Annotated in this window: 54 protein-coding genes and 1 tRNA gene (1 of these 55 running past the window's edge); 23 read left to right on the forward strand and 32 right to left on the reverse strand. The window is 71.2% G+C overall.

Features of this window, described 5'->3' with window-relative positions:
- Nucleotides 1-166: 166 nt before the first annotated feature.
- From mshC to ACWDVB_RS13535, 4 genes are all read right to left on the reverse strand, one after another.
- Nucleotides 167-1,396 carry a cysteine--1-D-myo-inosityl 2-amino-2-deoxy-alpha-D-glucopyranoside ligase gene (gene mshC, locus ACWDVB_RS13520; protein ID WP_451516811.1) on the reverse strand — a complete coding sequence of 410 codons (1,230 nt, stop codon included), beginning with the start codon at nt 1,394-1,396 and terminating at the stop codon, nt 167-169.
- A gap of 100 nt (nt 1,397-1,496) precedes the next feature.
- On the reverse strand, nt 1,497-2,318 hold the full coding sequence (locus ACWDVB_RS13525) for an SCO1664 family protein (RefSeq protein ID WP_451516810.1): 822 nt from the start codon (nt 2,316-2,318) through the stop codon (nt 1,497-1,499).
- Nucleotides 2,282-2,872, reverse strand: a complete 591-nt coding sequence (locus ACWDVB_RS13530; RefSeq protein ID WP_451516809.1) for a DUF3090 domain-containing protein — start codon at nt 2,870-2,872, stop codon at nt 2,282-2,284. Before ACWDVB_RS13530 ends, ACWDVB_RS13525 begins: the two co-directional genes overlap by 37 nt.
- Nucleotides 2,873-2,993: 121 nt before the next feature.
- Nucleotides 2,994-3,680, reverse strand: a complete 687-nt coding sequence (locus tag ACWDVB_RS13535; RefSeq protein ID WP_451516808.1) for a histidine phosphatase family protein — start codon at nt 3,678-3,680, stop codon at nt 2,994-2,996.
- Nucleotides 3,681-3,741: 61 nt separating this feature from the next.
- Here ACWDVB_RS13535 and corA point away from each other — a divergent pair, with 61 nt between their 5' ends.
- Nucleotides 3,742-4,740 carry a magnesium/cobalt transporter CorA gene (gene corA, locus ACWDVB_RS13540; RefSeq protein ID WP_451516807.1) on the forward strand — a complete coding sequence of 333 codons (999 nt, stop codon included), beginning with the start codon at nt 3,742-3,744 and terminating at the stop codon, nt 4,738-4,740.
- Nucleotides 4,741-4,753: 13 nt separating this feature from the next.
- On the opposite strand, the gene ACWDVB_RS13545 is transcribed toward corA, so the two are convergent.
- A complete protein-coding gene (locus ACWDVB_RS13545) occupies nt 4,754-5,542 on the reverse strand; it encodes a ferritin-like domain-containing protein (protein ID WP_451516806.1) in 789 nt (262 codons plus the stop codon).
- Nucleotides 5,543-5,778: 236 nt separating this feature from the next.
- On the reverse strand, nt 5,779-6,834 hold the full coding sequence (locus ACWDVB_RS13550) for an LLM class F420-dependent oxidoreductase (protein ID WP_451516805.1): 1,056 nt from the start codon (nt 6,832-6,834) through the stop codon (nt 5,779-5,781).
- A 179-nt stretch (nt 6,835-7,013) separates the two neighbouring features.
- On the opposite strand from ACWDVB_RS13550, the gene ACWDVB_RS13555 reads away from it, so the two are divergent.
- Entirely contained in the window at nt 7,014-7,994 is a 981-nt protein-coding gene (locus ACWDVB_RS13555) for an aldo/keto reductase (RefSeq protein WP_451516804.1), read from the forward strand.
- Nucleotides 7,995-8,407: 413 nt separating this feature from the next.
- Complete coding sequence (locus ACWDVB_RS13560) at nt 8,408-10,768, forward strand: helix-hairpin-helix domain-containing protein (RefSeq protein WP_451516819.1); 2,361 nt, start codon at nt 8,408-8,410, stop codon at nt 10,766-10,768.
- 80 nt (nt 10,769-10,848) lie between these two features.
- Here the strand turns inward: ACWDVB_RS13560 and ACWDVB_RS13565 are convergent, their stop codons facing one another.
- Nucleotides 10,849-11,646: a hypothetical protein gene (locus ACWDVB_RS13565; protein WP_451516803.1), complete on the reverse strand. Its 798-nt coding sequence runs from the start codon at nt 11,644-11,646 to the stop codon at nt 10,849-10,851.
- 47 nt (nt 11,647-11,693) lie between these two features.
- Between ACWDVB_RS13565 and ACWDVB_RS13570 the strand changes: the two genes are divergently transcribed.
- Nucleotides 11,694-11,882 (forward strand): DUF5703 family protein, encoded by a 189-nt coding sequence (locus ACWDVB_RS13570; protein ID WP_127911640.1) that lies wholly within the window; start codon nt 11,694-11,696, stop codon nt 11,880-11,882.
- Between the two features lie 172 nt (nt 11,883-12,054).
- Here ACWDVB_RS13570 and ACWDVB_RS13575 read toward each other — a convergent pair whose 3' ends face one another.
- The 3 genes from ACWDVB_RS13575 to ACWDVB_RS13585 form a co-directional block, all read right to left on the reverse strand.
- Nucleotides 12,055-12,849, reverse strand: a complete 795-nt coding sequence (locus tag ACWDVB_RS13575) for a chaplin (RefSeq protein ID WP_451516802.1) — start codon at nt 12,847-12,849, stop codon at nt 12,055-12,057.
- Between the two features lie 136 nt (nt 12,850-12,985).
- Nucleotides 12,986-13,219: a chaplin gene (locus ACWDVB_RS13580; protein WP_451516801.1), complete on the reverse strand. Its 234-nt coding sequence runs from the start codon at nt 13,217-13,219 to the stop codon at nt 12,986-12,988.
- 164 nt (nt 13,220-13,383) lie between these two features.
- Nucleotides 13,384-14,727, reverse strand: a complete 1,344-nt coding sequence (locus ACWDVB_RS13585) for a M20/M25/M40 family metallo-hydrolase (RefSeq protein ID WP_451516800.1) — start codon at nt 14,725-14,727, stop codon at nt 13,384-13,386.
- A 170-nt stretch (nt 14,728-14,897) separates the two neighbouring features.
- Between ACWDVB_RS13585 and ACWDVB_RS13590 the strand changes: the two genes are divergently transcribed.
- Nucleotides 14,898-14,985: transfer RNA gene (locus ACWDVB_RS13590), tRNA-Leu, on the forward strand.
- Between the two features lie 160 nt (nt 14,986-15,145).
- Here ACWDVB_RS13590 and ACWDVB_RS13595 read toward each other — a convergent pair.
- The 9 genes from ACWDVB_RS13595 to ACWDVB_RS13635 all read right to left on the reverse strand — a co-directional run bounded on the left by ACWDVB_RS13595 (nt 15,146) and on the right by ACWDVB_RS13635 (nt 21,521).
- A complete protein-coding gene (locus ACWDVB_RS13595) occupies nt 15,146-15,562 on the reverse strand; it encodes a hypothetical protein (RefSeq protein WP_451516818.1) in 417 nt (138 codons plus the stop codon).
- 86 nt (nt 15,563-15,648) lie between these two features.
- On the reverse strand, nt 15,649-16,059 hold the full coding sequence (locus tag ACWDVB_RS13600; RefSeq protein ID WP_451516799.1) for a Scr1 family TA system antitoxin-like transcriptional regulator: 411 nt from the start codon (nt 16,057-16,059) through the stop codon (nt 15,649-15,651).
- On the reverse strand, nt 16,043-16,501 hold the full coding sequence (locus ACWDVB_RS13605) for a DUF6879 family protein (protein WP_451516798.1): 459 nt from the start codon (nt 16,499-16,501) through the stop codon (nt 16,043-16,045). The genes ACWDVB_RS13600 and ACWDVB_RS13605 overlap by 17 nt, the downstream gene beginning before the upstream one ends.
- Nucleotides 16,485-16,691 carry a hypothetical protein gene (locus ACWDVB_RS13610; protein WP_451516797.1) on the reverse strand — a complete coding sequence of 69 codons (207 nt, stop codon included), beginning with the start codon at nt 16,689-16,691 and terminating at the stop codon, nt 16,485-16,487. The genes ACWDVB_RS13605 and ACWDVB_RS13610 overlap by 17 nt, the downstream gene beginning before the upstream one ends.
- Nucleotides 16,692-16,759: 68 nt before the next feature.
- Nucleotides 16,760-17,428 (reverse strand): potassium-transporting ATPase subunit C, encoded by a 669-nt coding sequence (locus ACWDVB_RS13615; RefSeq protein ID WP_451516796.1) that lies wholly within the window; start codon nt 17,426-17,428, stop codon nt 16,760-16,762.
- Nucleotides 17,429-17,435: 7 nt separating this feature from the next.
- The gene (gene kdpB / locus ACWDVB_RS13620) at nt 17,436-19,592 is read right to left on the reverse strand and encodes a potassium-transporting ATPase subunit KdpB (protein WP_451516795.1); all 2,157 of its coding nucleotides are present in this window, start codon (nt 19,590-19,592) and stop codon (nt 17,436-17,438) included.
- Nucleotides 19,589-21,253: a potassium-transporting ATPase subunit KdpA gene (kdpA, locus tag ACWDVB_RS13625; protein ID WP_451516794.1), complete on the reverse strand. Its 1,665-nt coding sequence runs from the start codon at nt 21,251-21,253 to the stop codon at nt 19,589-19,591. Before kdpA ends, kdpB begins: the two co-directional genes overlap by 4 nt.
- 8 nt (nt 21,254-21,261) lie before the next feature.
- A complete protein-coding gene (gene kdpF, locus ACWDVB_RS13630; RefSeq protein ID WP_037896654.1) occupies nt 21,262-21,351 on the reverse strand; it encodes a K(+)-transporting ATPase subunit F in 90 nt (29 codons plus the stop codon).
- Nucleotides 21,348-21,521, reverse strand: coding sequence for a hypothetical protein (locus ACWDVB_RS13635; RefSeq protein ID WP_451516793.1), 174 nt, complete (start codon nt 21,519-21,521; stop codon nt 21,348-21,350). Before ACWDVB_RS13635 ends, kdpF begins: the two co-directional genes overlap by 4 nt.
- 241 nt (nt 21,522-21,762) lie before the next feature.
- On the opposite strand from ACWDVB_RS13635, the gene ACWDVB_RS13640 reads away from it, so the two are divergent.
- Nucleotides 21,763-23,313 (forward strand): acetolactate synthase large subunit, encoded by a 1,551-nt coding sequence (locus ACWDVB_RS13640; protein ID WP_451516792.1) that lies wholly within the window; start codon nt 21,763-21,765, stop codon nt 23,311-23,313.
- 82 nt (nt 23,314-23,395) lie between these two features.
- Here ACWDVB_RS13640 and ACWDVB_RS13645 read toward each other — a convergent pair whose 3' ends face one another.
- The 4 genes from ACWDVB_RS13645 to ACWDVB_RS13660 form a co-directional block, all read right to left on the reverse strand.
- Entirely contained in the window at nt 23,396-24,766 is a 1,371-nt protein-coding gene (locus tag ACWDVB_RS13645) for a hypothetical protein (RefSeq protein ID WP_451516791.1), read from the reverse strand.
- A complete protein-coding gene (locus ACWDVB_RS13650) occupies nt 24,753-27,650 on the reverse strand; it encodes a peroxidase family protein (protein WP_451516790.1) in 2,898 nt (965 codons plus the stop codon). The genes ACWDVB_RS13645 and ACWDVB_RS13650 overlap by 14 nt, the downstream gene beginning before the upstream one ends.
- 371 nt (nt 27,651-28,021) lie before the next feature.
- Complete coding sequence (locus tag ACWDVB_RS13655; RefSeq protein ID WP_451516789.1) at nt 28,022-28,435, reverse strand: YchJ family protein; 414 nt, start codon at nt 28,433-28,435, stop codon at nt 28,022-28,024.
- A 36-nt stretch (nt 28,436-28,471) separates the two neighbouring features.
- Nucleotides 28,472-29,173, reverse strand: a complete 702-nt coding sequence (locus tag ACWDVB_RS13660; RefSeq protein ID WP_451516788.1) for a FadR/GntR family transcriptional regulator — start codon at nt 29,171-29,173, stop codon at nt 28,472-28,474.
- 163 nt (nt 29,174-29,336) lie between these two features.
- Here ACWDVB_RS13660 and ACWDVB_RS13665 point away from each other — a divergent pair, with 163 nt between their 5' ends.
- Together ACWDVB_RS13665 and ACWDVB_RS13670 are read left to right on the forward strand one after the other, a co-directional pair.
- Entirely contained in the window at nt 29,337-29,843 is a 507-nt protein-coding gene (locus tag ACWDVB_RS13665; RefSeq protein ID WP_451516787.1) for a gluconokinase, read from the forward strand.
- A gap of 109 nt (nt 29,844-29,952) precedes the next feature.
- A complete protein-coding gene (locus ACWDVB_RS13670; protein WP_451516786.1) occupies nt 29,953-31,350 on the forward strand; it encodes a GntT/GntP/DsdX family permease in 1,398 nt (465 codons plus the stop codon).
- Nucleotides 31,351-31,498: 148 nt separating this feature from the next.
- Here the strand turns inward: ACWDVB_RS13670 and ACWDVB_RS13675 are convergent, their stop codons facing one another.
- From ACWDVB_RS13675 to ACWDVB_RS13685, 3 genes are all read right to left on the reverse strand, one after another.
- Nucleotides 31,499-33,064 carry an APC family permease gene (locus ACWDVB_RS13675; RefSeq protein WP_451516785.1) on the reverse strand — a complete coding sequence of 522 codons (1,566 nt, stop codon included), beginning with the start codon at nt 33,062-33,064 and terminating at the stop codon, nt 31,499-31,501.
- A gap of 32 nt (nt 33,065-33,096) precedes the next feature.
- Nucleotides 33,097-34,059, reverse strand: a complete 963-nt coding sequence (locus ACWDVB_RS13680) for a hypothetical protein (RefSeq protein WP_451516784.1) — start codon at nt 34,057-34,059, stop codon at nt 33,097-33,099.
- 168 nt (nt 34,060-34,227) lie between these two features.
- Nucleotides 34,228-35,883 carry an FAD-binding dehydrogenase gene (locus tag ACWDVB_RS13685; protein WP_451516783.1) on the reverse strand — a complete coding sequence of 552 codons (1,656 nt, stop codon included), beginning with the start codon at nt 35,881-35,883 and terminating at the stop codon, nt 34,228-34,230.
- 151 nt (nt 35,884-36,034) lie between these two features.
- Here ACWDVB_RS13685 and ACWDVB_RS13690 point away from each other — a divergent pair, with 151 nt between their 5' ends.
- Genes ACWDVB_RS13690 through ACWDVB_RS13710 form a run of 5 tightly spaced genes read left to right on the forward strand, consistent with a single transcriptional unit; the run spans nt 36,035 to nt 38,830 of the window.
- Nucleotides 36,035-36,772, forward strand: coding sequence for a TetR family transcriptional regulator (locus ACWDVB_RS13690; protein WP_451516782.1), 738 nt, complete (start codon nt 36,035-36,037; stop codon nt 36,770-36,772).
- Nucleotides 36,769-37,539 carry a glucose 1-dehydrogenase gene (locus ACWDVB_RS13695; RefSeq protein WP_451516781.1) on the forward strand — a complete coding sequence of 257 codons (771 nt, stop codon included), beginning with the start codon at nt 36,769-36,771 and terminating at the stop codon, nt 37,537-37,539. Before ACWDVB_RS13690 ends, ACWDVB_RS13695 begins: the two co-directional genes overlap by 4 nt.
- Nucleotides 37,540-37,563: 24 nt before the next feature.
- Nucleotides 37,564-38,100 carry an NUDIX hydrolase gene (locus ACWDVB_RS13700; RefSeq protein ID WP_451516780.1) on the forward strand — a complete coding sequence of 179 codons (537 nt, stop codon included), beginning with the start codon at nt 37,564-37,566 and terminating at the stop codon, nt 38,098-38,100.
- A 23-nt stretch (nt 38,101-38,123) separates the two neighbouring features.
- Complete coding sequence (locus tag ACWDVB_RS13705; RefSeq protein ID WP_451516779.1) at nt 38,124-38,516, forward strand: YidH family protein; 393 nt, start codon at nt 38,124-38,126, stop codon at nt 38,514-38,516.
- Nucleotides 38,513-38,830, forward strand: a complete 318-nt coding sequence (locus tag ACWDVB_RS13710; RefSeq protein ID WP_451516778.1) for a DUF202 domain-containing protein — start codon at nt 38,513-38,515, stop codon at nt 38,828-38,830. Before ACWDVB_RS13705 ends, ACWDVB_RS13710 begins: the two co-directional genes overlap by 4 nt.
- Nucleotides 38,831-38,885: 55 nt before the next feature.
- Here the strand turns inward: ACWDVB_RS13710 and ACWDVB_RS13715 are convergent, their stop codons facing one another.
- The gene (locus ACWDVB_RS13715; protein ID WP_451516777.1) at nt 38,886-39,821 is read right to left on the reverse strand and encodes an NADP-dependent oxidoreductase; all 936 of its coding nucleotides are present in this window, start codon (nt 39,819-39,821) and stop codon (nt 38,886-38,888) included.
- A 121-nt stretch (nt 39,822-39,942) separates the two neighbouring features.
- Between ACWDVB_RS13715 and ACWDVB_RS13720 the strand changes: the two genes are divergently transcribed.
- The 6 genes from ACWDVB_RS13720 (at nt 39,943) to ACWDVB_RS13745 (ending at nt 46,579) form a co-directional block, all read left to right on the forward strand.
- Complete coding sequence (locus ACWDVB_RS13720) at nt 39,943-40,239, forward strand: hypothetical protein (RefSeq protein WP_451516776.1); 297 nt, start codon at nt 39,943-39,945, stop codon at nt 40,237-40,239.
- A gap of 119 nt (nt 40,240-40,358) precedes the next feature.
- Nucleotides 40,359-41,381 (forward strand): phosphotransferase family protein, encoded by a 1,023-nt coding sequence (locus ACWDVB_RS13725; protein ID WP_451516775.1) that lies wholly within the window; start codon nt 40,359-40,361, stop codon nt 41,379-41,381.
- A gap of 7 nt (nt 41,382-41,388) precedes the next feature.
- Nucleotides 41,389-42,609 carry an acyl-CoA dehydrogenase family protein gene (locus tag ACWDVB_RS13730; protein ID WP_451516774.1) on the forward strand — a complete coding sequence of 407 codons (1,221 nt, stop codon included), beginning with the start codon at nt 41,389-41,391 and terminating at the stop codon, nt 42,607-42,609.
- A 117-nt stretch (nt 42,610-42,726) separates the two neighbouring features.
- Nucleotides 42,727-43,761, forward strand: coding sequence for an AAA family ATPase (locus tag ACWDVB_RS13735; RefSeq protein ID WP_451516773.1), 1,035 nt, complete (start codon nt 42,727-42,729; stop codon nt 43,759-43,761).
- Nucleotides 43,758-44,774: a hypothetical protein gene (locus ACWDVB_RS13740; protein ID WP_451516772.1), complete on the forward strand. Its 1,017-nt coding sequence runs from the start codon at nt 43,758-43,760 to the stop codon at nt 44,772-44,774. Before ACWDVB_RS13735 ends, ACWDVB_RS13740 begins: the two co-directional genes overlap by 4 nt.
- Nucleotides 44,775-44,821: 47 nt before the next feature.
- Nucleotides 44,822-46,579 (forward strand): type IV secretory system conjugative DNA transfer family protein, encoded by a 1,758-nt coding sequence (locus ACWDVB_RS13745; protein WP_451516771.1) that lies wholly within the window; start codon nt 44,822-44,824, stop codon nt 46,577-46,579.
- 14 nt (nt 46,580-46,593) lie between these two features.
- Here ACWDVB_RS13745 and ACWDVB_RS13750 read toward each other — a convergent pair whose 3' ends face one another.
- Genes ACWDVB_RS13750 through ACWDVB_RS13765 form a run of 4 tightly spaced genes read right to left on the reverse strand, consistent with a single transcriptional unit; the run spans nt 46,594 to nt 50,461 of the window.
- Nucleotides 46,594-47,400, reverse strand: coding sequence for a hypothetical protein (locus ACWDVB_RS13750; protein WP_451516770.1), 807 nt, complete (start codon nt 47,398-47,400; stop codon nt 46,594-46,596).
- On the reverse strand, nt 47,397-47,990 hold the full coding sequence (locus tag ACWDVB_RS13755) for a TetR/AcrR family transcriptional regulator (RefSeq protein ID WP_451516769.1): 594 nt from the start codon (nt 47,988-47,990) through the stop codon (nt 47,397-47,399). The genes ACWDVB_RS13750 and ACWDVB_RS13755 overlap by 4 nt, the downstream gene beginning before the upstream one ends.
- A 21-nt stretch (nt 47,991-48,011) precedes the next feature.
- Entirely contained in the window at nt 48,012-49,700 is a 1,689-nt protein-coding gene (locus ACWDVB_RS13760; protein ID WP_451516768.1) for a class I adenylate-forming enzyme family protein, read from the reverse strand.
- Nucleotides 49,697-50,461 carry an SDR family oxidoreductase gene (locus tag ACWDVB_RS13765; RefSeq protein WP_451516767.1) on the reverse strand — a complete coding sequence of 255 codons (765 nt, stop codon included), beginning with the start codon at nt 50,459-50,461 and terminating at the stop codon, nt 49,697-49,699. The genes ACWDVB_RS13760 and ACWDVB_RS13765 overlap by 4 nt, the downstream gene beginning before the upstream one ends.
- Before the next feature lie 264 nt (nt 50,462-50,725).
- Between ACWDVB_RS13765 and ACWDVB_RS13770 the strand changes: the two genes are divergently transcribed.
- The gene (locus tag ACWDVB_RS13770) at nt 50,726-51,061 is read left to right on the forward strand and encodes a DUF6191 domain-containing protein (RefSeq protein ID WP_451516766.1); all 336 of its coding nucleotides are present in this window, start codon (nt 50,726-50,728) and stop codon (nt 51,059-51,061) included.
- 23 nt (nt 51,062-51,084) lie between these two features.
- Here ACWDVB_RS13770 and ACWDVB_RS13775 read toward each other — a convergent pair whose 3' ends face one another.
- Complete coding sequence (locus ACWDVB_RS13775) at nt 51,085-51,795, reverse strand: alpha/beta fold hydrolase (protein ID WP_451516765.1); 711 nt, start codon at nt 51,793-51,795, stop codon at nt 51,085-51,087.
- A 136-nt stretch (nt 51,796-51,931) separates the two neighbouring features.
- Here ACWDVB_RS13775 and ACWDVB_RS13780 point away from each other — a divergent pair, with 136 nt between their 5' ends.
- The 3 genes from ACWDVB_RS13780 to ACWDVB_RS13790 all read left to right on the forward strand — a co-directional run.
- The gene (locus ACWDVB_RS13780) at nt 51,932-53,254 is read left to right on the forward strand and encodes an erythromycin esterase family protein (RefSeq protein WP_451516764.1); all 1,323 of its coding nucleotides are present in this window, start codon (nt 51,932-51,934) and stop codon (nt 53,252-53,254) included.
- A 79-nt stretch (nt 53,255-53,333) separates the two neighbouring features.
- Nucleotides 53,334-54,680: an MFS transporter gene (locus ACWDVB_RS13785; RefSeq protein WP_451516763.1), complete on the forward strand. Its 1,347-nt coding sequence runs from the start codon at nt 53,334-53,336 to the stop codon at nt 54,678-54,680.
- A 48-nt stretch (nt 54,681-54,728) separates the two neighbouring features.
- Nucleotides 54,729-55,417: the 5' portion of a serine-threonine protein kinase gene (locus ACWDVB_RS13790; protein WP_451516762.1), read on the forward strand. Its footprint extends 577 nt past the window's final position; only the first 689 of its 1,266 coding nucleotides appear in the window; it begins with the start codon at nt 54,729-54,731; the stop codon falls past the right edge of the window.

Here is a 55,417-nt window from a genome sequence, read left to right on the forward strand (position 1 = left end):
GGACGAAGGGTTAAAGCCCGTCCCGGACGAAGGGTTAAAGCCCGTCCCGGACGAAGGGTTAAAGCCCGTCCCGGACGAAGGGTTAAAGCCCGTCCGGAACGAGGGGTTAAAGCCCGTCCGGCGTTTGAGGACGAGCCCGAAGGGCGATCGACCTAGCGAAAACCCCCTACAAGGCCACGCCAAGCAACGCGTCGACCGCCCGCGACACGACCCCGGGCGCCCCCTCGTCCGTCCCGCCCTCGGCAGCCTGCCAGGCAGCCCAGCGATCGACCGCGGCCAGCGCCGCGGGCGCGTCCAGGTCGTTCGCGAGGGCCTCGCGGATCTCCGCGACGAGCGCCTCGGCGGACGGCCCGTCGGGACGGGACACGGCGGCGCGCCACCGGCCGAGCCGCGCGACGGCCTCCGTGAGGACGGAGTCGGTCCACTCCCAGTCCGCGCGGTAGTGGTGCGCGAGGAGGGCGAGGCGGATGGCCGCGGGGTCGACGCCGTCGCGCCGCAGCTTCGACACGAAGACTAGGTTGCCCTTGGACTTGGACATCTTCGCGCCGTCCAGGGCGACCATCCCGGCGTGGACGTACGCCTTGGCGAAGGGATACTCGCCGGTCAGCGCCTGGGCGTGCGACGCGCCCATCTCGTGGTGCGGGAAGGTGAGATCCGATCCCCCGCCCTGCACGTCGAAGCCCATCCCCAGGTGGTCCAGGGCGATGGCCACGCACTCGATGTGCCAGCCGGGCCGGCCGCGGCCCAGCGAGCCGCCGTCCCAGCTCGGCTCGCCCTCGCGGGCCGCCATCCAGAGCATCGGGTCGAGCGGGTTCTTCTTGCCGGGGCGCTCGGGGTCGCCGCCGCGCTCGGCGGAGAGCAGCTTCATGGCGGCGGCGTCGAGCCCGGACACCTCGCCGAAGTGGGCGTCGGACTCGACGGAGAAGTAGGTGTCGCCCTCCAGTTCATAGGCGGCGCCCATGTCCCGGAGGCGTTCGACGAGCGGCACGATGCCGGGTATCGCCTCGACGGCTCCGATGTAGTGCTGCGGCGGCAGGAGCCGCAGCGCGGTCATGTCCTCACGGAACAGAGCGGTCTCGCCCTCGGCGAGCTCGACCCAGTCCTTGCCGTCACGGGTGGCGCGTTCCAGGAGCGGGTCGTCCACGTCGGTCACGTTCTGGACGTAGTGAACCTGCCGCTTGGTGTCGAGCCACACGCGCTGAACGAGGTCGAACGCGTTGTAGGTCGCCGCGTGACCCATGTGGGTGGCGTCGTACGGAGTGATGCCGCAGACGTAGATACGGGCGACGGGACCGGGGTCGAGGGTGACGAGTTCACCGGTCGCGGTGTCGTGGATCCGGAGGTCGCGGCCCTTGCCAGGAAGGGCGGGGACCTCAGAAGCGGGCCAGGCATGCATGCCCTGAGCCTAACCGGACGGGGCGTCCGTATACGAGTGGGGATCATCGAATGGTGGCCGAAGGGGCCCTCTTGCGGTGCCGAACGTCCTGTGCGGGGCCCTACACCGGTGGCCAGGGGATGGCGGGCCACTCGCCGGACGGCTCCGGATGGCGTCCGGTTTCCAGCAAGGACTCCACCCGCGCGCGCAGCGCCTCGGTCTCCGTCGCCGTGATGAGCCCGGTGAGCCGTTCGGCGAGGGCGGCGCCCTCCTTGAGCGCGTCCCGCAGGCCCTGGAGGACCTCGACGGCCTCCTCGGTCAGCGGCTCGCCCGCCCAGCCCCACAGCAGCGTCCGCAGCTTGTCCTCGGCGTTGAAGGTGACGCCGTGGTCAATGCCGTAGAGGCGTCCGTCGGCGGCCAGCAGGTGGCCGCCCTTGCGGTCGCCGTTGTTGATCACCGCGTCGAGCACCGCGAGCCGCCGCAGCCGGGCGTCGTCCGCGTGCACGAGCAGCGCGGTGCGCTCCTCGTCGACCTGGGCGCGTCCGACGGCCTTCCAGCCGTCTCCCGGCTCGTCGCCGTCGACCAGGGCGAGCAGCTCCTCGTCCCCGGAGTGCTCGACCCACAGCTGGCACATGCCTTCGCCGTAGGGCCCGTCCCGCAGCACGGTCGGCGGCACCAGGTCCCAGCCCATGGCCAGCGACACCTCGTACGCGGCGACCTCGCGCTGTGCGAGCGTGCCGTCGGGGAAGTCCCACAGGGGCCGCTCCCCGGCGACCGGTTTGTAGACACAGGCGGCCTCTTCACCCTCGTACGCGACCGTGCAGTAGAGCACCGCGTTGGAGGCCTCACGGATCTGCCCGCGCACGGTCAGCTCCCCGTGGGTGAGGAGCGTGACGGGGTCGACGCTCACACTCCCCGCCGGTATCCGTTCTGGCGCGGGCATACATGTCCTTCCGGGTCGAGCGGGAGGCTGCACAGCGGGCACGGCGGGCGGCCCGCGTTCACGACGTCGAGGGCCCGCTTGGCGAAGGCGCGGGCCTGGGCCCCGCTGAGCCGCACGCGGAGCATCGGCGGGCCGTTCTCCTCGTCCTGCAAAAGCCTTTCCTCAGCTTCGGCGAGATCGTCCTCGGAGTCGGCGTCCAGCTCGACGAGGGCCTGCGCCTCGACGATCATCCGCTCCTCCTCGCCGTCCCAGGCGAGCGCCATCGTGCCGACGCGGAACTCCTCCTCCACCGGCGAGTCGAGCGGCGCGCTGTCCGTGATCTCGGTCGGGGCGACGGCCGGCACGGCGGCGTTGCCGCCGCTGCGGCGCACGACCTCGTCGAGGAGTTCCTCCATGCGCTCGGCGAGCGCGGCCACCTGGGCCTTCTCCAGGGCGACGCTGGTCACCCGGACGCCCGCCGAGGCCTGCAGGAAGAACGTACGCCGTCCGGGCAGCCCGACCGTTCCCGCGACGAAACGCTCCGGGGGGTCGTAGAGGAACACCTGACGGGACACGTCCTGTCTCCATTGGATCGACTGCGAGTACTGGCGACGCGACGGCTTCGACGCGACGGCTGGACCACTGAGCGGGACCACCGGTCCCGCGTCAGCCGCTTCACCCTACTGCGGGCGACGATCACGGTGCGCCCGCACCGCCCCCCACCGTGGCGTCGCCGCCCGGCGGCTCCTCCCGGGGGGCGAGCGAGGCGAAGTCACCGGTGTCCCCGAGGCGTACGAGGAAAGGGCGCAGCCGGGTGTAGCGGATGACGGTGACGGAGCAGGGCTCTACGGAGATGCGCTGGAACAGGTCGAGGTGGAGCCCGATGGCCTCCGCGACGAGGGACTTGATGATGTCCCCGTGCGAGCACATCAGGTACACGGCGTCCTCGCCGTGCTCGCGCTCCACGCGCGCGTTCCACTCGCGTACCGCCTCGGCGGCCCGCGTCTGCATGGCCCGCATGGACTCCCCGCCGGGGAACCGGGCGGCGGACGGATGCTGCTGGACGATCTCCATCAGCGGCTCGTCGGCGAGCTCGGCGAGTTTGCGGCCCGACCAGTCGCCGTAGTCGCACTCCCCGATGCGGTCCTCGCCGTGGGCCTGGAGCCCGGGGCGGGCGGCGAGCAGCGGCGCGACCGTCTCCCGGCAGCGTTGCAGCGGGCTCGTGACGACCTCGGCGAGGGGCACGGCGGCCAGCCGGGCGGGCAGCGCGGCGGCCTGTGCGGCGCCGCGCTCGTCGAGGGCCACACCGGGGGTCCACCCGGCGAGCAGACCCGCTGTATTGGCGGTGGAGCGTCCGTGCCGGACGAGGATCAACGTGGGCATGCGGTCCAGCCTAAGCGCCGAGGAAGTGCAACCCCCGGGGTGGCTGGGAACAATGCGCAGTGTGATTGTCGACTGTGCCATTTACCGCGAGGGTCGTCGCAGCGAGGGCCCGCAGGATTTCTCCGACGCCTTGGACGAGGCGCGGGCCACCCATGAGGCGTTCGTCTGGGTCGGCCTGCACGAGCCGACGGAGGCGGAGTTCGACAAGGTCAGCGAGGAGTTCAGACTGCATCCCCTGGCCGTGGAGGACGCCCTCAAGGCCCATCAGCGGCCCAAGCTGGAGATCTACGACGACTCGCTGTTCATGGTCCTCAAGCCGGTCGTGTACGAGCCCGACAGCGACGCCGTCTCCTCCGGCGAGGTCATGCTCTTCATGGGCGACTCGTTCGTGGTGACCGTCCGCCATGGCGAGGGCGCCCCGCTCGGCGTCGTACGCCACCGTCTGGAAGCCGAGCCCGACGTCCTCAAGCACGGACCCACAGCCGTCCTGTACTCGATCGCCGACGCCTCCGTGGACCACTATCTGGAGGTCGCCGACGAGTTGCAGGCGGACCTGGAGGTCCTGGAGACGGAGGTCTTCTCGCCGGAAGACGGCGGTTCGCGCCACACGGCGTCCCGGATCTACAACTTCAAGCGGCAGATCCTCGAATTCCGCCGGGCCACCGGGCCCCTGTCCCTGCCTCTGGCACGCCTCTCCGGAGTGGGCCCCTTCGGACCCGCGGTGCCCTTCGTGGACGAGACGGCGCAGCCCTTCTTCCGGGACGTCAACGACCACCTGACGCGCGTCAACGAATCGGTGGAGGGCCTGGACCGGCTGGTGTCGGACATCCTGTCCGCGCATCTGGCGCAGATGAGCGTGCGGCAGAACGACGACATGCGGAAGATCTCGGCCTGGGCCGCCATGGCCGCGGTCCCCACGATGATCGCGGGGATCTACGGCATGAACTTCGACCACATGCCGGAGCTGCACTGGTGGTGGACCTACCCGGCCGTGATCGGCCTGATGGCCGTCCTCGAAGTGGTCCTGTACCGCATGTTCAAGCAGCGGGGCTGGATGTAGCGAACGTCATCGCCTAGGCGAATTCGGCCGCCGCGGCCGCGGGCCCGCCCAGGGCGTCGCGCCGTTCGGGCAGCCGCAGGGAGGCCATCCGCCGCCAGCCGCCGAGCCGTTCGTACGCGTACATCGCGTCGATGCCCGCGGCGAGCAGCTTCCGCTTGCTGGGGGGCCAGCGGAGGATGCGCCCCATGCGGTCCATCACGGCGAGGCCCACGTCGCGGTGGACGCGGGTCTCGGCGAGCGCGCACTCGCGCAGGGTGCGCTGGATGGCGTGGCCGTACCCGGCGGCGGCGAAGCGCAGCAGTTCCTCATGGCAGTACGCGAGGTGGTTGTCCTCGTCGTTGGAGATCATCCGGACCGCGCGGCCGATGTCCGGGTGGTCGGCGAAGTACTTGAGCAGCAGCCGCATCTGCTCGGAGGCGCGCTGCTCGGTGACCCTGCTGTGCGCGAGGTACGTGACGATGTCCTGCACGGTCAGCGGCTCGTCGGCCCTCAGCTGCTCGTGCGCGAGGCCGATGCCGTGCTTCTCCAGCAGCATCGTGTAGTCGGTCTCGTGCGGTACTTCGACGCGGGTCAGGCCGCGCTTCTTCAGCAACGCGTCGAAGATCCTGCCGTGCTTGTCCTCGTCGGCACCGTGCCGGGCGATCTTGGGGACGAGCGCGCTCTCGCCCGCCGGGACGAGCGCGGCGATGCGGCCGTTCTCCCAGCCGCCCTGGGTCTCACCGCTGGCGGCGATGGAGCAGAAGAGCCGGAACGACTCGTCGTTGTCGATGATCTCCTGGAAGACACTCCTGGCCGAAAGCATCACTGGCACCTCCATGCCCCTGTACCCGCTGTACGCGGACCTCCGCAAAGAAGTAGTCAAGTGCGAGGTTCACCGCTGAGCAACAGGTGTACAGGTCAGCTGCGCCGAACGAACGACGGCGACGGCGGCCCAGAGGCCGTAACCGTCGGGCCCCGCGGCGCGTTGTGCCCCGTGACGGCCGTGGCGGGGAAGACCCCCCGAGCCCCCACCACGGCCGCGGAAATCCCCTCTTCCCGTTACGCCAGACCGGCGCGCTCCAGCGCCTCGGTGCCCGCCCGCAGCGCGGCGATCCGGTCCTTCAGCGTGAAGCCCGCGGGCGACAGCGTGAGCGTGGTGACACCGGCCTCGGCGTAGGCCCGCATCCGGTCGGCGATCCGGTCCACGGAACCGAGCAGCGTCGTCGAGTCGATCAGCTGCTGCGGCACGGCGGCCGCCGCCCCGTCCTTGTCGCCCGCCAGGTACTTGTCCTGGATCTCGGCGGCCTCCTTCTCGTACCCCATGCGCCGCGCGAGCTGGTTGTAGAAGTTCTGCTTGCGGCTGCCCATGCCGCCGACGTACAGCGCGGTGTAGGGCCGGAACATGTCGGCGAGGGTGTCGACCTGGTCGTCCGCCCCGACCGCGATCGGCACCATCGGGACGACGTCGAAGCCCTCCATGGTCTTGCCGGCCTTCTCACGCCCGGCGCGCAGGTACCGCAGCGCCGTCTCTTCCAGGTGCTCGGCGGCCGGGAAGATCAGCAGGGCGCCGTCGGCGATCTCGCCGGTCTGCTCCAGGTTCTTCGGGCCGATCGCGGCGACGTACAGCGGAATGTGCTCGCGCTGCGGGTGGACGGTCAGCTTGATGGGCTTGCCGGGGCCGCCGGGCAGCGGGAGCGTCCAGTGCTCGCCCTCGTAGGAGAGGCGCTCGCGGGTCATGGCCTTGCGGACGATCTCGACGTACTCGCGCGTGCGGGCCAGCGGCTTGTCGAACTTCATGCCGTACCAGCCCTCGGAGACCTGCGGCCCCGAGACGCCGAGACCCAGGCGGAACCGGCCGCCGGAGAGCGAGTCGAGGGTGGCGGCCGTCATCGCGGTCATCGCGGGCTGCCGGGCCGGGATCTGGAAGATCGCAGATCCGATGTCGATGCGTTCGGTCTGCGCGGCGACCCAGGTGAGCACTGTCGCGGCGTCCGAGCCGTACGCCTCTGCGGCCCAGCAGACCGCGTAGCCGAGCCTGTCGGCCTCCTTGGCGACCGCGAGGTTGTCCGCGTCGATCCCGGCGCCCCAGTAGCCGAGGTTGATCCCGAGCTGCATGGCCGATCCCCTTACCGCTTTACTCGTGAGTAACGTCCCTGTGCGGGGACTGTAGCGCGCGGCCGCCCGATCCGTCAGGGGCCCGGCGGTTCACCTCACGGGTGACCGGGTTCTCCACAGTCACTGGTTTGTCCACAGGCCCGCCCGCCACCGGAGCCCGGCCAGTAATCTCAGCGCCCATGGAGCAGAGGCATCTCGGCCGGACCGGCCTGCGCGTGTCCCGGATCGGGCTCGGCACCCTCACCTGGGGTCATACCGAGGAGAGCGACGCCGCCGATCTGTTGAAGGTGTTCTGGGAGGCGGGCGGCACACTCGTCGACACCGCCGATGTGTACGGCGACGGGGAGTCCGAGTATCTGCTCGGGCGCCTGATCGAGCGGCTCGTGCCCCGGCACGATCTGGTCATCGCCACCAAGGCCGGCAGCGTGCCCGACCCCGAGCGGCGCTTCAACGGCTCACGGGGCCATCTGCTCTCCGCGCTCGACGCCTCGCTCAACCGCCTCTGCACCGACCACGTGGACCTCTGGCAGGTGCACGCCTTCGATCCCGCGACGCCCCTGGACGAGACCCTGCAAGCCCTCGACATCGCGGTCAGCAGCGGCCGGGCCCGCTATGCGGGCGTCTCCAACTTCTGCGGCTGGCAGCTCGCCAAGGCCGCGACCTGGCAGCTGGCGATGCCGGGCGCGCGCGCCCGCATCGCGAGCACACAGATGGAGTACTCCCTGCTTCAGCGCGGCGTCGAGCGGGAAGTGCTGCCCGCGGCCGTCGACCTGGGGGTGGGCCTGCTGCCCTCGTCGCCGCTCGGCCGGGGTGTGCTCACCGGGAAGTACCGCCACGCCACGCCCGCCGACTCGCGCGGCGGCTCCGACCACATGGCGCCCTTCGTCGCGCCGTACCTCGACGACGCGGCGGGCCACATCGTCGACGCCCTCGCGACGGCCGCGGACGGGCTCGCGGCGACCCCGCTCCAGGTCTCCCTCGCGTGGGTGCGGGACCGCCCCGGGGTGACGGCCCCGATCGTCGGCGCGCGCAACGCGCAGCAGCTCACGGCCGCGTTGTCAGTGGAGACCCTTAGTCTTCCTGACGAGATCTGCCAGGCGCTCGACGACGTGTCGGCGCCGGTGCACCGCTATCCCGATCACGACTGGAGCACGCTGTGAGTACGGAACCCGCCGCCGCGGAGGACCCCGAGGCCGGTGCCGAGGCTGAGGTCGAGGCCGCCGCCGAGCGGGACTCCGAGGCCGCGACGGAGGGCGTCGCCGCGTCGGAGAGCGAGGCCGCACCGGAAGGCGACGCCGCATCGGAGGCGGCCGAGGCCGACGCCGAAGGCGCGGTCGAGAGCCCCGCCATGGCCACGACCGACGGCACCGCCGAGGCTACGACCGACGGCACCGTCGGAGGCACTCCCGAGGCCACTGGCGAGGCCGAGGCTGAGGTCGAGGCCGCCGCCGAGCGGGACTCCAAGGCCACGACGGAGGACGTCGCCGCGCCGGAGAGCGAGGCCGCACCGGAAGGCGCGGCCGCATCGGAGGCGGCCGAGGCCGACGCCGAAGGCGCGGTCGAGAGCCCCGCCATGGCCACGACCGACGGCACCGCCGAGGCTACGACCGACGGCACCGTCGGAGGCACTCCCGAGGCCACTGGCGAGGCCGAGGTCGAGGCCGCCGCCGAGCGGGACTCCAAGGCCGCGACGGAGGGCGTCGCCGCGCCGGAAAGCGAGGCCGCGTCGGAGGCGGCCGAGGCCGACGCCGAAGGCGCGGTCGAGAGCTCCGCCATGGCCACGGCCGACGGCACCGCCGAGGCTACGACCGACGGCACCGTCGGAGGCACTCCCGAGGCCACTGGTGAGGCCACCGCCGAAGGCGCTGCCGACGGCACCGGCAAGGCCGCCGAGCTGTCCGAGACCGAGGCGGAGATCGCCGCGCAGCGGGAGTTGCGGGAGCGGATCGAGCAGCGCAAGGCGTCGAAGGAGGGGCCGATCGAGGCGGGGACGAAGCTGAGCGGCACGGCCGCCGACCTGCTGGCGGCCGTGCGCGCCGTGGAGAGCGGCGAGAAGCCCGTCGCCGCCGTCTTCCGGGAGCCGGAGACCGCGCGGCGCAGGCCGGCGCCGTCGCCCGCACAGGAGCCCGTGCGCCCGCGGCAGCCGACGGTGGCGGCGCCCGCCGCGGAGACCGTCGACGCGGTCCGCGCCGTGCTCGCCGAAGGAGGCGCCCCCGCCGCGCTCGCCGCGCCGACGGCGGCCGCGCTCGGCGAGGGCGCCGAGGGGCAACTGCGGGCCGATCCCTGGCAGCTGCTGCGCGTCACCGGTGTACGGCCCGAGCAGGCCGACGGCTTCGCCAGGGCGCTGCTCGGCTCCGAGTGCGGGCCCGACGACGAGCGCAGGGGCCGCGCGATCACCGTCTGGCTCCTGGAGCAGGCGGCCGTCGCGGGGCACACGGCGCTGGACGCCGCCGCGCTCACCGCGGCCCTGGGGCAGCGCGCGGTCCCGGATCCGGACGCCGCGGTGCAGGGCGCCCTGGCGGAGGGCGACGCCCTGGTCTTCCAGGACGCCGTCGAAGGGGCCGAGGTGCCGGTCCAGCGCTCGGACGACGAGAGCACACGGGACGAGGAGGGCGCGGAGGGCGAGCCGGAGCGCCCGGTCCGCATCCTGATCGGCCTCGAACGGTACGCGATGGCGGAGGAGAGCCTCGCCGACGGGCTGGCCCGGATCATCAACTCCCTGCCCAAGGAAGATGGCGGCTCGGGCCCCCGGGACACCGGCTGGGAGGCCGCCGCGGCTCAGGCGTCCGGGTCCACGGCCGAGCTGATCCGCGCCGTCGCCGGGCACGGCCTCGTGCTGCACTCCGGCGGCGAGGCGGCCCGCGCCGAGGCCGCCGCGCTGGTCACCGCGGCCGCGGCGCTGGGCCTCCGGGTCTGCGCCGCCGCGCACAGCGCCGACGGACGGCGCCGCCTCGCGCGGGCGACCGGCATGGACGAGGCGGCCGTGTCCGTGGCGGGGCTGCTCTCCGGGACGCAGGGCCCCGGGCGCGACGCGGACGGCGCCCTCGCGCTCGACCTCCTGGTGGTCCTGGACGCCCCGCAGCTGGACGTGGAGACCGCGGCGATGCTCGTGGAGTCGCTGCCGGACGGCGCCCGGCTGGTGCTCAGCGGCGACCCGGGCGTCCTGTGGTCGGCGGGCCCCGGCCGGGTCTTCGCGGACCTCGTCGCCGCCCGCTGCTGCCCGCAGGTCGTCTCGCGCACACCGGACCCCGGCCCCCTCGGGGAGCTGACGTCCGGCATCGGCATCGGCGAGCTGAACCGGGTCGAGGCGCCCGGCAAGGAGGTCGTGCTCGTCCCGGTGCGCGACGCCGCCGAGGCGATCCACCGCACGGTGCAGCTCGTCGCGGACTCGGTGCCGAGGGCGATCGGCGTGCCCGCCGAGCAGACGCAGGTCATCACGCCCGGACACGGCGGCGCCGCGGGCACACGCGCGCTCAACACCGCGCTGAAGGAGCGGCTGAACCCCGGCCCGGGCCGGTTCGGCGGCTTCGACCCCGGCGACCGGGTCGCCCATGTGCCGGCGGCGGGCCGCACGACGCTCGGCAGTGTGGTGCGGGCCGACGCGGAGGGGCTGCACCTGGAGTGCGACGGCGCCCCCGTCGTCGTACGCAAGGAGCGGGTGGAGCAGGAGGTCCGGCACGCCTGGGCGCTCACCGCGCACCAGGCGACGGGGCTGCGCTGGCCCGCGGTGGTCGTCGTGCTGCCCGGCGACGCGGCGCAGCTGCTGACGCGGCCGTGGGTCTACACCGCGTTCAGCCGCGGCGAGCGGCATCTGTCGGTCGTGCAGGGCGTCGAGCAGGCGCTGCCCCAGGCGGTGGCGGAGCGCCTCTGGAAGGACCGTACGACGCGCCTGGGGACGCTGCTGCGCCCGCAGGTCCCGTCAGCCACCTCCTGAGCGGCGCCCGCCCGCTTCGGCCATGAGCAGGCGCGCCGCCCCCGAAGGAGCGGCGCGCCCGCCGACGTGAGCGTCGGCCGTCAGCGACCGGCTCCGCGAAGACCGGAGCCGGTCCCGTCGGCCCCACCGGTCTCGCCGGCCCCACCGGTCACGTCGACTTCGTCGGCCTCCTCGATCTCCTCGATCTCGTCGAGGGGCACCGCCACATCGGGGTCGATGTCGGGGTCGATGTCCGGGTCCGCGTCGAGCCCGTCGAGCCCCTCGTCGTCCAGGTCGTCGTCGAAGACCGCGCTGACGTCGAAACGGCACACCACCCGGTGCGGGTCGGCCTGGTCGAAGGGGGCCTCCAGCCACTCCCCCGGCTCGGCGGGGGCGTCCGACGCGGTGACCCACAGCGTGGAGTCGCCCTCCTCCAGGCCGAACTCCTTGTGCCGGGAGGCGATCTCGTCCGGTTCGAACTCGCCGAAGAGGACACCGAGCGCGCCGTGCACGGTGTCGGCCGGTCCGGCACCCCCCTGCCCGGTCGCGTCGATGTCGGCGACCCGCTGGGCCTGGGCGAGGAGTCGCTGCGGCTCCGCCACGGCGTAGTCGCGGCGGATCAGCACGCTCAGCGCGTTCGCCTCCTCCGGGCCGCGGTACGGCGGCAGCGCGCCCTCCGTGGCGGGGATCTCGAAGGGCGTGACCTCGTCGTAGCGGTCGTAGAGGAGTTCGTCATACTCCTCGGCCGCGGCGGCGAGTTCGTTGAACGCTTCATAGACGGCCGGATCGTCCTCGCCCGACCTGCGTTCGACCGCGGCCAGGTGGCGGTCGAGCGCGGTCTTGACCGCCTCGGCGGCGGCACGTACCTCGGCAGCGGTGGGCTGCGCAGCATCAGACATAGTGCAGACGCTATCCGTACCGGGCCCGTGCCCGCACAATAGATGCGATGCCGGAATACGAATTTGTCGACGTGTACGTACCGCGCGGGGTCACCCGCAAGGAAGCCACACGTCTGCTGACGGACCACGCGGAGTACGGACACTGGGAGTTGGACCGACTGAGTCTGCATCCCGACGGAAGCCGCAGAGTGCGGCTGAAACGGCGCATCATCCGCCAGGTGCGGGCCACCTGGTGAGTGGGTGCGGGACGGATTGGGTCGCGGACGGCGGAGACGCCGAGCCGCGGACGGCGGAAACGCCACACCGAGAACGCCTCGCCGGGTACGCCTCACCGGGAACAGGAGAACGGAGCGGGTCCCCGCCGCTGCGGGGCCCGCTCCGTTCCGGTGTCCTCGGGTTCAGGTCGGCTCAGGCGGCCGCCCGCGCCCTCCGGTACAGCACGGTGCCCGCGAGCAGCACGCCCGCGCCGACCGGCAGCGCGAGGCCGACCGGCAGCGAGCTGCCGGTCTCCGCGAGCCGCGAGGTGCCCTCGGACGGGGTGGCGATCTGCGTGCCCGGGTGGTTCGGCTTGACGTGATCGACCGGGTCGTGGGGCTTACCGGGCTCTCCCGGCTTGCCCGGGGTCTCCGGCTTACCGGGCTGTTCCGGCTTGCCCGGCTCACCCGGATTGCCCGGCTCCTCGGGCTTGCCCGGCTCTTCCGGCTTGCCCGGCTCCTCGGGCTCCGTCGGGGGCTTCTCGCCGCCCGGCGGGGTCACCGAGTCCCCGGAGTCATTGGCGCATTTGTTGCCGGCGGCCGCGTTGCCGAGGCCGCCGACGTTGACGCTGTTGCCGCAGACGTTGACCGGCGCGTGCACCGGCGCCTGGACGTTGTTGCCGGAGCCGACGCCCGGCGAGTCGCCGGCGCGGCCCTCGGCCTTGGCTCCGCCGGAGGGCTTGGGCGCACCGCCGCCGCCCCGGTGGGATGAATTGGCGCACTTGTTGCCCGCCGCGGGGTTCAGGGCCCCGACGACGTTCACCGTGTTGCCGCACACGTTGACCGGGGCGTGAACGGGAGCCTGGACGGTATTGCCCGACAGCACACCGGGCGAGTTCGAACTGCCCCCTCGGGCGGTCGAGTCCGCGTGCGCGTAGCCGCCTGACACGGCGAGTACGCCGGTCGCGGCCGCCACAGTGATCAAGCCTTTGCGTGTGACCTGTCGCATAGCTGTTCCCTGCCTATTGCCTTCCGAAGTACGCCCGGGCGTGTTCGCCCGGACGTGGAATGCCCATCGGCCCCGAAGCGCATGGCGTGCACTCCGGGGCCGACCGACTCAGACCCTCAAGGGGTGAGGCACAACGTCACTTGTTGACGCAGTAGTTGCCGAAGGTGGGGTTCAGCAGCCCGACCACGGAGATCGTGTTCCCGCAGGCGTTCACCGGCACGTGCACGGGCACCTGGACAACATTGCCCGAGGCCACACCGGGAGAGTTCACGGCGGCACCCTGAGCGCCGGCATCGGCAGTGGCGATACCCGCACCGGCGAGCAGGAGACCACCAGTAGCAGCCGCAGCAGCGACGACCTTCTTGATCATTATTCCTCCTTGTTGGCAATGCAGTCCCAGCCGCGGACTGCACCACCTGTAACGAGGAGAAAGCTGCGGGGCTACGAACCTATGGTCTCTTTCACTCTTTTCAGTCAAGTACGCACGCCCTGCCGATTATTGGAGGGTCGTTTCAGTACGTAAAGCCGCTGCTGTCAGGAAGCGTCGATGAATCGGTCGAGTACCCGAACCCCGAACTTGAGGCCGTCGACCGGGACCCGCTCGTCGACACCGTGGAACATGCCCGCGAAGTCCAGCTCCGGCGGCAGCTTCAGCGGCGCGAAGCCGAAGCCGCGGATGCCGAGGTCGTCGAAGGACTTGGCGTCCGTGCCGGCGGAGAGCATGTACGGCACGGCGCGCGCGATCGGGTCCTCGGCGCGCAGGGCGGTCTGCATGGCGTCGACGAGCGCGCCGTCGAACGTCGTCTCCAGGGCCTTGTCCGCGTGCACGTCCTCACGCCTGACGTTCGGGCCGAGGATCCGGTCGAGGTCGGCGAGGAACTCCTCCTCGTGGCCGGGCAGATAGCGGCCGTCGACGTGCGCGGTGGCCTGTCCGGGGATCACGTTCACCTTGTAGCCGGCGCCGAGCTGTGTCGGGTTGGCGGTGTTCTGGAGGGAGGCGCCGATGAGCTTGGCGATGCCGCCGAGCTTGGCGAGCGTCTGGTCCATGTTCTCCGGGTCGAGCTCGGTGCCGAGGGCGTCGCCGAGCTCGTCGAGGAAGTGCCGCAGCGTCTTGGTGACGCGCACCGGGAACTTGTGCCGCCCGAGGCGCCCGACCGCCTCGCTCAGCTCGGTGATCGCGTTGTCCTTGTGGATCATCGATCCGTGGCCGGCGGTGCCGTCCACGGTCAGCTTCATCCAGTGCATGCCCTTCTGGGCCGTCTCGACGAGGTAGAGCCGCAGGTTCTCGTTGACGGTGAAGGAGAAGCCGCCGACCTCGCTGATCGCCTCCGTGCACCCCTCGAAGAGGTCCGGGTGGTTGTCCACGAGATACCGCGCTCCGTACGTACCGCCCGCCTCCTCGTCCGCGAGGAAGGCGAGGACGATGTCGCGCGGGGGTTTGCGGCCGGTGCGCAGCCTCTCCCGGACGACCGCGAGGGTCATCGCGTCCATGTCCTTCATGTCGACGGCGCCCCGCCCCCACACGCAGCCGTCCGCGATCTCCCCGGAGAACGGGTGGTGCGTCCAGTCCACGGCGTTGGCCGGTACGACGTCGGTGTGGCCGTGGATGAGCAGCGCGGGCCGCGACGGGTCCTCGCCCTCGATCCTGGCGACCGTGGAGGCCCTGCCGGGGTGGGACTCGAAGATCTTGGGTTCGAGACCGACCTCGGCGAGCTTCTCGGCGACGTACTCGGCGGCCTTGCGCTCCCCCGGGCCCGAGTGGTCGCCGTAGTTGCTCGTATCGATCTGGATCAGTTCGCGACAGAGGTCGACGACCTCGTCCTCACCGGTGACGGCCTTGCCCGTGCTGGACCCGCTCACGCTGGGCTCCTCCCGCATTCGCTGCTGGTGGTCCCCCACATCCTCTCTCTCCCGGGCCCCGCGCCCAAGGCCGGGCAGGTGCCGTCATCAGCAGTTCACAGCCCCGGCGGGGGTGATCGAGTGCCCCCGGAAGCCTGGTAATGTTCTCTGTGTCGCCGCGGGGAACACCCCGCGAAGACAGACACCTGGTCCGGGTGGCGGAATGGCAGACGCGCTAGCTTGAGGTGCTAGTGCCCTTTATCGGGCGTGGGGGTTCAAGTCCCCCCTCGGACACCAGTAGAGACCCCACTTCACGTGGGGTTTTCTGCATTTCTGGGCAGTGGCGCCCCGGATGCGGCGAGCTTCCGAGCCCCCCGTTCTTCCTTCTGCGCCCGGCCCCACTCGCCGAGGAGCTTCAACCGGGTGCGCCGGGGTGCGCCGCCGTGCCGAGACCTTCTCATCGTGGTGTGCTAGACAGAAATGCGGGCCTCTCCAGGTAGAAGCCGTGGGACACGTCTCCACCCCAACCCAGCCGTTCGGCAGCGGAGTGGACCAGTAGCGCCGGCCGGGTGCTGTCCCGGTCGGACTCGGAGGCGAACCGGGGGGCGCACTCGGTCAGTTGTTGCCCGAGCCATTCCGCCGCTTCCTTCGGCTCCTCCCAGGTGCCGCGCACCAGCTTCGCGGGCTTGATCAGCCAGTGGGCCGTTTCCAGCGGTGGCAGGTCCACGGTCGGGAACTCCGCCTTCACTTCCTTGTACCGCGCGACCAGCTCCGGCTTATCGGCCGGTGGTGGATCAGGGTGCGGGGGCCGTCTCAGCGCCTCGTCATCGAACCGTTGCTTGGAGCCGGTCCACAGGTAGCCGTGGTGGTGCAACTGTCGTCCCGTTCGGTCCAGGAAGGGAGCGCCCACCGGCCCTGACTCTCGGGGGTGAGCCAGGGCCGGGGGGCCAGGAGTGGCCGTCAGGCAGACGGGCCGAAGCGGGCTTGTTCGGTGAGGAGGAACGTGAACCGCTTGGAGCGGTCGAGTAGTACGGCCTGCCGTTCGACCTTCATGCCGACTGCCTTGGCCTGTTGTGTCGGCGGGGCATGAACGATGCTCTCCCGGATGTAGTCCGGCGTGGCTAGCAACCCTGTGGTCATGGACAACAAGAAGTACCGGAAGTCTGTGGTCACGGCCTCCAACCCGGCTAGCTCCAGTTGCTTCTTATCCAGTCCCTTTCGATGCAGGGCCTTGCGATCCTGCCATTCCGTCTGAGCTATTCGAGCCATGGCCATCACTTCGGCCGCGACGGCGCGCGATGCGCCAACTCCCTTGAGCATGGCCGCCAGTTCTAAACCGGACTGGTCAAGCTGGTCAGGCTCGATGGCCACCGTTCACGTACTCCTCGAAGGGGACCGATTCCCTTACAGCGATCCGTTGATATTCGATGAACGGAGACACGTCACCCTCGAAGACCTCGCGATTGATCTGCCTGCCGTCCGCCTCGTAGTTCATGAGAACGACCTCTGCACGGTCGAACATCCAGAAATCGTGAACTCCCTCAAGAGGGTTGGCGCGTTTTGTTACGTCGAGGATTCGGATTTGCACCCGGCCGTTCCGCTTCCCCTCGGCGCGCTGACGCGAGATGCGCTCCGTGTATGGAGAGACCGTGTATGGAGAGACCGTGTATGGGGTCAGAGTGCGTCCCTCGCGGAAGGCCGCGAACTCCTCCGCCTCGTGTGGTACGAGGTACTGCGGCAGCGTCTCAAGTCGCCATGCTTCCTGCTTGATCTCGGCGAACCGCCGACGCCACTCGTCACCATCCAAGAGCACGTACAGCCTCCCTCAGAACTTTCTCCGGGATCTCCACCAGGGCCTCACCGGATGGCGGCGTGAACACCTCCGAGACGCTGCCCTGAACCACGAGCGAGCCGTCCGCCCTCCGGTAGGCGTTCGGGCAGTCTTCGTCGCCGCAGGTGCCGTTTCCGTTGCCGGTAAGCCGGGTCAGTTCCTCGCGTCCCATGCTGAAACCCCCTCGTAGCCAGCACGTCTCTCGCGTTGGAGCTCGCCCGCCGTCGGCCGTTGGGCCCGTCAGTTGTTTCCGGCCTCTTCCTTGAGGGCGATGTTGAGCTTGAGGACGTTGACGCGGGGTTCGCCCATGAAGCCGAGGGTTCGGTCTTCGGTCTGGTCGTCGACCAGCTTCTGGACCCGCGCCACGGTCAGGTGGTTCTTCAGCGCCACGCGGTGGACCTGGAGGTCGGCGTAGGCCGGGGAGATGTGCGGATCCAGGCCCGAGCCCGAGGAGGTGACCGCCTCGGGGGGCACGTCGGAGGGCTTGACGCGGTGGGTCGCGGTGGAGTTGTCCTTGATGACGGCCGCTTTGGCGTCGTTGATCTGGGCGATCAGGGCCTTGCTGTCGGCGGAGAGGTTCGTGGCGCCGGACAGGAGCAGTTTGTATTCGGTGTTGACGCTGTTCTCGCCGAGGCCGTTGGAGGGGCGTGGCTGGAACCACCTGAGGTCGGGCTCGGGTGTCTTCTGGCCCTTCTTGAGCGGCAGGTCGTAGCGCTGGCCGATGAGTTCGGAGCCGACGACCTTGCCGTGCGACTCGATCTCGGAGCCATTGGCCTTGTTGTGGAGGAGCGTTTGGGCTACGCCTGTTACCGCGAGCGGGTAGAGGACGCCGCAGACCACGGTCAGGACGATCAGGGCGCGCAGGCCCGCGCCGAGCAGCCGGGCGGTGTTCCGTACGGAGTTGTTCATGGGCACGTCATCCAATGCCGGGGATGAGAGAGATGAGTACGTCGATGATCTTGATGCCGATGAACGGGGCGACGAGCCCGCCGAGGCCGTAGACGCCGAGATTGCGGCGGAGCATCCGGTCCGCGCTCATCGGCCGGTAGCGCACGCCCTTCAGGGCCAGCGGCACGAGCGCGATGATGATCAGGGCGTTGAAGACGACCGCGGAGAGGATCGCCGACTCCGGGGACGTCAGGTTCATGATGTTGAGCTTGTCCAGCGACGGGTAGGCCACCGCGAACATCGCGGGGATGATCGCGAAGTACTTCGCGACGTCGTTGGCGATCGAGAAGGTCGTCAGCGCGCCCCGGGTGATCAGGAGTTGCTTGCCGATCTCGACTATCTCGATGAGCTTGGTGGGGTTGGAGTCCAGGTCCACCATGTTCCCGGCCTCCTTGGCGGCCGAGGTGCCGGTGTTCATGGCCACGCCCACGTCGGCCTGGGCGAGCGCGGGGGCGTCGTTGGTGCCGTCGCCCGTCATCGCCACCAGCTTGCCGCCGGCCTGCTCGCGCTTGATCAGGGCCATCTTGTCCTCGGGCGTCGCCTCGGCGAGGAAGTCGTCGACGCCCGCCTCGTCCGCGATCGCCTTGGCGGTCAGCGGGTTGTCGCCCGTGATCATGACGGTCTTGATGCCCATGCGGCGCAGCTCGTCGAAGCGCTCGCGCATGCCCTCCTTGACGACGTCCTTGAGGTGGATGACGCCGAGGACCCGGGCGCCCCCGGCGTCTTCGAGGGCCACCAGGAGCGGGGTGCCGCCGGCCTGGGAGATGCGGTCGTTGAGGGCCTGCGCGTCCGCCGCGACGGCTCCTCCGCGCTCCTTGACCCAGGCGATGACCGAGCCGGTCGCGCCCTTGCGGACCTTGCGGCCCTCCACGTCCACGCCCGACATGCGGGTCTGTGCCGTGAACGGGATCCAGTCGGCGCCGGTCAGTTCTCCCTGGTGGCGTTCGCGCAGGCCGTACCTCTCCTTCGCGAGTACGACGATCGAGCGGCCCTCGGGCGTCTCGTCGGCCAGCGAGGAGAGCTGGGCGGCGTCGGCCAGCTCCGCCTCGGTGGTGCCGCGTACCGGGACGAACTCGGCGGCCTGGCGGTTGCCGAGCGTGATGGTGCCGGTCTTGTCGAGGAGGAGGGTGGAGACGTCGCCCGCCGCCTCGACGGCGCGGCCCGACATGGCGAGGACGTTGCGCTGCACCAGGCGGTCCATGCCCGCGATGCCGATCGCGGAGAGCAGGGCGCCGATGGTCGTCGGGATCAGGCAGACGAGCAGCGCCGTCAGGACGATGAGGGAGGTCTGGTCGTCGGCTCCCGCGTAGATCGCGAACGGCTTCAAGGTCACTACCGCGAGCAGGAAGACGATGGTGAGGGACGCGAGGAGGATGTTGAGCGCGATCTCGTTCGGCGTCTTCTGGCGGGCCGCGCCCTCGACCAGGTTGATCATGCGGTCGATGAACGTCTCGCCGGGCTTCGTCGTGATCTCGATGACGATGCGGTCGGAGAGGACCTTCGTACCGCCCGTCACGGCGGACCGGTCGCCGCCCGACTCGCGGATGACCGGCGCCGACTCGCCCGTGATCGCGGACTCGTCCACGCTCGCCACGCCCTCGACGACGTCACCGTCGCCGGGGATGATGTCGCCCGCCTCGCAGACCACCAGGTCGCCGACGCGCAGTTCGGTGCCGGGCACCGACTCCTCCGTGGCACCGGTCAGGCGGCGGGCGACCGTGTCCGTTTTGGCCTTGCGCAAGGTGTCGGCCTGGGCCTTGCCGCGGCCCTCGGCGACGGCCTCGGCGAGGTTGGCGAAGACCGTGGTCAGCCAGAGCCAGGCGGTGATCGCCCAGCCGAACCAGTCCCCCGGGTCCAGCGCCGCGAGCACGGTGGTGACCACCGAGCCGATCAGGACGACGAACATGACCGGTGACTTGACCATGACCCGCGGGTGCAGCTTGCGGAAGGCGTCCGGCAGGGACTTCAGCAACTGGGCGGGGTCGAAGAGACCCCCGCCGACCTTGCCCTCGCCGGTGGGACCGTGCCGCTGGGGCGCGTCCTGGTCGGGAGCGTCCTGGTGGGGAGCGGTGACCGGACCGGTGTCCGGTGCGGCCGTCTCCTGCTTCTTGGTGTGTGTGCTCATGACGCCAGCCCCTCGGCAAGCGGTCCCAGCGCGAGCGCGGGGAAGTAGGTGAGACCGGTGATGATCATGATTGCGCCGACCAGCAACCCGGTGAACAGCGGTTTTTCGGTGCGCAGGGTGCCCGCGGTCCGAGGGACGGGAGTCTGCGCGGCCAGCGAGCCGGCGAGCGCGAGGACGAACACCATCGGCAGGAAGCGGCCGAGCAGCATGGCGAGGCCGATCGTGGTGTTGAACCAGTCGGTGTCCGCGCTGAGGCCGCCGAAGGCGGAGCCGTTGTTGTTGGCGCCGGACGTGAAGGCGTACAGGATCTCGGAGAAGCCGTGCGCCCCGGAGTTGAGCATCGAGTCCTTGGGCGTGGGCAGCGCCATCGACACGGCCGTGAAGCCGAGTACGAGCGCCGGGGTGATGAGGATGTAGCAGGCCGCCAGTTTGATCTCGCGGGTGCCGATCTTCTTGCCCAGGTACTCCGGCGTACGGCCGACCATCAGGCCCGCGATGAACACGGCGATGACCGCCATGACGAGCATGCCGTAGAGGCCGGAGCCCACACCGCCGGGCGCGATCTCGCCGAGCTGCATGCCGAGCATCTGGATGCCGCCGCCGAAGCCGGTGTAGGAGGAGTGGAAGGAGTTCACGGCGCCCGTGGAGGTGAGCGTGGTGGCCACCGCGAAGATCGACGAGCCGCCGATCCCGAAGCGGGTCTCCTTGCCCTCCATCGCCCCGCCCGCCAGGTCCGGCGCCGGGCCGCCGTGGTGGAACTCGGTCCACATCATCAGCGCGGTGAAGCCGAGCCAGATCGTCGCCATCGTGGCGAGGATCGCGTAGCCCTGCCGGACCGAGCCGACCATCTTGCCGAAGGTGCGGGTCAGCGCGAACGGGATGAGGAGGATCAGGAAGATCTCGAAGAGGTTCGAGAAGGGGCCCGGGTTCTCGAAGGGGTGGGCGGAGTTGGCGTTGAAGTAGCCGCCGCCGTTGGTGCCAAGCAGCTTGATGACCTCCTGCGTGGCGATCGCGCCGCCGTTCCACAGCTGGGTACCGCCCAGGAACTGTCCGACCTCGTGGATGCCGGAGAAGTTCTGGAGCACGCCGCAGGCGACCAGTACGAGCGCGCCGATCACGGAGATCGGCAGCAGGATGCGGACGACGCCGCGCACCAGGTCGGCCCAGAAGTTGCCCAGCTCCCCGGTGCGGGACCGGGCGAAGCCGCGTACGAGGGCCACCGCGACGGCGATGCCCACCGCCGCCGAGACGAAGTTCTGCACGGCGAGGCCGGCGGTCTGCACGACGTGGCCCATGGCCTGTTCGCCGGAGTACGACTGCCAGTTGGTGTTCGCCACGAACGAGGCCGCGGTGTTGAACGCCTGGTCCGGATCGATGGCCTTGAAGCCGAGCGAGCCGGGCAGCGAGCCCTGGAGCCGCTGCAGCAGGTAGAGGAAGACGACGCCGACCGCGGAGAAGGCGAGGACTCCGCGCAGATACGCGGTCCAGCGCATCTCGGTGTCGGGGTCGGCGCCGATGGCCTTGTACATCCACTTCTCGACGCGCAGATGCTTCGTCGAGCCGTAGACGCGGGCCATGTGGTCGCCTAGGGGACGGTATGCCAGGGCGAGTGCCGCTATGAGAGCGAGCAGCTGGAGCACGCCGGCAAGGACGGGGCTCATATCCGTACTCAGAACCTCTCCGGAAAGACGAGGGCGAGGACGAGATAGCCCAGGAGGGCGACGGCCACGATCAGGCCGACGACGTTCTCGGCGGTCACAGCTTCGTCACCCCCTTGGCGACAAGTGCCACCAGCGCGAAGACCGCGATCGTGGTGGCGACGAAGGCCAGATCGGCCATCGTGAGCTCCTGAGGAAGTGGACGGGTGAATTGCTTGGTCCGAGACAAACTCCCTTTCAGCCGTTTCCGGCCGCCGTTGACGCCGTCCATACGGCGTCCACAGCCGTCTTGACGGGTCTCTTACGAAAGTCGGAAAACTGGGGCGGCTACAGAGGTGGGGGCGCTATGCGGAGAGCGCGTACGTCGTCGCGCGGCGCAGCGGCGGGTCCCCGGCGGCTGGCCGGATCCCGGCTGCCGCCATGGCCCGCACCCCGTGAAGACTGGCCTATCCCACGCACCCGGGCGCCGGCGCCCACCGCGCGCCCCGGCCACCGAGCAGAGGCGGAACGCCATGCCGAACGGAGCGCAGATCCTGATCAACGGCCTCGTGGACGCGGGTGTCCGCGCGTGCTTCGCCAACCCCGGCACCTCCGAGATGCACTTCGTGGCCGCGCTCGACGAGGTCCCGGAGCTGCGGCCCGTGCTCTGCCTCTTCGAAGGCGTGGCCACGGGCGCCGCCGACGGATACGGGCGGATGGCCGGGCGCCCCGCGTGCACGCTGCTGCATCTGGGGCCGGGTCTCGCGGGCGGCCTGCCCAATCTGCACAACGCGCGGCGGGCCGCGACGCCCCTCGTCAACGTCGTCGGCGACCACGCCCTCGGCCACAAGCGGTTCGACGCGCCCCTGGAGTCCGACATCGGGGCGCTCGCGCGCACGGTGTCGGCCTGGACGCGGCGTACATATCACGCCACCGACATCGCCGACGACGTCACGCGGGCCGTCGCCGCGGCCACCGGGCCGCCCGGGGCCATCGCGACGCTGGTGGTGCCCGCCGACGTGTCCTGGTCCGAGGCGGGGCCGCCGCCCGTGGCCGCGCCCGCCGCCGTCGCGCGGCGGGGCCTCGTCTCGGTGGACGCGGTGACGGGCGCCGCCGAAGCGCTGCGGTCCGGCGACGGCGTCGCCCTGCTGCTCGGCGGGGAGGCCGCGCGCGGTGCCGGGCTCGTGGCGGCCGGACGCGTGGCCGCGGCGACCGGCGCGAAGCTGCTGTGCGAGACCTTCCCCGCCCGTCTGGAGCGCGGCGCGGGACGGCCCGTCGTGGAGCGGCTGGCCTACCTCGCGTCCGGCGCGGGGCAGCAATTGGCGGGCGTACGACACCTGGTGCTCGCCGGGGCGGCCTCGCCGGTAGCCTTCTTCGCCCGCCCAGGGTCGAGCGGCGCTCTGGTCCCCGAGGGGTGCGCGGTGCATACGCTCGCGGCGGGCGCGGAGGATGTGACGGCGGCGCTCGAAGGGCTCGCGGAGGTGGTGGGTCCCGGCGCCTCTCCCCTACGGGAAGGCGCCGCCCGGCCCGCGCTGCCCTCCGGTGAGCTGACCGGCGAGTCGGCCGCCGCGGTGATCGGGGCGCTGCTCCCGGAGGGTGCCGTCGTCGTCGACGAGGCCAACACCTCGGGCATCTGGCTGCCGGGCGCGACGGCCGGGGCGCCGCCGCACGACTGGCTGACGCTGACCGGCGGTTCGATGGGACAGGGTCTGCCGCTCTCGGTGGGCGCGGCGGTGGCCTGTCCCGGCCGGCCCGTGCTGGCGCTGGTGGGGGACGGCGCCGCGATGTACACGCCGCAGGCGCTGTGGACGCAGGCGCGGGAAGGGCTCGACGTCACCACGGTCGTCTTCGACAACCGCGCGTACGCGATTCTCGGCCTGGAGCTGGGCGCGGCGGGCGGGGCCCGGGCCCGGCGGCTCCTCGACCTGTCCGGGCCCGCCCTGGACTTCGTCTCGCTGGCGCGCGGCATGGGCGTCCCGGCGGAACGGGCGACGACGGCCGAGGAGTTCGCGGCGTCGCTCAAGCGGGGCTGGGCGGAGCCGGGGCCGTTCGTCATCGACTGTGCCGTACCGGCGCTGGCATGAAGCACATGAAGCGCAGGCGCACGAAGCACATGCAGCGCGTGAATCCAGCCTCTCCGGCGATCGAGGAGCGGGGGCCGGGGCGTCAGCCGTCCCACAGAGCCCCGTGCCGCCGGTGCGCGTCCGTCAGCCCGTTGGTGAAGTACCTCTCGTAGTACTCGGTCTCGACATGGTGGACTTGGAGCCACACCCCCGGCACGTGGATCGCGTCCGTGTGCGCCGGGAAGCGGCGGTGCGTCCGCAGGATGTACGTACAGATGTCCCGCGCGCAGTCGACCACCCGCTCCTCGTACTCGCTCGCCTCCGCCAGGTACCGCTGCCCGTAGTCCTCCCGGTAGATGCGGGTGAAGACGTCCTTGTCGGCGTAGACGCCGCCGGCGCCGAACTTGGCGCGGATCACGGAGTCGACCGCCGCCGCCATCGTGCGGTGCGCGGGCGGGCACGCTGCCTCGATCAGCGGCTCGCCCCCGGGGGACGTGAGGCCCACGGGGTGCGAGCGGACGGCCGCGTACTTGGGGAGCGGGACGTGCCAGCGCCACAGGTCCGGCAGGCGCCAGCGCGGGGTGACGAAGGTGAAGCCGAGCATCTTGCCGTAGGTACGGGAGAACTTCGGGTCGCCGAGGGCGATCTGCGGATTGATGGAGGCGTGGATCCAGGCGCCGAGGCCCATCGCCTCGGCGGTGAGCATGAGGTTCTGCAGGAGCAGGTCCGCCTCGATCTGGGTGCGCAGCGGGCCGAGCGCGCCGAGCGGCAGCTTCAGGTCGCCGTTGAGGAAGCCGTTGCGGACCCACTTCCTGACGCCCGCCGGACGGTGGAAGTTGCGGTCGTCGACCAGGGTGGGGCGCGCGTCGTCGGGCTGTGTGAGCAGGTACATCAGGGCGTTGATGTACTGGTGGGAGAGGTCCACCACCGGGAACAGGACCGTCGTACCGGGAAGGTTGGACAGGAAGCGGTTCGAGTCCAGGTAGGCGGGGAAATCGCGCAGGTCGTCGGCGACGTCGAGGCGGTGGTCGAGGACGCGGACCTTCGCCTGCCGTGCCCGCTCCACCAGGCTCGTCGCGTCGAGGGGTTCGGAGGGTGCCGGGGGCAGTCTGCGCAGGAAGTACGTCCCGGAGTCGTTGATCAGGAAGAAGTGCGTGCCCTGCGCGTTGTCGGGGCTGCCCGCGGTGCGGCCGGCCATGGTCATGTTGGGCTTGGCCATGATCGGTTTGCCGTCGCGCGGGTCGTCGAAGGGGCGGTCCGGCATGGTCAGACCGGTGCAGCCCGTCAGCGCGATCAGGACCGCCTCCTCCAGCTCCGTCAGGGGGCGCGGCTCGTGCGGCGAGCGGTAGGTCATCGAGCCCGCCGGCACGGTGGCGCCGCGGCTCACCCGGTGGGTGCGGCGGCGCCAGACCGTTTCCAGGAGGGGCCGGGCGAACAGGTCGGCCAGCCCCTCGTGTCCGTCACCGTTCGCCACGCCCGCCGCCTTCGCCCATCGGCTGCACGTGCCGCCACGGCGCGAACGCGCTCGCGCCGCGCGGCAGCAGGCCCGCGAGTTCGGGGCAGTGGCGCAGCAGGACGGAGTTCATGCCGCCCTTCTGGACCCAGTCGATGCCGAGCGGGGTGTAGATCTCGGGGCGGAAGTCGACGGTCAGGAAGCGGTCGCTCTGGAGCCGTCGGGTGGCCATCAGGATGAAGACGCGGAACGCCGTGTCGCTGAAGCCGAAGCCGTGCGGCGGGTTCTCGGCGAGGAGGCCGACCACCGTGTCGATCTCGTCGACCGAGCGGTAGACGTCCTTGAGGCGGGCGACGGTCTCGGGGTCCTCGGAGAGATCCTCGAAGCGGCGTATGCGCTGCTTGTGCAGGCCTTCGCGGAAGTCGTTGTAGCGGGGCACGCCGCGCCTTCGGGTGCGGACCAGGTCGACGACGGACAGGTCGATGATCTCCCCGTCGCGCTCGAACTGCTGGAGTGCGCGCGGGAAGTTGTGGAGCGTGATCGCGCCGGGGTGGGCGATGCCGAAGGAGTAGAGCGTGTCGGCGAGGCCCGTCTTGCGGATGGCGCCCTCGGCGGCGCCGCCCTGGATGTCCCGGAAGCCGAGCGTCTCCAGGCGCTGCCCGAAGTGGTGCTCGCGCATCTCGAAGTCGTCGGGGATCAGCGGGTGCATGCGGTAGACGGTGACGAAGTCCTCCGTGAGGGAGTACGGCGCCGTGTGGTGGTCGGGCAGGGTCTTGGGGATGCCCGTCAGCGAGTGCGATTCGAGCAGCCACAGGCCGAGCTTCTGGAGCCACTTGTCGGGCGGGCCGTCCCAGTTGGTGTGCAGGCCGAGGTCGATGGCCTCGGTGGCGAGGATCGCCGGGGTCCACTCCACGGTGTGGATCTTGGCGATGAGGGCGGAGACGACGAGGCGCGCCGTGTGGTAAACGCTCTCCTGGCTCATCGACGGGTAGGTGTGCCGCAGCGCGTCGCAGACCGCGTTGTGCTCGCGGGCGAAGAGGGTGTGCATGGCGCTGAGGCCCGTCCACCAGCTCTCGGCGAAGCCGGTCAGCGGTACGCCGTTCGGGCCGAGCGGCAGGTGGCCGTCGTCCAAGCGGAGTTTGGCGCCGCCGTCCGGCTCGCGCAGGTACTTCGCCGTCTGTTCGTTCTCGCCGTACACCTCGGAGCCGTCCCACCAGTGGGAGGCGGTGTTGGCGAAGAGGATCGGCGGCCGCTCGCCGGGCACTTCGATGCCTTCGTTCTCGGCGAAGCGCATCACGCGCTCGGCGGGCCCGCCGGGCGTGTTCTGCCAGGTGCCGCCGGGCGGCAGCGGCACCTCGACGGCCTTGCCGCCCGGCTTGTGGCGCCGGTGGTTGACCCAGTCGTGGACCTGGAACTGGATCCAGGCGGCGGCCAGCACGTTCAGCGAGGTGGCGGGCAGGAACGTGTCGCGGTACAGGAGCTGCCGGCTGACCGTCACCGGGTTCGGTACGTCGAAGAGGTCGGGCCGGTAGACAGGCTTGAGGTTGCGTCCGAAGGGCGCGCCGACGGCGCCCATGGCGGGGCGGGAGAGGTCGTTGTACGACCCGTCGTAGGACCGGACGGTGCGCAGCCGCTCGTCGGGCGGGGCGGGCACCGGCATGGTCGTGGGCGGCGCCTCGTGCACGTCGGTGTCGATGAGGTTGAAGCGGCGCAGCGCCTTGCGGAGGAAGACGAGGTTGAGCAGGCTCGCGTCCAACGGCAGCTTGTGCCAGGGGACGTAGCGGTTCAGGCGCCGGAAGACGGCGTCGACCGGGGCGCCGAGCAGCCTGTTGCGCAGCGGCTCCTCGGTGATGAAGCGCAGCCCGTGGCGGTGTGCCGCGCTCGCCTCGTACGTGGCCTTGCGGGCCCGGTTGAGGTTGCCGAGGGGGCGGAAGTCGTCGGTGGTGAACCACGGGTTGAAGCCGATGGTCTCGACGCGCCGGCCCGCGGCGCGCGCCCCCGCGGTGTCGAGGTCCTGGCTCGGCACGGTGAGCGTGGCGACGGGCAGCGCGGGCGCGACGGACTCCGCCCACTCCACGGAGCCGTCCTCGACGGGCGTGCGCCGCTCGTCGACGTACCGCTGGACGCACAGGTCGAAGGTGATGTCCTGGCGGGCGAGGCGGGTCTCCAGGTCGCGGCGCAGGAACTGCGGGTCGCGGCGGCCCGGGTCGGACTTGACGGTGGGGCCGCGGCCGGAGGGACGCAGCAGATAGCGGACGGGGCCCGCGTCGGCCCACAGGATGGCGCTGCGGCTCCAGTACGTCTCGGCCGCGAGGCTGGTGACCGTGCGGCGGGCGGCCGACTGGACGTTGCGGCGCATACGGGCGGCCGTGGACGGGCCCACGGCGAGCGGGAGTTTCACGTACAGCCCGACGGCCTTGCGCGGACGGGTCGTGGCGCCCGCCATGGCCTTGGCGAAGGCCACGAACTCGCGGGCGTCACGGGCGTGCGACACCGGGTGGTTGGTGGCGAGCAGGTCGTGGCTCTCCTCGGCGGACACCGCCACGCGCACGGCGACGCCCCGCAGGTCGGGTGCCCCGTCGGCCTGCCGGAAGCCGCTGGCGTTGGAGAGCCGTACGGTCGCCGGGTACGCGGCGCCGGGCTGCGCGAAGCCGCCGCGCAGGGCGTCGGGGAGGTCGTCGTGGAAGCGCAGCCGGGCGTTCTCCACGCCGAGGGCGGGCTTGGCGTGCAGGGTGCGTTCCACGTCGCCGGACCGGCTCGCGCGCCGGTTCTTCTCCTGGACCCTCATCAGCTCGTGGGCCAGGCGCTCGAAGATCCGGCGTTCCGCTTCGGGAGTTCCTCCCATGTAGCGCTCGTAAGTCTGCTGGGACTGCTGGGGCTGCTGGTGCTGTCCGGTGTCGGCCATCGGGAGCCTCTTCCATCGCACGGCGTACGGCGTACGGGACTGCGTGAGGGAGGGGGGCAGGCAGACGCTACTGGCGGTGCCGGTCGGCCGCAGCGAGGGTTCCCGCCTATGTCCGCGGCACCCCTGGGGGCTCGAACAGGCGGCCGGTACAGGGCGTTTGGGCCCGTCGGCGGCCTCCCGGCGGCTCCGGCGGGCGGCCGCACGCCGCCCGAACACACCCCGTGTGAACCTCCGCTTCCCAGCAGTCCCATGCGCACGGGTGCGTGGGTGGCCGGGTCCCGACGGGTGCGTGCGTACGGGGTGTGCGCGTACGGGGGTACGCGTCAGCCGTGTGCGTCGGCTGTGCGTGTCGGCTGTGCGGTGTCCCGGCCTCAGTCGATGAACGTGCCGTCGACGTACACCCACGCCCCGTCGAGCCGCTCGAAGCGGCTGCGTTCGTGCAGCGCGTCGGGGCGGCCCCCGTCGGTGTACCGGGCGCGGAAGGTCACCGTGCCCGTGGTGTGGAACGCGGTGCCCTCGGTGGTGTCCTCGATCTCCAGGCCCACCCAGCGCAGCGCCGGGTCGAACTCCACGCGGGGCGGCCGGGTCCCCGGATGCCAGGTGCGCAGCAGATATGCCTCGTCCCGCACCGCGAAGGCGCAGTAGCGGGAGCGCATCAGCTCCTCGGGCGCGGTGGCCGCGGCCTCGCCCCGGTGCAGTCGGCCGCAGCACTTCTCGTACGGCTCGGGGCGCCCGCAGGGGCAGGACGTGGGGCGTGGCGTGGCGCGTCGGGACATGGCGTCCATTGTCGCCGACCCGCTGACCCGCCTGCGCGCCCGGCGTCAGGGCGCCAGGATGTCCAACTCCTCCAGCGCCCCCAGGGCGATCTCCCGCGTCAGCGCCTCCGCGCGGGCGGCGTCGCCCTCCCTGACGGCCTCCGCGACCTGGACGTGCAGGGAGACGGCGGGCGGGTCGGGGTCCTCGAACATCACCTGGTGTGCGGTACGCCCGGTCAGGACCTCGGCGACGACGTCGCCGAGCCGGGCGAACATCTCGTTGCCGCAGGAGTTGAGGATGGCCCGGTGGAAGGCGATGTCGTACTTCAGATAGCCCTCCAGCTGGTGGCCGCGCGAGTGGGCGACCATGCCGAGCGCGCACTCGGTCAGCTCGGCGCACTGCGCGGCCGTGGCGTGCCGGGCGGCGAGCCCGGCCGCGACCGGCTCGATCGCGGAGCGCAGCACGGTGAGGGAGCGCAGCTGCCGCGGCCGGTCGGCGCCGGCGAGCCGCCACCGGATGACCTGCGGGTCGTAGACGTTCCACTCCTCGGTGGGCAGCACGGTCACGCCCACGCGGCGCCGGGACGCGACGAGGTGCATGGACTCCAGGACCCGGACCGCCTCGCGCATCACGGAGCGGGAGACCTCGAAGCGCTGGGACAGCTCGTCCGTGCGCAGGACGCTGCCCGGCGGGTACTCGCCCGCGGTGATGGCGGGCCCGAGGCTTTCCAGTACGCGGGAGTGCAGCCCTCGGGCCTGTGCGGTCATGACGAAAGCGCCTGTGCGGTCATGACGAAAGCGTACGAGGAGAGCCGCGTGAAGAATAAGTCAGACTTTTATGTCACAGGCTCTTGAATTCGTCATACCTAATGGGTTTCAGTGACGTGAACGAACCGACCGACCGATGTCGATGAAGACAGCGAGGCAAGCGATGAGCACCCCCCACGTCGTGGTGATCATGGGCGTGGCAGGGACCGGCAAGACCACGATCGGCCCCCTGCTCGCGGACCGGCTCGGCGTCCCGTACGCCGAAGGCGACGACTTCCATCCGCCGGAGAACGTGCGGAAGATGTCGTCCGGCACCCCCCTCACCGACGACGACCGTTGGCCCTGGCTGGACTCCATCGGGGCCTGGGCGCAGGGGCGGGAGGGGCGCGGCGGGGTGGTCAGCGGCTCGGCGCTGAAGCGGAGTTACCGGGACCGGCTGCGGGCCGCGGCGCCCGGCGTCGTCTTCGTGCACCTCACCGGGGACCGGAAGCTCATCGAGGACAGGATGAGGGAGCGCAAGGGTCACTTCATGCCGACGGCGCTGCTTGACTCGCAGTTCGCCACGTTGCAGCCCCTCGGGGCGGACGAAGCGGGGGTCGACGTCGACGTCTCGGGTGCCCCCGAAGAGATCGCCGGCCGGGCCTTCGAGGCCCTGCGGAGCCTCGACTGAGCGCTGCGCCGGAAGGCCGCTTTCCGCACCTGCGGGCCGCATGTGGCTGGTCGCGCAGTTCCCCGCGCCCTGACGGGGCGCGCCCACACCCACGTCCAAGGAACCCACCGTGACCCATCTCAGCGTCGAGATGCTGGCAGCGGACCCCGTCGAGGCGATCACCTCGGCGGGCCATGCCCAGCTGGGGATCGCCGTCCTCGCGGGCATCGCCGTCATCGTCCTGCTCATCACCAAGTTCAAGCTGCACGCGTTCCTCGCGCTGACCGTCGGGTCGCTCGCGCTCGGGGCCTTCGCCGGCGCCCCGCTCGACAAGGCCATCACCAGTTTCACCAACGGCCTCGGCTCGACCGTCGCGGGTGTGGGGGTGCTCATCGCGCTCGGCGCGATCCTCGGCAAGCTGCTCGCCGACTCCGGGGGCGCCGACCAGATCGTCGACACGATCCTGGCCAAGGCGGGAGGGCGCGCGATGCCGTGGGCGATGGTCCTCATCGCCTCCGTCATCGGTCTGCCGCTCTTCTTCGAGGTCGGCATCGTGCTGCTGATCCCGGTCGTCCTGATGGTCGCCAAGCGCGGCAACTACTCGCTGATGCGGATCGGCATCCCGGCCCTCGCCGGCCTCTCCGTGATGCACGGGCTCATCCCGCCGCACCCCGGCCCGCTCGTCGCCATCGACGCGGTCAAAGCCAACCTCGGCGTCACGCTCGCGCTCGGCGTCCTCGTCGCGATCCCTACGGTGATCATCGCGGGGCCGCTGTTCTCGAAGGTCGCGGCGCGCTGGGTGGACGTCCCCGCCCCCGAGAAGATGATCCCGCAGCGCCCCTCGGAGGACCTTCAGAGGCGTCCCGGCTTCGGCGCCACGGTCGCCACCGTACTGCTGCCCGTCGTACTGATGCTGGCCAAGGCGCTGGTGGACATCGTGGTCGACGACCCCGGGACCACCGTGCAGCGGGTCTTCGACGTCATCGGCTCGCCGCTGGTCGCGCTCCTCGCCGCGGTGATCGTCGGGATGTTCACGCTTGGCCGTGCGGCCGGGTTCACCAAGGACCGCCTGTCGACGACCGTCGAGAAGTCGCTCGCCCCGATCGCGGGCGTGCTGATGATCGTGGGCGCGGGCGGCGGCTTCAAGCAGACGCTCATCGATGTCGGCGTGGGCCAGATGATCCTGGACTTCTCCAAGGACTGGTCGATCCCCGCGCTGCTGCTCGCCTGGCTGATCGCGGTGGCCATCCGGCTCGCGACGGGCTCGGCGACGGTCGCGACGATCTCGGCGGCGGGCCTGGTGGCACCGTTGGCGGCGGACATGTCGACCTCGCATACCGCGCTGCTGGTGTTGGCCATCGGGGCGGGGTCGCTGTTCTTCTCGCATGTGAATGATGCGGGGTTCTGGCTGGTCAAGGAGTATTTCGGACTGGACGTCGGTCAGACGATCAAGACCTGGTCGGTCATGGAGACGATCATCTCCGTGGTCGCGGGGGGCCTGGTTCTGCTGCTGTCCCTCATCATCTAGCGGCCTGCGGTCGACACCGCCTCGGGGCTCCGGCCCGTGGCCGCGCTGCTGATGCCGGCGCGGCCACGGACGTTTGAGCCCGTCCGGCGATCGAGGACGAACTCGGCGGAGCCGGTGATCCGACCGAGCCAAGAGCAGCCCCCCTCCGTCACGCCTCCGGCGAGGAAGACGCCTTCTCAAGCTGGAAAGCCTCGTTCCCGAGGCCGATCCGCGCATGCGCCGCCGGGTTCCGTGAGCGCAGAATCGCGCCGTAGGCGACGCCGATGGCCGCCGCCAGGAAGATGATGCCGGGCAGCAGCCAGCTGAGTGCCGACCCCGGGCCCGCGCTCACCAGGACGTCGAAGTCCTTGACGGTGTAGCCCGCGATGACGAGCAGACCGACCGTCGCGAGCGCGGACGCGGCGATCCGCCAGGCCTGGGCGCGGGCGGCGCCCCTGCGGGCGAAGAAGACGATGACGGCGACGGACGCGGTGGCCATCAGCAGGATCACGCCGAGCGCCCCGATGTTGCCGCCCCAGGTGAACAGGTGCAGCACGGGCGCGGTCGGGTCGCCCGCCTTGCCGTCGTCGGCGACGGCGAAGCCCACGACGACCACGACGGAGACGACGGTCTGGAGCAGCGAGCCGGTGCCGGGCGCGCCGGTGGAGGTGTTGGTGCGGCCGAACGCGGCGGGCAGCAGCCTCTCGCGGCCCATCGCGAAGGCGTAGCGCGCGACCACGTTGTGGAAGCTGAGGATCGCGGCGAACATGCCGGTCACGAACAGGACGTGCAGGACGTCGGTGAAGGTGCCGCCGAGCCGGGACTCGGTGAGGCTGAAGAGCAGTCCGGCGCTCTGTTCCTGTGCGGCGGGGACGATGCCTGAGGGGCCCGCGGCGACCGTCAGCGCCCAGGAGCTGAGCGCGAAGAAGACGGCGACGAAGCCGACGGCGAAGAACATCACGCGGGCGACGACGACCTGCGGTCGGCTGGTCTCCTCGGCGTACACGGGGGCCTGCTCGAAGCCGGTGAAGGCGGCGATGCAGAAGCACAGGGACGTGGCGACGCCCGCGCCGGTGAGCGTGTCCGGGTTGAACGCGTGCAGGGACAGGCCCTCCTTGGCCGGGTCCGCGATGGCCGCGATGTCGAAGATGACGACGAGCGCCACCTCGATGAGCAGCAGCACACCGAGCACGCGCGCGTTCAGGTCGATCTTCAGCCAGGCGAGGACGGCGACGACGGCGACGGTGACCAGCGCCGGGATCCACCAGGCGACCTCGATCTCGAAGTACGTCTGGAGCAGCCCGGACACCTCGAAGCCGAGCAGGCCGTACAGGCCCGCCTGGAGGGCGCTGTAGGCGACGAGCGCCACCAGCGCGGCGCCCGCGCCCGCGGTGCCGCCGAGACCGCGGGATATGTACGCGTAGAAGGCACCGGCGTTGTGGACGTGCCGGCTCATCTCGGCGTACCCGAGGCTGAAGAGCGCGAGGACGACGCCGAGGATGAGGAAGAGCAGGGGCTGCCCGACGATGCCCATCACGCCGTACGTGGTGGGCATGACGCCGGCGACGACCATCAGCGGCCCGGTCGCGGCGAGCACGGAGAGCAGCAGGCCCGCCGTGCCGAGCCGGCCGGCGCGCAGCGCGCGTTCCTGGCCCTTGTACGTACTGATCTTGCTGTCGCCCGTCTGTTCGCCGACGGATCTGGTCCCGCTCGTGCTCGAACTGCCCGTCGCCATGGCGCGGTTGTCCTTTCAGGGAGTACGGATGTTCAGGCCGATCCGAGCGCGGTGGCGCGCGCGGCGGTGAACGCTTTGTACGGGTCCCGGTCCGGGTACGACCAGGGGGCCGGGGTCGCGTGCCGTCCGATGCGGTGGAAGAGCGCGGCGGCCTCGGCCGCCCTGCCCTCGCAGGACTTCGCGTGGGCGAGGAAGTTGAGGTCGATGTGGCAGCGCGGGTGGGCCGGCTCGTCGGGCGTCTCCCACTCCAGCCACCAGTCGAAGGCGGCCTTCATGACGCCGCGGGCGCGGCGCCCGGTCCAGTGCCCGGAGGCGATCGGGTCGGCCGGTTCCATGCCGGCGGTGGCGAGGACGCGGTAGCGCTCGGCGTGCGCGACGACGGGCAGGACGGCCAACGGCGAGTCGGCGGGTGCCTGTTCGGCCGCCCAGGAGGCGAAGTCGTAGACCTCATGCAGCGGGTCCTGGCCCGCGCCGGGGCGCCGCTCGGCGAGCCGGGCGACCATCAGGTGGTGGGCGTGGTGGTGCTCGGGGTGGCGGTGGCGGACCTCGTCGAAGAGGCGTACGACGTCCTCCTCGGGGCCCAGTGAGCGTTCGAGCAGGAGCAGCGCGAGCCAGGGCGTCGGGTCCGCGGGGACACGGGTGGCCGCCTCGCGGCACAGGGCGCGCACCTTGTCCGAGCGTTCCTTGCCGCGCAGCGCCTTGTGCACGGCGGCGAAGGCGAGCAGCACCTCGGCGTCGTAGCTCTCCGGTTCCACGAGCCGCCAGTCGCGGGCCCAGGCGGTGGTGGTCGGTTCCTGCCCGAGGACGTCGAAGCGGTGCCCCCTGCGGTCCCAGTCGTCGCCCGTGGCGGTGAGCAGCGCACGGACCTCGATCCAGCGGCCCTGGCCCAACGCGGTGCGGGCGTCGACGAGTTCGGCGTCGTCGAGTGCGGCGTCGAAGGCGTGCGCCGCGGCCCTTTTGCGGGAACGGCCCAGTGGAGGCGGGGGTGGTGACACCGCGGGACTTCCTCCCCGGCGCGGCTCGCGTACGGATGATCACGCACAGCAAAGCGGTAGATACTGGTCCGCGTCAAGGCCAGCCTAACCTTCGTTGTTCACCAACTCGTTTCCTAATCCGCGCACTTCGCCCGCGACCTGGACCAACCCTCTTTGGCAAAGAACTGCTCAACTCACCTCGCGGGCCGCCGCACGGCCCGCCGTACGGCCCGAGAAGAGACAGCCGCCGAGGAAGGTGCCTTCGAGCGAGCGGTAGCCGTGCACTCCCCCACCGCCGAATCCGGCGGCCTCCCCGGCCGCGTACACGCCGGGAAGCGGTTCGCCGCCCTCGGTCAGGACGCGCGAGGAGAGGTCGGTCTCCAGGCCGCCGAGCGTCTTGCGCGTGAGGATGTTGAGGCGTACGGCGATGAGGGGGCCCGCCTTGGGGTCCAGGACCCGGTGCGGGGCCGCTGCCCTGATGAGGCGGTCGCCGAGGAACTTGCGGGCGCCCCGGATGGCGGTCACCTGGAGGTCCTTGGTGAAGGGGTTGGCGATCTCGCGGTCGCGGGCGATGAGGGTACGGCGCAGCGCGGCCTCGTCGATGAGGGGCTCCTTGGTGAGCGCGTTCATGCCGCGCACCAGCGCGCCGAGCTCCCTCTCCACCACGAAGTCCACGCCGTGGTCCATGAACGCCTTGACGGGGCCCGGCACTTCGGACCGCGCCCGGTCGATGACGCCGCGCACCGACTTGCCGGTCAGATCGGGGTTCTGCTCGGAGCCGCTGAGCGTGAACTCCTTGCCGATGATGCGCTGGTTGAGGACGAACCAGGTGTAGTCGTACCCGGTGCTCATGATGTGGTGCAGCGTGCCGAGGGTGTCGAAGCCGGGGAAGAGCGGCACGGGCAGGCGGTCGCCGCGGGCGTCCAGCCACAGGGATGAGGGGCCGGGCAGGATGCGGATGCCGTGCCGGTCCCAGATGGGGTTCCAGTTCTCGATGCCCTCGGTGTAGTGCCACATGCGGTCGCGGTTGATGAGGTGCGCCCCGGCGTCCTCGGCGATGCCGAGCATCTTGCCGTCCACGTGCGCGGGCACCCCGGAGATCATCTTCTCGGGCGGGGTGCCGAGCCGCTCCGGCCAGTTGGCGCGTACGAGGTCGTGGTTGCCGCCGATGCCGCCCGAGGTGACGATCACCGCCTGGGCCCTGAACTCGAAGGTCCCGGCGACCTCGCGGCCGCTGGCCCTGCCCCGCTCGGTGTCCGAGGGCTCAAGGACCTCGCCGCTGACGGTGTCGACGGTGCCCGCGCTGCGCGAGAGCCCGGTGACGCGGTGGCGGAACCTCAGCTGGACGAGGCCGCGCGCGACCCCGGCGCGCACTCGCCGCACGAACGGCGCGAGCAGCCCCGGGCCCGTCCCCCAGGTGATGTGGAAGCGCGGCACGGAGTTCCCGTGGCCCTGCGCGTCGTAGCCGCCGCGCTCGGCCCAGCCGACGACCGGGAAGAACCGCACGCCCTGCCCGTGCAGCCAGGACCGCTTCTCACCGGCCGCGAAGTCGACGTACGCCTCGGCCCACTCGCGCGGCCAGTGGTCCTCGGGACGGTCGAAGGCCGCCGTCCCCATCCAGTCCTGGAGGGCCAGCGCGTGGGAGTCCTTGATCCGCATCCGCCGCTGCTCGGGCGAGTCCACGAAGAAGAGCCCGCCGAAGGACCAGTGCGCCTGACCGCCGATGGACTGCTCGGGCTCCTGGTCGACGAGGATGACCCGGCGTCCCGCGTCGACGAGTTCCGCGGTGGCCGCGAGCCCGGCGAGTCCCGCCCCGATCACGATCACATCTGCGTCGTACGCCATAAGGGGTCGTCCTCCTCGACAGGGCCCGCGAAGTTACCGGTGGGTCAGATCCTGGATAGCGGAGTGCCGCACGTCAACCGGCCGAGCGGGGGAGATTGCCCGACGGGCATGGCCCCTCGCTTTTAATAATGGCCAGCATTACAGTGTGCCCATGGCCAGGACATCAGGTCCCGAGACCCGGGAGAAGCTCCTCCGCGCCGCCGAGGAGGTCTTCGCCGCGCAGGGCGTCGACGGCGCCCAACTGCGGGACATCGTCCGGCTCGCGGGGCAGAGCAACCCCTCCGCCGTGCAGTACCACTTCGGCTCGCGCGGCGGCCTCCTCGACGCCGTGATGGCGGCGCGCCAGGAGCGCACGGAGCGGGTGCTCGCCACCGAACTGGAGCGTGCCGAACTGGAGCGTGCCGAGCTGAAGCGTGCCGAACTGAAGCGTGCCGAACTGGAGCGCGCCGGGCTGAAGCGCGCCGCGGACACCGCGGCGGACCTGCGCGCGCTGCTCACCGCCCTGGTCACCGCCGAGGCCACCGAGCTGCGCACCGAACGCGGCCGCCGCTGCCTGCGGATCTCCGCGCAGCTGAGCCACGAGAGCGGTGTGCGCGGCCGTTCCCCGCACCCGACCATCGACGGCACCGTCTACTGGGAGCTGATCGGGAGGCTGGAGGACCGCCTCGCCGCCGGTCTGCCGGAGCCGGTCCGTCTGGAACGGCTCGACCTCGCCCTGACGATGATCGGCGCCGCGATGGGCGACCGCGCCCGCCAATACCTGGCCGGTACCACCCCCCTGACCGGCGAGGACCTCTTCCTCGCCGACCTCGTCGAGACCACCGCGGCGCTGCTGCGGGCCCCGCTTCCCCCTCTTGCCCTTGCTCCCGCCCCTGGAGAGACGACATGACCGAGCACGACCTCACCGGCAGGACCATCGTCATCACCGGCGCCGCCCGCGGCCTCGGTGCCGAGGCCGCCCGCCAGGCGGTCGCCGCCGGGGCGAACGTCGTCCTGACCGACGTGCTCGACGAGGAGGGCGCAGCCACCGCCGCCGGGCTGGGCGAGCGCGCCCGCTTCGCGCACCACGACGTGACGTCCGAGGAGGACTGGCGGCGCGTCGCCGAGCTGGCGGTCGCCGAGTTCGGCGGCATCCACGGCCTGGTGAACAACGCCGGGATATCGGCCGGCCAGTTCCTGGAGTCGGAGTCCGTCGAGCACTTCCGCAAGGTCGTCGACATCAACCTCACCGGCGTCTTCATCGGCATGAAGACCGTGGTCCCCGCCATGAAGGAGGCCGGCGGCGGCTCGATCGTCAACATCTCCTCGGCGGCGGGCCTGATGGGCCTCGCGCTCACCGCCGGGTACGGCGCCTCCAAGTGGGGCGTGCGCGGCCTCACGAAGATCGGCGCGGTGGAGCTGGGCACCGCCCGCATCCGCGTCAACTCCGTCCACCCCGGCATGACGTACACCCCCATGACCGCCGAGGTCGGCATCGAGAGGGGCGAGGGCGGGTACCCCAACACCCCGATGGGCCGGGTCGGCGAGCCGCACGAGATCGCGGCCGCCATGGTCTTCCTGCTCTCGGACGCCGCGTCGTACGTGACGGGCGCGGAGCTCGCCGTCGACGGCGGCTGGACGGCGGGGCCCACCGTGAAGTACGTCATGGGCCAGTGATCACCATGGGGTTGGATGGGCGGCATGACTGATGCCGCCGTCGGACGAGCCGACCCCCGCGAAGAGATCCTGACCGTCGTCGACGAGAACGACGAGGTCGTCGGCGCGGCCCCGCGCGGTGAGGTGTACGCGCGCGGCCTGCGCCACCGCTGTGTGTTCATCCAGGCGCGCGACGCCGAGGGCCGCGTCTTCGTGCACCGCCGCACCCCGGTCAAGCTGGTCTTTCCTTCCCTGTACGACATGTTCGTGGGCGGTGTGGTCGGGGCGGACGAGTCGTACGACGACGCGGCGCTGCGCGAGGCGGAGGAAGAGCTGGGTGTACGGGGGCTCCCGCGCCCCACACCGCTCTTCAAGTTCCTCTACGACGACGGCGCCGGGCACTCCTGGTGGTCGTACCTCTACGAAGTGCGCTGCGAGCTGCCGGTGAATCCGCAGGCCGAAGAGGTCGCCTGGCACTCCTTCCTCACCGACGACGAGCTGGAGCGCAAGCTCGGCGTGTGGGAGTGGGTGCCGGACGGGCTCGATGCCTACCACCGTCTGAGGGCCTTCCGCGCGAGCTGATCACCACGGCTTAGGGTGCGGCCGTGAGCAATTTCGTACAGAGCCTGAGGCTGTGGTTCGCGCCCGAGCGCATCCGCGAGGAGGGCGACACCCCCGACTACCGCTTCTCGCTCGCCAATGAACGCACCTTCCTGGCCTGGCTGCGCACCGCGCTCGCGCTGATCGGCGGCGGCTTCGCCGTGGACCAGTTCCTGCCGGACCTGCGCTGGGGCTGGCGGATCGGGCTCGCACTTGCGCTGCTCGCCGCGGGCGTCCTGTGCTCGCTGCGGGCGGTCAACCACTGGGTGCGCTGCGAGCAGGCCATGCGGCGCGGCGAGGATCTGCCCGTCGGCCGCTTTCCGACGGTGCTGAGCCTGGTGGTCGCGGTGGTCGCGCTCGCCATGGTGGTGGTCGTGCTCTTCGGGTGGGAGGGATGACGGAGCCCGAACAGGTCCGTGATCCCGGGCTCCAGCCGGAGCGGACGCGGCTCGCGTGGCGGCGTACGACGTTGTCCTGCACGGTCGCGGCGGTCCTCGCCGGGCGCGCGGTGCTGCATCAGGGGCTCACCGCGTCCGGCGTCCTGGTCTGCGCCCTGTGTCTGCTGCTCTGGCTCGGTTTCCTGGCGGTCGCGCACCGCAGGATGGTCGCGCTGACCGCCCGCAGGCCCCGGACGCTCGGGGTGCGGGGCGCGTGGGCGGCGGCCCTGTGCACGCTCGCGCTCGCCGTGTGCGCCGCGGCGATGGTGGTCTGAGCGATCAGTCCGCCCTGCCCGGTCGAGCGATCAACCCCCTGCCCCGGTCGAGCGGTCAGTCCCCCCAGTCCACCCTGACGACGACCTTGCCCCGGGTGCGGCCCTCCTGGCTCAGCCGGTGCGCCTCGGCGGCCCGCTCCAGCGGGAACGTCTCGTCGACGTGCACCGTCACCACGCCCTGCTCCACCAGCTCGGTCAGCCGACCCAGATCGGCCGCGTCGGGACGTACGAAGCAGTAGCGGCCGCCCAGGCCGATCACCCCGCCGTCCGCGATGGACGCCAGCCGTCCGCCCTCCGCGAGGAGCTCGACGGACGCCCTGAGAGTGTCACCGCCGACGGTGTCGAACGCCGCGTCGACGCCCTCGGGAGCCAGGCCGCGGACCCGCTCGACGAGTCCCTCCCCGTACGTCACCGGCTCCGCGCCCAGCTCGCGCAGGTAGTCGTGGTTGCGCTCGCTGGCGGTGCCGATGACGCGGGCGCCCGCGTGCCGGGCGAGCTGCACCGCGATGGAGCCGACGCCGCCGGCCGCCGCGTGCACGAGGACGGTGTCGCCCTCCTTGACCTCAAGCGCCTCCTCGATCACCTGGTAGGCGGTGAGCCCGGCGAGCGGCAGGCCCGCGGCCTCCTCGAAGGAGAGGTTGCGCGGCTTGCGGGCGAGGGTGCGCACGGGGGCGGCGACGTATTCGGCGAAGGTGCCGCGCGAGAGGAAGTCCTCGCGTACGTACCCGATGACCTCGTCGCCGACGGCGAACTCCGGGACGGAGGCGCCCGGCTGGACCACCACTCCGGCGACGTCCCAGCCCGGGATCACGGGGAAGACCGCGTCGAGGGCCCCGTCGAGGTGGCCCTCGCGGCACTTCCAGTCGACGGGGTTCACGGCGGCGGCCCGCACCTTCACCAGGACGGAGTCGGGGCCGACCTTGGGGTCGCGCACCTCGCCGTACTCAAGGACTTCGGGTCCGCCGTAGCGGTGGTAGCTGATCGCCTTCATGGGTCGCCTTCCCGGAGGACAGGGAAACATCGACAAGACTTGCATAACGGGATCAAAGGGGCATCGGGGGCTAGCCTGAGAGGGTCAGTCCTCCTCCCCGCAGTCACAGAAGGTGCGCGCCATGACCACGCTCCACCACGAACACCCGGTGCACGACCACATCCATGGCCCGGCCTGCGGCCATCCCGAGGTCCCGCACGGCGACCATGTCGACTACGCGCACGACGGTCATCTGCACCGGCTCCACTCCGACCACTACGACGAGTGCGAGCCGACCGGCCATATGGCCCACCGGGGTCACGACCACGCGCACGGTGACGGCTGCGGGCATGACGCCGTCACGCATGGCGATCATGTGGACTACGTCCACGACGGGCATCGGCATGCCGCCCATGACGGGCACTGGGACGATCACTGATCGGTCCGACCGCCTACGTCAGAGCTCCGCGCCCCTTAGGGCGCGGGGCCTCTGGACGGCATACCGACTGGTCGGCATCATGGGGTGGCACGCCACCGCCACGCCGATCAGGAGCGAAGATGAGCTCAGACCATCCGCCGGGCCTCGACCTCGACCAGTTGCGCGGCCACCTCGACCGCGAGCGGCCAGGGCTGGCCGGCGGGCCGCTCACTGCCCGGCTGATCGAGGGCGGCCGGTCCAATCTGACGTACGCCGTGACGGACGGCGCCGCGCGCTGGGTCGTGCGGCGGCCCCCGCTCGGCCACGTACTGGCCACCGCGCACGACATGAAGCGCGAGCACCGGGTGATCGCGGCCCTGCATCCGACGGACGTGCCGGTGCCCGCGCCGGTCCTGCTCTGCGAGGACGACTCCGTCCTCGGGGCGCCCTTCTACGTCATGGAGTTCGTGGACGGGACGCCGTACCGCACCGCCGAGGAGCTGGCGCCGCTCGGCCCCGAGCGCACCCGCGCCGCGGTGCTCGGTCTTCTCGACACGCTCGTCGACCTGCACTCCGTGGACCCCGCGGCGGTCGGGCTCGGCGACTTCGGGCGGCCCGACGGCTTCCTCGACCGGCAGCTGCGCCGCTGGGGCAAGCAGCTGGACGCGTCCCGCGACCGCGACCTCGCCGGCGTCGACGAGCTGCACGCGGCGCTCGGGCGCTCCCTGCCCACCTCGCCCGCGCCGACCGTCATCCACGGCGACTACCGCCTGGACAACGTCCTGATCGGCGACGACGACCGGATCCAGGCCATCCTCGACTGGGAGATGTCCACGCTCGGCGATCCGCTCACCGACCTGGGTCTGCTCGTGATGTACAGCGCGAAGCTGGAGGTGCCCGACTCCCCCGTCAGCACCACGGCGGGCGCGCCGGGCCACCCGGACCCCGCCGAGCTGATCGAACGGTACGCCGCGCGCTCGGGGCGCGACGTGTCGGCCGTCTCCTGGTACACCGCCTTCGCGTGGTTCAAGCTCGCCGTGATCCTGGAGGGCATCCACTACCGCTACACGCTCGGCCAGACGGTCGGCGCGGGCTTCGACCGGATCGGCGAACTCGTACCCGTGTTCATCGAGCACGGCCTCACCACCCTCCAGGAAGGCTGACCCGTTCATGGACTTCGCGTTCGACGCACGCACCGAGGAACTCCGCGCCAAGCTGCTCGCCTTCATGGACGAGTACGTCCATCCGGCGGAGGCCGTCGCCGATCAGCAGCGCGCCGGCCTGGCCTCTCCGTGGGACACCCCGGCCGTGGTCGAGGAGTTGAAGGCCGAGGCCCGCCGCCAGGGCCTGTGGAACCTCTTCCTTCCCGACCCCGAGCACGGCGCCGGGCTCACCAATCTCCAGTACGCGCCGCTCGCCGAGATAACCGGCCGCTCCCCGCAGCTGGCGCCCACCGCGCTGAACTGCGCGGCCCCGGACACCGGCAACATGGAGGTGCTCGCGCAGTTCGGCAGCGAGGAGCAGAAGAAGCGGTGGCTCCGGCCGCTGCTGGCCGGTGAGATCCGCTCGGCGTTCGCGATGACCGAGCCGGAGGTGGCCTCCTCCGACGCCACGAACATCACGACGCTCATCGAGCGCTCCCCGGACGGCTCCGAGTACGTCATCACCGGCCGCAAGTGGTACATCTCCGGGGCGATGAACCCCGACTGCGAGATCTTCATCGTGATGGGCAAGACCGACCCGGACGGCTCCGACATCCGCCGCCAGCAGTCCATGGTGCTCGTCCCCCGCGACACCCCGGGCCTCGAGGTCCGGCGCGCCATGCGGGTGTACGGATACGAGGATCACTACCACGGCGGCCACGCGGAGGTCGTCTTCGACCACGTCCGGGTGCCCGCCTCGAACCTGATCGGCGAGGAGGGCGGCGGCTTCGCCATCGCGCAGGCGCGGCTCGGGCCCGGCCGCATCCACCACTGCATGCGGCTGATCGGCATGGCCGAGCGGGCCATCGAGCTGATGTGCGAGCGGGCGGTTTCGCGTACGGCGTTCGGGAAGCCGCTGGCCCAGCAGGGCGTCGTACAGGAGTGGATCGCGGACGCGCGGGTCGCGGTCGAACAGCTGCGGCTGCTCGTCCTGAAGACCGCCTGGCTGATGGACACCGTCGGCAACCGGGGTGCCCATACCGAGATCCAGGCCATCAAGATCGCGACCCCGCGGGCGGTGGTCGACATCCTCGACCGGGCCGTGCAACTGCATGGTGCGGGCGGCGTCAGCCAGGACTTCCCGCTGGCCGAACTGTGGGCGGCGGCGCGGACGCTGCGCCTGGCGGACGGTCCCGACGAGGTGCATCAGCGGTCCCTGGCGCGGCGGGAGTTGAAGAAGTACCTCTGAAGTACCTCTGTAGTACCTCTGAGGGTTCCGTGCGCCCCGTACGCCCCGTGCGTCCTTCTCCACGCCCCTTCTGATGTGGTCCTCCCGGCGTACCATCGCATACGCCGGGAGGGCGACATGACCGATTCAGCACATGCGGCACTGGAGCGCCTCGTCGTGGGTCAGGCCCAGGCGGTCATGGCCCTGAGCCGCCTCATCGACATGCACTTCTCGTGGTTCGACATGCCGGACCCCCAGCACCGGCCGCCGAACGCGCTCATCATCGGCCCGACCGGCACGGGCAAGACGCACGCCATCAAGGTGGCCGCCGACGCGCTCAGGATTCCCTGCCTGGTGGTGGACTCCACGCGCCTGGTGAGCACGGGCAGTTCGACGAACCTCACCCTTGAGGACATCCTGCAGTCGCTCGTGAAACGCGCCCGCCCGATGTCCGGGGGCAACGCTCCGGAGGACGTCGCGGCCCGCGGGATCATCTTCCTCGACGAGTTCGACAAGCTGCGCTACACCAAGGCCACCGACGACACCGCGGCGGTCCAGCGACGGCTGCTGCAGTTCATCGAGGGCGACAGCCTCGACCTGGCGCCCGGCGAGTACGACACCCCACGCGACCTGGACACACAGGGAATCCTGTTCATCGCGGCCGGCGCGTTCAGCAACATCCAGAGCGTCAAGCACAAACGCGGGGGCACCGTCTGGGGGGATCTCATCAGGCCCGAGGACGTGCACCGGTACGGCTTCCTGGAGGAGCTCGCCGCCCGCCTCCCGATCATCATCCGCTTCGACGAGCTCGACGCGGAGGACCTGCGCGAGATCCTCGACCGGGACGAGGTGTCGCCGCTGAAGTTCTACCGCGAGTACTTCAGCCGGCACGGATTCCAGCTGGACATCGCGCCCGAGGCGCAGATCGAGATCGCCAAGGCCGCCGCCGAGTCGAAGCTCGGCGCGCGCGGCCTGCACCAGGAGCTGTTCCCCGTCCTCAACGACCTCGCCAATCAGCTGATCCCCGCCGACTCCACCGCGCGCGACACCCCACCGCACACGCGTTTCGAGGTGACATCGACGATCCACCGTCAGCTGAAGAGCGGCAGCTTCGAGCTGCAGCCCGAGCACCTGAACCTCATCGACCGGCCAGTGACGGAGCCCGATCTGTGAACGACGAACTGGAGCGCGCCCTGCGCGACCGCAACTACGCGGGCGTCTTCCTCGACCAGGTGACGTGGGAGGACTTCTGCACCGGATTCACCGAGTTCGTGGGGAACATCCGGGGGTTCACCTTCGAGGCCATCCTCTCCGGTGTGGGGCGATGGGCGAATCTCATCGACGCGAGCCGAGTGGCGCTCCGGCTGCACGGCGCCATCGAGGAGGCGCTCATCGAGGCGCGGTTCGCCAACATCCCGAACCTGGAGACGAACATCAACGACGAGCGTCTCAACTTCCAGTTCCGGGACACCGACTACGCCTTCGGCCTGGATCTCTACGGTGACGGACGCATCCAGATCAGCCGCCCCGGATCCACCCTGCGCACGTTCCACCGCTGGTACACGCACTTCATGCCCGCCGTGCCCGGCATTCTCATCAAGGCCATCGCCGCCTTCGACGCGGAGCTCCACCGGACCCTGGAGGGCAACGACAGCGGACCGGTGGCGGCCGACGAGATCGAGCAGCGGGTGAAGCTGCTCACCGCCTCCTTCGCCTTCGACGTCGTCTGCCACAACTTCCGCCCGCACCGCGAGCGCGACCGGCAGGTCCGCAATCTCGACGTCATGATGAAGAACATCGCGATCCGGCTGCCCGGCGCGGACGGCCGTATCGACCGCGGCGCCGACGGCGCCCCGCACCACAGGGACTTCGGCAGCTACGGCCGCATGGACTACCGGGTGAGCCGCACGCACCCGGTCCGCGAGGGCATCGTCCAGCAGCTCCAGGTCATGGCGCCCTCGGCCTCCGACTGGAGCGGCCTGTTCTTCCAACTTGCGTACAGCGGGGCGGACTACGGCTCCGACGCGCAGGGGGAGCGCGTCCGTATCGACTCGCAGTACTTCCTCCAACCCGCCGCCGGAGCCGACGCCTACATCTCGTTCTTCCGCGACATCGGGCTCAGAGGGTTCGTCCACTCCGTCACCGAGGGGCACGACTTCGACACCACGTCGGGAAGCCTCGCCTGACGGAAGGCGGGAGAGACGGGAGAGATTCGGGAAAGGACGCGACAGCCATGGCGCAGAACCCGACCGACAGCCTCCTGCGCACATCCCGGGGCGCGGACCATCCGCACCGGGTCGCGATGGGCCTCGCCGACGACGCCGTGCAGCGCTGCGAGGTCCTCCAGCCGTTGATCGTCTTCGGCCCGCAGCGCAGCGGCAAGACCACGAGCGTCGTCATCCCCGCGGTCCTGGAGTGGGCCGGCCCCTGCCTGGTCACCTCGGTGCGGTTCGACGTGGTCGCCGCCACCCTCGAACACCGCAGCTCGCTCGGTGACGTGTTCATCTTCGACCCGGCCGGGCTCACCGAGTCCATCGGGCAGCGGTTCGCGGCGCACTGCGTGGGATGGAGCCCCCTGGACTCGATCACGGTCTGGGACGACGCGGTGCGCCAGGCGGACGCGCTCTCCAACGGCACCGACTTCAAGAGCGTCACCAACGGCGACTTCTGGTCCAGCCAGGCACGGCTGCTGCTCACCCCGCTGCTGTTCGCCGCGGCACGCACCGGCGGCACCATGGGTGACGTACTGGAATGGCTCGGGATGAACGCGGCGGAGCTGGTGGACGTCCTGGCGGAGCGGCGTCTGCTGCTGAACAGCGAACGGGAGTCCAGCGGCTGGCGCCGCTGCCTGGGCCGTCTGATCAACTACGAGAACTACGACAGCACCACCTACGGCTCCATCTGCGCCACGGCCGCGACGACCCTGGAGGCGTTCGCGCTCGAAGGTGTCGACCGGCGCTGCGCCCAGACCAGGCGCCTGTCGCTCCAGACGCTCCTCGACGGCGGCCGCCACACGCTGTTCCTGTGCGCACCGCCCCATCAGCAGCGCCAGTTCATGCCGTTGTTCACCGCCCTGGCCCGGCAGGTCGTCAACGAGACGATCGACCGCAACGGCAGGCCGGACAAGAAGGACGGCCAGGGCGTCATCGAGGTCCCCCTCATGCTCTGCCTCGACGAGGCGGGGAACATCGCCAAACTCGACGACCTGGACACGTTCGCCACGACGGCGGCCGGCAGCGGCATCCAGCTGATCTCCGTCTTTCACGACATGAGCCAGTTGTACGCGACCTACGGCGAGGACCGCGGCGCGCTCATCGTCAACAACCACCGGGGCAAACTGTTCCTGCCCGGCAACAGCGACACCCGTACCGGCGTCTTCCTCCACGAACAGCTGGCGACGTCGGACGTACGCCGCCACAAGCGCCGCGGCTGGGACCGCTCCGACCTGCGCGAGATGTCGGCCAAGTCCGCGCTGTGCCTGTACGGCGGGCTGCAGCCCGAGCTGCTCGACCTGCGGCGCTGGAAGGACGATCCGGCGCTCAACGGCCTCGTCGAGGCGGCGCGCGCCGCCTACCGCATGCCGGCGGCGGGAGCGCCGCCCCCGCCGCCGCCCGCGAGCGCCTCCGAGCCCGAGTCCGCCGCCACCCGTGAGGAGCTGGTGCGACTGCGGGACTTCGTCCTGGACATCATCGAGCGGCACGACCTCGACAGCTCGGTCCTCTCGTGCTGGTACGCGCACCGCGGCGTCATCGACGAGCTGCTCGCCCTCAAGACGGCCAAGGGGGCCAGCGCGGCCGTCGACTGGTACTACATGCTGGACAATTCCGCACGGCGCATCGCGCTGCTGCTGCGCCGCTGCCGGGCGGGCCATGTGCCGACGGCCGCGCACCGGGCCCGCGAGGAGCATCGCGAGCAGATCGACCGGGTGATCGCGGCACTGCCCGCGCCCGTGCCTCCCCCGCCACCACCCGACGGGGACATCCCCTTCTGAAGGGACGGGCCGCCTCAGGCCGTCGGGGCGGCCAGCCCCGGATAGCTCCGGCGGCGCTTGGCGACGGAGCCACGGACGACGTCCAGTTCCCGCAGGGTCAGCCGGGACGCTTCGCCGACATCGAAGACCGTGATCTCACGCGCCCAGGTGTGGGTGTCCAGGACGTCACCGCCCAGGTCCTCGGCCAGGACCTCGATGGTGTGCTGCCAACGCCCGCGCTCCGCCTGCCAGTCGCCCACCGCGCACTCGTGCTCGTGGAGGAAGGTGTGCTCCACGGACGGCGAGATGCGCACGTCCTCGGTGCCGGACGGCGTGAGCGGGTAGCGCACCACGACGGGTTCCGTCCCCCAGTTCTTCACGACCCAGCGGGTCGCCAGGCGCACGGCCAGGCCGGGCGGCCCTTCCGGGACGGGTGTGCCGGGCCGGATCGTGGTGGTGCGCCCGTTGCTGACCAGGCACGCCGTCCAGGTGTCGAAGGTGACGCTCACCCGGGGCGCGGACTGGTCGAGGCGGGCGCGCACGGCCTCGCGGTACGTGTCCAGGGCGTTGCTGTACTCCCTGCGCCACGCCTCGTTCTGGGCCCGCGCCTCGCCGCGCATCTGGGCGAGCTGGTCCTGGCCCGCCTTGAACACCGCCCAGGTGAAGATGACGAACGCCACGTTCGCGCCGGCCACCACGGCGTTCACGAGGTTGCCGCCGAGGTTGCTGTCGCTGAAGGGCACCACCAGGCCGATCAGCAGCACCAGCGCGGCGCCGCCGAGCACGGCGGCCCACCGGGTGACGGCACGCTGCCACGGGTCGGGCCCCGGTGGTGGACTCACGGCCGCAGCGCCCTCAGCAGCAGGTCCGCCAGGTGGTCCGCGACCTGTCGCGGGGTGAGGGGGCCCTCCGGGCGGTACCAGGTGGACAGGTGGTGGACGGAGCCGAAGTGGTAGTCCACCACCAGGTCCGCCGGGGTCGCCGTGGAGAAGACGCCGGACTCCTGGCCCTCCTCGATCAGGGCCCGGAACCGCTCGTGGTAGCGGCGCCGCTCGGCGCGTACCTGTTTGTTCTTCTCGGGGCCGAGGTGGTGCATGGAGCGGAAGAAGATCGAGGCGTCGTCGAGGTTGTCGATGGTGGTGACCACGACGTCCGCGGCGGCGTCGCGGACCCGCCGCTCGACCGGGGCCTTCGCGTCCGCGATGGCGTCGAGCCGCTCCTGCTGGACGCGGAGCATACGGGCGTAGACCTCGTGCAGCAGGTCGTCCTTGGAGCCGAAGTAGTGGTAGAGCGCGCCCTTGGTGACGCCGGCCGCCTCCACGATCTCCTGCACCGAGGTGCGGTCGTAGCCCCGGTCGGCGAAGAGCCGGGTGGCGGCGGCCAGCAGCCGCTGCGGGACGGGCGTGCCGTCACCGTCCGTCGTCCTGGCCACTGCCGCCACCTGCCTTTCGTGTCACTGACTGTTCTGTGCGCGGGAACGCAGCTCCCGCCGGAGGATCTTCCCACTTGTCGTCTTCGGCAACTCCGCCAGGATCTCGACCTCGCGCGGGTACTTGTACGCGGCGAGCCGCTCCTTGCAGTACGCGGTCAGCTCCTCCGCACCGGTCCCACTGCCCGGACGCAGACTGACGTACGCCTTGACGCTCTCCCCGCGGTAGCTGTCGGGCACCCCGACGACGGCCGCCTCGCGCACGGTCGGGTGGGAGTAGAGGACGTCCTCGACCTCGCGCGGCCAGACCTTGAAGCCGGAGGCGTTGATCATGTCCTTCTTGCGGTCGACGACGTAGAGCCAGCCGGCCGGGTCCATGAAACCGATGTCCCCGGTGCGCAGTTCGCCGTCGGGGAACGCCTCGGCGGTGGCGTCGGGGCGCCGCCAGTAGCCGGGGACGACCTGGGGGCCGCGTACGACGATCTCGCCGTGCTCCCCGAAGGGAACCTCCCGGCCGGAGTCGTCCAGGACGCGTACGACCGTCTCGGGGCCCGGCACGCCGACGGCGAGGGTCCCCGAGACCGGGTCGACGGGCGCCTCCTGGCCCGGCGGTACGGAGGCGCAGGGCGCGGTGCACTCGGTGAGGCCGTAGCCGTTGTGGAGGTAGGGCCCGAAGGCCGCGCGGAACTTCTCCACGAGGGCCGGGGGCAGCGGCGCGCCGCCCGAGGAGATCAGTACGAAGGAGTCGAAGTGGGCGCGGGTGACGGAGGGGTGGGCGGCCAGGGCCATGAAGGCCGTGGACGGGCCGACCGTGTACGCGGGGCGGTGCTCGGCGAAGGCGTCGAGGACCACCCCGGCCTCGAAGCGGTAGGCGAGCGCGAGGGTGCCCGCGTTGGCGATGCACCCCGCGACCTGCGCGACCATGCCGGTGATGTGGAAGAGCGGCGCCATCGCGAAGTAGCAGGCGCCCTGCGGGATTCCGGAGCCGGTGCGCTGGCGTTCCGCGTTGTAGGTGATGTTGCGGTGGGTGTTCATGGCGCCCTTGGGGGTGCCGCTGGTGCCCGACGTGTAGCTGATGAGCGCCACGTCCGAGGGGCCGAGTCCGCGGCCGTCGGGGGCGGGGAGCCCTTGGCGGGCGACCGCCAGCAGGTCGTCGGCGTCGGCGGCGACGGGCAGGCGCTCGAAGTCCAGGACCCGGGTGTCGCCGCGGGTCTGGAGGTCGAGCTGGCAGGCGGTGAGCACCACCCGCACCGGCGAGTCCGCCGCCGTGTCGCGCAGATACGTCTCCCAGGCGCGGTCCGCGCAGATCAGCGCGGTCACGTCGGCGTCGGCGAGGACGTGACCGACCTCCGCCGACTTGTACATGGGGTTGACCGGCACCACCGTCGCGCCCGCCTTCCACGCGCCGAGGAGCGCGAGCACGAAGTGCGGGGTGTTCTGGAGCAGGATCGCGACGCGGTCGCCCCGTGCGACGCCGCGCGCGGCCAGGTGTCCGGCGACCGAGTCGCTGAGGGCGTCGGTCTCGCGGTAGCTCAGGCGGCCGTCGAAGTAGGCGAGGGCGGTGTGCTCGGGGGCGCGGGCGACGGCGTCACGGAAGGCGTGGACCATGGACGGGGCGGGGTTCACGGGGCCGCGCTGGGCGTCGTTGAGGCGGGCGAGCCAGGGCTTGGCCGCGTAGAGCGAGCCGATCGGGGCCTCGGGGGACTTGGTCACCGCTGCGTCGCCTCCCACTTCTGCTGGATGTGGTTCATGCCGGTCAGCCACTTGTCGGGGGTGGCGGCGCGCGCCTCGTAGTACGCGGCGACCTCGGGGTGCGGCAGGATCAGGAAGCGGTCCTCGGCCATGCCCGCGAAGAGGGCGGCCGCGACGTCCTCAGGTTCGATCGCGGTGGGCGTGAGCACGAGGTCGCCCGCGGTGCCGGTGGCGGCGAGCATGTCGGTGCGCACGCCCTGCGGGCAGATCGCGTGGACCTTGAGGCCGCGGTGGCGGTAGGTGAGCGAGAGCCACTCGGCGAAGGCGTACGCGCCGTGCTTGGAAACGCTGTAGGGGGCGGCGCCGATCATGGTGAGCAGCCCGGCCGCGGAGACGGTCGATATGAATCGCCCGCCGCCGCGCTCCAGCCAGCCGGGCAGCAGTGCCTGCGCCGCCCGTACGTGCGCCATGACGTTGACGTCCCAGGCCGCGGCCCAGACCTCCTCGGGCGCGGCCTCGCTGCCGCCGGAGCCGAGCCCGGCGTTGGCGCAGTACACGTCGACGGTGCCGCCGAGCGCCTCGGTGGCCCGCGCCGCGATGCGTGAGGCGTCCCCGGGCACGGCGATGCCGCCCACCTCGTCGGCGACGGCCTCCGCCTTGGCTCCGTCCAGGTCGTTGACGACGACACGTGCCCCTTCGGCGGCGAAGCGGCGGGCGAGCGCGGCTCCGATCCCGCCGCCGGCGCCGGTGACGACTACTCCCTTGTCCTGCAGGGTCTCCACGACCGGTCTCCTTCGACCTCGGGCTCGACCACGGCTCGCGCGGCCCGTCTGTGACGGCAGACTAACCAGTCGGTATGTCGCGGCGAAAGGGGGCGGCCCCCGGGGAAGCGGGAGGCGCGGCGCCTCCGCCGCGCGGGGGAAGCGGATCATGCGCTGGTCTGATCCCTGCGCGTCGCGGATCCGAAACAGTGGCCCCATGTCCATCAGCACTTCCCGGCAGTCGACCGCGTCGAGAACGACAAGGGGCCGGACAGGGGACCATCTGTGACGATCTGGCTGATGTCGTTCCCGGCGTTCACGTGTGCGCTGGCGTTGTTCGCCCTGGTGGAGAGCGTGTGGCGGTGGTTCACGGGGCTGGGTCTGATCCCGTGGCTGCGCAGGCGCACGGGGCGGTCGCTGTCGAACATCGCCTTCGACGAGTTCACGGCGGTCGTGAACGGAAACAAGACGGCGGAGCTGGAGCAGCGGCGGGTGGAGCTGCTGCGACGGGACGACGAGAGCGACGGCGCACCGCCCCGCTCCCACGTCGACCTGACCCGGGGCACGGCGTTCATCGCGCTGCCCCGGGAAGCGAACCGTCCCGTGCCCCCGCCTCGGTGAGTGCGGGGAGCTGATCGTCCGGGCTACGCCCGGGCCCGCTCCCGCGTGACCCCGTGCAGGATCCGTGCCAGCTCGCGCGGCTGGGAGAACATCGGCCAGTGTCCGGTGTCCATCTCCACCAGGCGCCAGCGCTCGCTCTTGAGCAGCTCGGCCACGTCGTCCATCGGGTCCTCGCCGTCGAGCAGGCACTTGACGTACGTCGCGGGCAGCTCGCCGAGCGGGCGCTCCAGCACGGCGGGCTCCGTCAGCGTGGCGCCCGGATGCGGCGTCGCACCGCTCGCGAGCCGGGCGACCTGCTCGCTGCCGAGTCCCTGCCCGTCGAACCCGGCCGCGGTCAGGGGCGGCCAGCAGCCGTCGTTCTCGGCGAGCGCGTCCTCGAACACCGCCTGGCCCTGCCACCACAGGGACGCGAACGACTCGCCGTCGACGGGGACATTGGCGTCGACGAACACCACGTGGGCGAGCCGGTCGCCGATCCGCTCGGCGGCCTGCCCGACAGGGATGCCCGCGTAGCTGTGCCCGACCAGGACGACGTCGCGCAGACCGAGGCGTTCGACCTCGTCGACGATGTCCCGCACATGGGCCTGCCGGCCGACCGGTGCGTCCTGCTTGTCGGCGAGACCGGAGAGCGTCAGTGGGTGGGCGCCGTGCCCGGCCGCCCGCAGTTCCCGCGCCACGTCGTCCCACGCCCACGACCCGAGCCAGGCTCCGGCCACCAGTACGAAATCGGTCATGGTCCGAACGTACACGCCCACAACCATGGTGGGGCAGCCCCCACCGATGATCTGGGTGCCTGCCGGATGGTGGCGCCGCCCGGCCGTACGGAAACGTGCTCCCAGGTTGAGCCATGCGACGTCAAGGAGACACGACATGCCCCGCACGACACGGCGAAGGGTCCCGCTGCTGCTGGTCGCGGCGGCAGGGACGGCGGCGCTTCTGGCGCCCGGGGCCGCACACGCGGCGCCCCGCCCCGCGGACCCGCTCGCGGCGCTCGAACGCGCGGCCCATCCCCTGCGGTCGACCGACCCCGGCGGCGGCACGAAGGACCTGCGGCCCCTGGGCGCGATGGTCGGCGACGCCTCGGTGGTGGGCCTGGGCGAGGCGACCCACGGCTCGCACGAGTTCTTCACGATGAAGGAGCGGGTGTTCCGTCACCTCGTGGAGGAGAAGGGCTTCACCTCTTTCGCGCAGGAGGTCAGCTGGACGACCGGGCTGCGCTTCGACGCGTATGTGCGGGGCGGCGAGGGCGACGCCCGGGAGCTGGTCCACCGTGAACTGGTGAGGACGCCGTGGGACACCGAGGGGTACGTCCATCTGCTGCGCTGGATGCGCGCGTACAACGACAAGCACCCGGACCGCGAACTGCGCTTCATGGGCAATGACATCAACTACCCGGAGCTGGGCGCGGAGTTGTTCGACGGCGTACGGGACTACGTACGCGCCCACGAGCCCGACCTGCTGCCGAGGATCACGGAGTTGTACGCCCCCATCCGGAGGCTCGCGGACGGCGACGCCTACATGGCACGGCCGCTGGAGGAGCGGCGGAGGCCGGCGGGCAAGGCGCGGGAGGTCGTAGGTCTGCTGAAGGACCGTCGGCCTGAGGGCTCCGGCGACGCGTTCGCCTGGACGCTGCAACACGCCCGCTCCATCTCCCAGACCGCCTCCGTCTATGCCCTCCCCCTCGACACCACGCAGGGCGCGACCGACGCCATGCTCCACCGCGACCGCGTCATGGCCGCGAACACCGCCTGGTGGCAGCGGCACACCGGTACGAAGGTGCTGCTGTCGGCCCACAACGCCCATGTGGGGTACGAGAGTTTCGACCCGCGCTATCCGAAGATGCAGGGTGCCTTTCTGCGCGACCGGCTGGGCAAGCGGTACGCCAGCATCGGGTTCACCTTCGACCAAGGGGGGCTCATGGCGCAGAGCCCGGACTCGGAGGTGTGGAAGCCCCGTTCGCTGGGCGCGGCGACGCCCGGCATGAACGAGCACACGCTCGACAAGGTGCGGTACGACGACTACTTCCTGGACATGCGGACCACTCCCGCGGCGGCCAGGAAGTGGCTCGACAGGGCCAGGACGACACGGAGCATCGGAAACGTCCACCCGGACGGCCCCTACAAGATCAACCTCGCCCGTTCGCACGACATCCTCGTCCATCTGCACGAGGTCACGCCGGCCCACCGGCAGTGACACCGAGGCGGTCTCAGCCTCCGAGACAGGCCGTCCCAGGTATTGACTGCCCCCTACATCCACCGTGAGAGTGCCGCTCGTGCACAGCGAAGCGACAGCATCACAGAAGCAGCCGAAACAGCAGGTCCAGGACGCGCGGGACACACAGGACGCCGACAGCGGTCCCGAAAGCATGCGCCGGGTGGCCGTCGCGTCCTTCATCGGGACGGCCATCGAGTTCTACGACTTCTACATCTACGGCACGGCCGCCGCCCTCGTCCTGAACCAGGCGTTCTTCCCGACCCTGGACCCCGTCAACGCCACGCTGGCGTCGTTCTCCACGTACGCGGTGGCATTCGCGGCGCGGCCCATCGGCTCAGTGATCTTCGGGCACTTCGGCGACCGGGTGGGCCGCAAGTCCGTCCTGGTGGCCTCGCTGCTCCTGATGGGGCTCTCGACCGCCCTCGTCGGGCTCCTGCCCGGCTACGGCACGTGGGGCGTCTGGGCGCCGCTGCTGCTCATCCTGCTCCGCTTCCTCCAGGGCATCGGGCTCGGCGGCGAGTGGGGCGGGGCGGCGCTGCTCGCGGTGGAGCACGCGCCGAAGAAGAAGCGCGGACTGTACGCGGCCTTTCCCCAACTCGGCCCGTCCGTCGGGTTCTTCGCGGCGACCGGTGTCTTCTGGCTGCTCTCCTCCGTGCTGTCCGACGACGCGTTCCGCACCTGGGGCTGGCGCGTGCCGTTCCTGCTCTCCTTCCTGCTCGTCGGTGTCGGACTCTTCGTACGGCTGCGGATCAGCGAGACGCCGGTCTTCGCGAAGGTCATGGAGACGCAGGAGGCCAGCAAGGTCCCCACCCTCGACGTGCTCCGCCGCCACCCGCGCGAACTGCTGCTCGGCGCCGGCGGCATGGTCGTCGCGTACGGCCTCTTCTACACCGCCACGACGTACTGCCTCGCCTACGCCACCGGCACCCTGCACATCTCCCGCAACACCATGCTGGGCCTGTCGCTCGTGGCCTGCCTCTTCCTCGCGGCCGGCACCTGGCTCGCCGCGACGCGCTCCGACGGCGCGGGGCGGCGCAGGCTCGTCCTCGTGGGCACGGGGCTCGCGGCGGTGTGGGGGCTCGTGCTCTTCCCACTCCTGGACACCGGGCAGCCGGTGCTCATCGCGCTCGCCCTGGGCGGCGCGCTGTTCTGCATGGGCGTGGTCTACGGCCCGATGGGCGCCTATCTGCCGGAGCTGTTCGGCGCCAACGTGCGCTACTCGGGCGCCTCGCTCGCCTACAACCTGGGCGGTGTGCTCGGCGGCGCCGTCTCACCGCTGGTCGCGACCCGGTTGCAGTCGGCGTTCGGTTCCTCGTCGGTGGGCTGGTACGTGAGCGCGATGGCGGTCGTGTCCCTGCTCTGCGTCCTCGCGCTGCCGGAGACGCGGGACCGAGAACTGTCCTGAGCCGCGCGGAGTCTGGTCAGGCGGGCCCGGCCGCAGGACCATACCGGCGTGGAGCCCTACTGGGAATTGACCTTCGACGCCGACGGCGACGTCGACACCGAGCAGCGCGCGCGGCTGCTGTCCGGCACGGAGCGCGAGAGCGTCACCGACCTGCTGGTCTTCGCGCACGGCTGGAACAACGACAAGAAGGACGCCCGCAAGCTGTACCGGCGCTTCTTCGCCCCCTGTCAGGAGCTGGCCGGAGCGGGGGTGCGCCTCGGCTACGTCGGGCTGCTGTGGCCCGCCATCCGCTTCCCCGACGAGCCGATCCCCGACTTCGATCCCTCGGCCGCCGCCGCGGCCCCCGCGCCGCCCGGTGGTCCCGGTCTCGACGCGGCCACCCGGGAGGCGCTCGACCGCGCCTTCCCCGACCACGGCCCGACGCTCGACCGGATCGCCGAGCTGCTCGCGGAGCGCTCGGATGTCCCCTCCCGCGTCTACGAGTTCGGGCGGCACGTCCGTGAGCTGGTCTCCCTGCGTGAGACGAGCCCGGCCCGGAACCTGGGCGAGGACACCGGCGGGGGCGAGCCCGCCATGCTCACCGACGACGCGGTCCAGGTCTGCGAGGTGCTCGCCGCGGCCCGCGCCGACACCGGGCAGCCGGCGCTCTTCGGGGACCTGCGCGAGCGGGTGTGGGACGGCGCGCACGAGCTGCTGCGGCAGGGCACCTACTACGCGATGAAGCGGCGGGCGGGCGC

The organism is Streptomyces sp. NPDC003379 (assembly GCF_053589195.1).

Excerpts from the sequence above, each read along its gene's own strand:
- mshC (WP_451516811.1), bottom strand. The coding sequence starts at position 1,396 with ATGCATGCCTGGCCCGCTTCTGAGGTCCCCGCCCTTCCTGGCAAGGGC.
- ACWDVB_RS13525 (WP_451516810.1), bottom strand. The coding sequence starts at position 2,318 with ATGCCCGCGCCAGAACGGATACCGGCGGGGAGTGTGAGCGTCGACCCC.
- ACWDVB_RS13535 (WP_451516808.1), bottom strand. The coding sequence starts at position 3,680 with ATGCCCACGTTGATCCTCGTCCGGCACGGACGCTCCACCGCCAATACA.
- ACWDVB_RS13545 (WP_451516806.1), bottom strand. The coding sequence starts at position 5,542 with ATGCTTTCGGCCAGGAGTGTCTTCCAGGAGATCATCGACAACGACGAG.
- ACWDVB_RS13550 (WP_451516805.1), bottom strand. The coding sequence starts at position 6,834 with ATGCAGCTCGGGATCAACCTCGGCTACTGGGGCGCCGGGATCGACGCG.
- ACWDVB_RS13555 (WP_451516804.1), top strand. The coding sequence starts at position 7,014 with ATGGAGCAGAGGCATCTCGGCCGGACCGGCCTGCGCGTGTCCCGGATC.
- ACWDVB_RS13560 (WP_451516819.1), top strand. The coding sequence starts at position 8,408 with ATGGCCACGACCGACGGCACCGCCGAGGCTACGACCGACGGCACCGTC.
- ACWDVB_RS13565 (WP_451516803.1), bottom strand. The coding sequence starts at position 11,646 with ATGTCTGATGCTGCGCAGCCCACCGCTGCCGAGGTACGTGCCGCCGCC.
- ACWDVB_RS13570 (WP_127911640.1), top strand. The coding sequence starts at position 11,694 with ATGCCGGAATACGAATTTGTCGACGTGTACGTACCGCGCGGGGTCACC.
- ACWDVB_RS13575 (WP_451516802.1), bottom strand. The coding sequence starts at position 12,849 with ATGCGACAGGTCACACGCAAAGGCTTGATCACTGTGGCGGCCGCGACC.
- ACWDVB_RS13580 (WP_451516801.1), bottom strand. The coding sequence starts at position 13,219 with ATGATCAAGAAGGTCGTCGCTGCTGCGGCTGCTACTGGTGGTCTCCTG.
- ACWDVB_RS13585 (WP_451516800.1), bottom strand. The coding sequence starts at position 14,727 with ATGCGGGAGGAGCCCAGCGTGAGCGGGTCCAGCACGGGCAAGGCCGTC.
- ACWDVB_RS13610 (WP_451516797.1), bottom strand. The coding sequence starts at position 16,691 with ATGGGACGCGAGGAACTGACCCGGCTTACCGGCAACGGAAACGGCACC.
- ACWDVB_RS13615 (WP_451516796.1), bottom strand. The coding sequence starts at position 17,428 with ATGAACAACTCCGTACGGAACACCGCCCGGCTGCTCGGCGCGGGCCTG.
- kdpB (WP_451516795.1), bottom strand. The coding sequence starts at position 19,592 with ATGAGCACACACACCAAGAAGCAGGAGACGGCCGCACCGGACACCGGT.
- kdpA (WP_451516794.1), bottom strand. The coding sequence starts at position 21,253 with ATGAGCCCCGTCCTTGCCGGCGTGCTCCAGCTGCTCGCTCTCATAGCG.
- ACWDVB_RS13635 (WP_451516793.1), bottom strand. The coding sequence starts at position 21,521 with ATGGACGGCGTCAACGGCGGCCGGAAACGGCTGAAAGGGAGTTTGTCT.
- ACWDVB_RS13640 (WP_451516792.1), top strand. The coding sequence starts at position 21,763 with ATGCCGAACGGAGCGCAGATCCTGATCAACGGCCTCGTGGACGCGGGT.
- ACWDVB_RS13650 (WP_451516790.1), bottom strand. The coding sequence starts at position 27,650 with ATGGCCGACACCGGACAGCACCAGCAGCCCCAGCAGTCCCAGCAGACT.
- ACWDVB_RS13655 (WP_451516789.1), bottom strand. The coding sequence starts at position 28,435 with ATGGACGCCATGTCCCGACGCGCCACGCCACGCCCCACGTCCTGCCCC.
- ACWDVB_RS13660 (WP_451516788.1), bottom strand. The coding sequence starts at position 29,173 with ATGACCGCACAGGCCCGAGGGCTGCACTCCCGCGTACTGGAAAGCCTC.
- ACWDVB_RS13665 (WP_451516787.1), top strand. The coding sequence starts at position 29,337 with ATGAGCACCCCCCACGTCGTGGTGATCATGGGCGTGGCAGGGACCGGC.
- ACWDVB_RS13675 (WP_451516785.1), bottom strand. The coding sequence starts at position 33,064 with ATGGCGACGGGCAGTTCGAGCACGAGCGGGACCAGATCCGTCGGCGAA.
- ACWDVB_RS13685 (WP_451516783.1), bottom strand. The coding sequence starts at position 35,883 with ATGGCGTACGACGCAGATGTGATCGTGATCGGGGCGGGACTCGCCGGG.
- ACWDVB_RS13690 (WP_451516782.1), top strand. The coding sequence starts at position 36,035 with ATGGCCAGGACATCAGGTCCCGAGACCCGGGAGAAGCTCCTCCGCGCC.
- ACWDVB_RS13695 (WP_451516781.1), top strand. The coding sequence starts at position 36,769 with ATGACCGAGCACGACCTCACCGGCAGGACCATCGTCATCACCGGCGCC.
- ACWDVB_RS13700 (WP_451516780.1), top strand. The coding sequence starts at position 37,564 with ATGACTGATGCCGCCGTCGGACGAGCCGACCCCCGCGAAGAGATCCTG.
- ACWDVB_RS13710 (WP_451516778.1), top strand. The coding sequence starts at position 38,513 with ATGACGGAGCCCGAACAGGTCCGTGATCCCGGGCTCCAGCCGGAGCGG.
- ACWDVB_RS13715 (WP_451516777.1), bottom strand. The coding sequence starts at position 39,821 with ATGAAGGCGATCAGCTACCACCGCTACGGCGGACCCGAAGTCCTTGAG.
- ACWDVB_RS13720 (WP_451516776.1), top strand. The coding sequence starts at position 39,943 with ATGACCACGCTCCACCACGAACACCCGGTGCACGACCACATCCATGGC.
- ACWDVB_RS13725 (WP_451516775.1), top strand. The coding sequence starts at position 40,359 with ATGAGCTCAGACCATCCGCCGGGCCTCGACCTCGACCAGTTGCGCGGC.
- ACWDVB_RS13730 (WP_451516774.1), top strand. The coding sequence starts at position 41,389 with ATGGACTTCGCGTTCGACGCACGCACCGAGGAACTCCGCGCCAAGCTG.
- ACWDVB_RS13735 (WP_451516773.1), top strand. The coding sequence starts at position 42,727 with ATGACCGATTCAGCACATGCGGCACTGGAGCGCCTCGTCGTGGGTCAG.
- ACWDVB_RS13745 (WP_451516771.1), top strand. The coding sequence starts at position 44,822 with ATGGCGCAGAACCCGACCGACAGCCTCCTGCGCACATCCCGGGGCGCG.
- ACWDVB_RS13775 (WP_451516765.1), bottom strand. The coding sequence starts at position 51,795 with ATGACCGATTTCGTACTGGTGGCCGGAGCCTGGCTCGGGTCGTGGGCG.
- ACWDVB_RS13780 (WP_451516764.1), top strand. The coding sequence starts at position 51,932 with ATGCCCCGCACGACACGGCGAAGGGTCCCGCTGCTGCTGGTCGCGGCG.